Here is a 57671-nt window from a genome sequence, read left to right as displayed (position 1 = left end):
GGCCGGCGCAAGCTTGCGACGCTGTTCTTCGGTTCGCTGATCGCGGTGAACACCGTGCTGGTCACGGTGCGCGGCGTGGTGGCGCTGACGCACGGCGCGGCGCTGGTGGATGTCACCCGGCCCGGCCTCTTCCAGGGCTTCTACCTTGCCGTGACGGCATTGCAGCCGGCATTGCTGGCGGTCGGCTTCCTGATGGTGGCATACGAGCGGCTGCGCCTCATCCTCGAGCGCCGCTCGGCGAGCGATCCGCTGACGGGAGTACTGAACCGGCGCGGTTTCGGCGACGCGTATGCGCGCGAGGTCGCCCGCATGGCGCGCATGCGGCAGCACGCCCGCACCCTGGCCCTGCTATCGGTGGACCTGGACCATTTCAAGATGATCAACGACCGCTTCGGTCACGCCGAAGGCGACCGGGTGCTCGTCAGTGTGGCGCAGATGGTCGGCTCGGCATTGCGCGAATCCGACGTGCTGGCCCGCTTCGGCGGCGAGGAATTCATCGTGCTGCTGCCCGATACGGATGGCAAGCGTGCGATCGGCGTGGCCCAGCGCGTGCAGCGGCTGCTGCGCGAAGCTCACGCCGGCGAGCTGCCTTCCTGCACCGCCAGCATCGGCGTCGCGGTGCAGACCGATCCGGAGGAGCCGCTGGATGCGCTGCTGAGCCGGGCCGACGAGGCGTTGTATCGCGCCAAGGAAAATGGGCGGAACCGGATCGAGACGTGGCAAGCGGCCGCGTAAGGGATGCCGGTGACTCAACACCAGGTTCAGACCGTGCTGCCGTTCAGATAAGCCACCCCAAGTGCAAATACCGGGGTCAGACCCGGCGGGTCTGACCCCAGCCCTTCGCTGTTGGGGTGAATGCATGCGCTTTCGATGTGCTGGGTAAGCCTAAACTTGACCGCAACAGGGTCAGACCCCGGTTCCTGGAAATCCCTGGAAATCAGCCGAACAGCCGGCTCAGCTCCGTGCCCGGATCTTCGGCGCGCATGAATGCTTCGCCCACGAGGAATGCATGCACGTTGGCCTCGCGCATGCGCCGTACGTCGGCCCCGTTCAGGATGCCGGATTCGGTGACCACCATCCGCTCGGCTGGAATCCGGTCGAGCAGGTCGATGGTGTTATCGAGCGACACTTCGAAGGTGCGCAGGTTGCGGTTGTTGATGCCGATGAGGTTGGTCTTCAGCTTCAGCGCGGCGGCCAGTTCGTCGCCGTCGTGCGATTCCACCAGCACGTCCATGCCCAGTTCGTGGGCGCACGCTTCCATCTCCGCCATCAGGCCGTGATCCAGGCCGGCCACGATCAGCAGGATGCAGTCGGCGCCCATCGCGCGCGCTTCATAGACCTGGTAGAGGTCGACCAGGAAATCCTTGCGGATCACCGGCAGCGCGCAGGCGGCGCGGGCCTGCTTCAGGTAGTCGACGGAGCCCTGGAAGAACTGCTCGTCCGTCAGCACCGACAGGCAGGCGGCGCCACCCGCCGCATAGCTCTGCGCAATCGCCGCGGGCTGGAAATCGGCGCGCAGCACGCCTTTCGATGGCGATGCCTTCTTCACTTCGGCGATCACGCCAGCCTGGCCGGCGGCGATCTTCCTGCGCAGGCTCGCTTCGAAACCGCGGATCGCGGCGCGCGACTCGCGGTCGGCTTCCACTTCCTCGCGCAGGCTGGCGAGGCTGCGGTACTTCTTGGCCGCGGCCACTTCGTCGGCCTTGACGGCCAGGATCTTGTTCAGGATATCGGACATGTTTGTATTCTTAGTGACGGTCGGCGAGGGCGATGCGGGCGCCCAATGCAAGGAACAGGCCGCCGGTAACACGGTTCAGCCACAGCGCCACGCGCGGCTTGACCTTCAGTTTCGAACTCGCGAAGGCGGTAAACAGCGCCAGGCCGTTACACCACAGCATGCCGTTGAAATTGAAGATGCAGCCCAGGATGATGAAGGCCAGCGGCTTGTTCGGTGCATCGGCATCGATGAACTGGGGCACGAAGGCCAGGAAGAACAGCGCCACCTTCGGATTCAGCACGTTGGTGAGGAAGCCCTGGGCGAAAATACGCCAGTTGCTTGCGTGCTTCCCACCCAACGACGTAACCCTGGGGTCAGACCCGTCGGGTCTGACCCCGGCTTCTGCCGTTGGGGTTAGTTTGGCCCGCAGCATCTGGATGCCGCACCATACGATGTAGGCCGCGCCGATCCATTTCACCACCGTGAACGCCGTGGCGGAAGTGGCCAGCAATGCCGACAGGCCGAGCGCCGCGGCCAGCACGTGCACCATCGTGCCGGCGCCGATGCCGAGCGATGCGGCGACGCCGGCGCGCCATCCCTGCGTGGCACTGCGCGCCATGATCAGCAGGGAATCGGGGCCGGGCATGATGTTCAGCAGCAGCCCGGAAACGATGAATAACGTCAAGTCGTGGATGCCGAACATGGTGCGCCTCAGTGATCGGCGCCGAGCGCCTGGGTGACTTCGACGAACTGGTGCAGCTTGGCCAGCGCGGCGCCCGAGTCGATCGCCTGGCGCGCCTTGATCAGGCCCACCTCGATCGACGGTGCAATCCCGGCCGCATACAGCGCGGTGCCGGCATTGAGCGCGACGATATCGGTGGCGGCGCCGGTTTCCCCGGACAGCACGCCCAGTACCTTGGCCTTCGATTCGGCGGCGTTGGCCACCTTCAGGTTGCGGCTGGCAACCATCTGCAGGCCGAAATCTTCCGGATGGATTTCATATTCGCGGATTTCGCCGTCGACCAGTTCGCCGACCAGCGTGCCGGCGCCCAGCGAAACTTCGTCCATGTTGTCGCGGCCGTACACCACGATCGCGTGTTCCGCGCCGAGGCGCTGCAGCACGCGCACCTGGATGCCGACGAGGTCGGGGTGGAACACGCCCATCAGGATGTTCGGCGCGCCGGCCGGATTGGTGAGCGGGCCCAGGATGTTGAAGATCGAGCGCACGCCCAGCTCGCGGCGCACCGGGGCGACGTGCTTCATCGCCGCGTGGTGGTTCGGCGCGAACATGAAGCCGATGCCGGTCTGCGCGATCGATTGCGCGATCTGTTCCGGCTTCAGGTTGATGTTGGCGCCCAGCGATTCGATCAGGTCCGCGCTGCCGGACGAGGAGGACACACTGCGCCCGCCATGCTTGGCGATGCGCGCGCCGGCCGCGGCGGCCACGAACATGGCGGCGCTGCTGATGTTGAACGTGTGCGCGCCATCGCCGCCGGTGCCCACGATGTCGAGCAGGTTGGTGGTGTCCGCCATCGGCACCTTGGTGGAAAACTCGCGCATCACCTGCGCCGCGGCGGTGATCTCGCCGATGGTTTCCTTCTTCACGCGCAGGCCCATGGTCAGCGCGGCCACCATCACGGGCGACATTTCGCCGCTCATGATCTGGCGGAACAGGTGCAGCATTTCGTCGTGGAAGATCTCGCGGTGTTCGATGCAGCGGATCAGGGCTTCCTGGTGGGTGATCGGCATGGTCATTCCTTTGCGCTCGACGAGGTGCGATCGAGGAAGTTCTTCAGCATGGCGTGGCCATGTTCGGAGAGGATCGATTCAGGGTGGAACTGCACGCCTTCGATGTCGAATTCCTTGTGGCGCACGCCCATGATTTCGCCATCGTCCGTCCATGCCGTCACTTCCAGGCAGGCCGGCAGCGAGGCGCGTTCGATCGCCAGCGAGTGATAGCGGATCACCGTGAAGGGGCTCGGCAGGTCCTTGAACACGCCGACCGCCGTGTGGGCGATCGGCGAAGTCTTGCCGTGCATGACTTCCTTGGCGCGGATGATCTTGCCGCCGAACGCTTCGCCGATGGCCTGGTGGCCGAGGCACACGCCGAGGATCGGCTTCTTGCCGGCGAAGTGCTTCAGTACCTCGACCGAGATGCCGGCCTGCGCCGGATCCTTCGGGCCCGGCGAGATGCAGATGCGGTCCGGGTTCATGGCCTCGATCTCTTCGATCGTGATCTCGTCGTTGCGGTGGACGCGCACGTCTTCACCGAGTTCGCCGAAGTACTGCACGATGTTGTAGGTGAAGGAGTCGTAATTGTCGATCATCAGCAGCATGTCAGAACTCCCCATCCAGGCCATCTTGCACTTGTTCGGCGGCGCGCAGCACGGCGCGCGCCTTGTTCTCTGTTTCCAGCCATTCCATCTCGGGCACCGAGTCGGCGACGATGCCCGCGGCGGCCTGCACGTACAGCATGCCATCCTTGATCACGCCGGTGCGGATCGCGATCGCCACGTCCATTTCGCCGCCGAACGACAGGTAGCCGCAGGCGCCGCCGTAGATGCCGCGCTTGGAGATTTCCAGTTCGTCGATCACTTCCATCGCGCGCACCTTCGGCGCGCCGGTCAGCGTGCCGGCCGGGAAGGTGGCGCGCAGCACGTCCAGGTTCGACATGCCGGACTTCAGCCTGCCTTCCACGTTCGAGACGATGTGCTGCACATGCGAATACTTTTCGATCACCATCTTGTCCGTGACCTTCACGCTGCCGATCTCGGAGATGCGGCCCAGGTCGTTGCGGGCCAGGTCGATCAGCATCACGTGCTCGGCGATTTCCTTCGGATCGGCCAGCAGTTCCTCGGCCAGCTGCGCATCCTTTTCCGGCGTGGCGCCGCGCGGGCGGGTACCGGCGATCGGGCGCAGCGTGACTTTTTTCTCTCCATCCGGGAGCGTCTCGTTGCGCACCAGGATTTCCGGCGACGCGCCGACGATCTGCATGTCGCCGAAGTTATAGAAGTACATGTACGGCGACGGGTTCAGCGAACGCAGCGCGCGGTACAGCGTGAGCGGCGAATCCACGTAGGGCTTGCGGATGCGCTGGCCGATCTGCACCTGCATCAGGTCGCCGGCCATCACGTATTCCTTCGCCTTGGCCACGGCGGCCAGGTACGATTCCTTGTCGAAGTCGCGGATCGCCTCGGTGCGCACCGACGACGACGTGACAGGCGCATCGACACCGCGGCGCAGCAGCGCCTTCAGTTCCTTCAGCCGCACGCGCGCCTTCGAGAACGATTCCGGTTGCGTGGTATCGGCATACACGATCAGGTACAGCTTGCCGGAGAGGTTGTCGATGACGGCCAGTTCCTCGGTCACCATCAGCTGGATGTCGGGCAGGCCCAGGTCGTCCTTCTGCGCGCTGTTGGCCAGCTTCTTCTCGATGAAGCGCACCGTGTCGTAGCCGAAGTAGCCGGCCAGGCCGCCGACGAAGCGGGGCATGCCGGGGCGCAGCGCGACCTTGAAGCGGGCCTGGTACTGCTCGATGAATTCGAGGGGATTGCCATCGAAGGTTTCGACGACTTCGCCGCCCTTGACGATCTCGGTACGGCTGCCGGTGGTGCGCAGCAGCGTCTTCGCCGGCAGGCCGATGAAGGAGTAGCGGCCGAAGCGCTCGCCACCGACCACGGACTCCAGCAGGAAGGTGTTTTTGCCGTTGTTCTGGCTCTGCGCCAGCTTCAAGTACAGCGACAGCGGCGTTTCAAGGTCGGCGAATGCTTCCGCGATCAGGGGGATACGGTTGTAGCCTTGCGTGGCCAGCGATTTGAATTCGAGTTCGGTCATGGTTCTCTCCAACCCGCCACGCGAACCCATTTTGGGTGTGGTGGTGGCGGTGAGGTTCAAAAAACCTGCCGGGAGAGAGCGAAAAGGTGGGTAGTCGCGCGAAGTCTCCGACGGCAGCAATCAACGTGGCTTAGTTTGCCCAGGATTGCCAGCGTCGCCACAGCCAGGCCTCGATCGATCCCTGGTGAGTAACGTTGTGTCTTTTGTTGAGAAACATCGTTTGACGAGCGTTCGGTTTTAAGTTGCAGCCGATTGGGTCGGCTGATGTATTCGGCTGATTTTAATTCGGCTGAGTTTGATTCAGCTGATGTTGATTCGGCTGGTTGTGCGCGTCGATTAACTGTGCAGCATGCAGCAGCGTTTCAACTATACCATCGGAATCCGTCTCGTGTATAGACTCCCCGTGGTTGTAGCCATACGGCACCGTCAGCACCGGGCAACCGGCCGCGCGGGCCGCCTGCGCATCGTTCGAGGAGTCGCCGATCGCCACCACCTGGTGCGGTGGCAGACCGAAGTATTCGCAGGCTTTCACCAGCGGCAGCGGATCGGGCTTTTTCTTCTCGAACGAGTCGCCGCCGTAGATCACCTCGAAGTAACCGTCGAGTTCCTTCAGCTTCAGCAGCGGCAGGGCGAACGACAGCGGCTTGTTGGTCACGCAGGCGAGGCGGATGCCGGCATCCTTCAGCTCCGTCAGGCCGGCGGCCACGTCCGGGTACAGCGTGCTGTGGTGGCCGTTGATGGCCAGGTAGTGCCGCTGGTACGCATCCATCGCCGCGGCGAAGTGCTGTTCGACGGCGGCGTCGTCATGATCGAGCGACAGCACGCTGCGGATCAGGTTTTCCGACCCCTTGCCGACCATGTTCTTGATCTGCTCGGCCGTGATCGCTTCCAGGCCCAGCTCCTCGCGCATGCGGTTGATGGCCACGTGGAAGTCCGGCACGGTGTCGAGCATCGTGCCGTCCAGGTCGATGATGGCGGCGCGCACGCCGGCCAGGGGATGGGTCGCCGCCGTCATGCTCATACCGTCGCCAGCTGGGTGCGCATCGCGTCGATCACCGCCTTGTAGTCCGGCTGGCCGAAGATCGCCGAGCCGGCCACGAACGTGTCCGCGCCGGCTTTCGCCGCGGCGGCGATATTGTCGATCTTGATGCCGCCATCGACTTCGAGCAGGATGTCGCGGCCCGATTCGTCGATCAGGCGGCGCGCCTCTTCGATCTTCTTCAGTGCCTGCGGAATGAAGGACTGGCCGCCGAAGCCCGGGTTCACGGACATGATCAGGATCATGTCGACTTTGTCCATCACGTGTTCCAGGTAGGACAGCGGCGTGGCCGGGTTGAACACCAGGCCGGCCTTGCAGCCGTGGTCGCGGATCAGCTGCAGCGAACGGTCGATGTGCTCGGAAGCTTCCGGGTGGAAGGTGATGATGTTCGCGCCGGCCTTGGCGAAGTCCGGGATGATGCGGTCGACCGGCTTGACCATCAGGTGCACGTCGATCGGTACCTGTACATGCGGGCGGATCGCCTGGCAGACCAGCGGGCCGATCGTGAGGTTCGGCACATAGTGATTGTCCATCACGTCGAAGTGGATGATGTCGGCGCCGGCGGCGACGACGTTCTTCACTTCCTCGCCCAGGCGGGCGAAGTCGGCGGACAGGATGCTGGGGGCGATGCGGAAAGTTGTCATGACAGGGGCTGGCAAAAAGGAATAGGCAAAAAATCAGCCGCTATTTTACGCTGCCGCCCCGTATTCTGCGGAGTGCACCTTGCATGTGTGCGGGATTTGCGGTGCAATGTGAAACTATATTAGTGAAACGCTACATTTGAATTTTCGGCATGTTTGCCGAGCAACAAAGGAATCCCCGATGGCCCAATATGAATTCGCCGTGTCGGTCAGGACGCAGTTCCTGCCCGAGCAGTCCGACCCCGAACGCACCAACTTCGTGTTTACCTACTCGATCACGATCAAGAACACCGGGACGGTCGCGGCGCAGCTGATCTCGCGCCACTGGATCATCACCGACGCCAATAACCACAAGCAGGAGGTGCGCGGCCTTGGCGTGGTGGGTCACCAGCCGCTGCTGCAGCCGGGCGAACAGTTCGAATACACGAGCGGCACGGCGCTGCAGACGCCGCAGGGCTCGATGGTCGGCGAGTATTTCTGCGTGGCCGAGGATGGCCACCAGTTCGAAGTGAAGATTCCGGAGTTCGTGCTGTCGCTTCCGCACACGTTACATTGAACCGGCTGCATTGAATCGGGTGCATTCAACCGGCTGCACTGATCTACAATCGCATCATTCAGGCTGGTCCGGCCGCCTGGCCGGCGGCGTCTTTTTCTTGCCGGGCATCGTCCACCAGACGATGAATACCAGCAGGAACAGCGCGACCAATGCCTCGACCATCAGAATCCACATATCGCCTCCATGTTTTTCGTACCCCGTAGTCTACCCCGTAACATCCAGGCGCTGAGCTGCATCGCCGTATCGGCAGTCGTGCTCGCCGGTTGCGCAGTGCAGCCTCCGCAGCAGCCGGCTCCGGTGCCCCAGCCGGCACCTCAGCCGGTACCGCAGCCGGTACCTCAGCCGGTACCTCAGCCGGAGCCGGCCCAGCCGCCAGCACAGCCTGCCAAGACCGCCTTCGTGCCCGGCACGTTCGCCGACCTGCCGGGCTGGTCGCGCGACGACCTGCGCGCGGCCTGGCCCGCCTTCCAGTCGTCGTGCTCCGTGATCGGCAAGCGCGCGGACTGGAAGGAAGCGTGCTCGATCGCGCGAACGGTCAACGCCGGCGATGAACGCGCCGTGCGGCTGTTCTTTGAAACCTTCCTGGTGCCGCACCGCGTGATCGCGCCGGATGGATCGGACAGTGGCCTGGTCACCGGCTACTACGAGCCCTTGCTGCGCGGCGCGCGCAAGCAGGGTGGTCCGTACCAGACGCCTCTCTATAAAGTGCCGGACGATATGCTGACGATCGATCTTGCCGGCGTCTACCCGGAACTGAAGGGCAAGCGGCTGCGCGGCCGGCTGCAGGGCAGGAAAGTGGTGCCCTATGCCAGTCGCGAGGAAATCGCCCGCGCCGATTTCAGCGGCAAGGAACTGCTGTGGGTGGACGACCCCGTGGAAGCGTTCTTCCTCGAGGTGCAAGGCTCCGGGCGGGTGCAGCTCGACAGCGGCGAAACGGTGCGCGTAGCCTATGCGGACCAGAACGGCCACCCCTATAAATCCATCGGCAAGTGGCTGATCGAGCAGGGCGAACTGACGTCCGAGCAGGCGTCCGCGCAAGGCATCAAGGCGTGGATCGCCGGCCATCCGACGCGCAGGCAGGAACTGTTGAATGTGAATCCCAGCTACGTGTTCTTCAAGGAAGAGAAGCTGCCGGACCCGAACGTGGGGCCGAAGGGATCGCTGGGCGTGCCGCTCACGCCGCAGCGTTCGGTGGCGGTGGATACCACGCAGATTCCTTCCGGTGTGCCGCTGTACCTGTCCACCACGCACGCCGCGAGCGAGATTCCGCTGCAGCGGCTGGTGATGGCGCAGGATACCGGCGGCGCCATCCGCGGCGCGATCCGGGTCGACTTCTTCTTTGGTTTCGGCACCGAGGCGGCCGAGAATGCGGGGCGGATGAAGCAGCGCGGCCAGGTGTGGGTGCTGCTGCCGCGTCCGACCCGCTGAGACGGTTAACGCAGGACCAGTACCGGCAGCGTGGTGTGCGCCAGCACCTTTTGCGTTTCGCTGCCGAGGAACAGCTTGCTCAAGCCCGAGCGGCCGTGCGAGGCCATCAGGATGATGTCGCAGTTGTACTTCTCGGCGGCGGCCACGATTTCCTTGTAGGGCGTGTGGGAGCTGACCACGATGCCCTCGAACGGCACGCCGGCGGTGGCGCATGCGATCTCGATCTTGTTGATATGGGCCTTGGCGGTCGCGGCGATCTGGGTTTCAAACACGTCGGCGTCCGGCACGACCGCATTGTCAGTTGCCGGCACGAACGGGAATGGCTGGGCGACGCAAACCGAGACGATGCGCGCGCCATGCACCTGGGCGAAGCGGATCGCGGCTTCGGTGGCTTTCACGGCCAGTTCCGATCCATCGGTCGGTAACAGGATGGTCTTGAACATGACGGTCCCCTTGCAAAGTTGGCAATGCCCCAGTTTAGGGGCGCGGCGGCATCAGGGGCGCACGCTTCGGATCGGATTCGAGGTCGCCGCACCCACCGCGAGCAGCACGCCACCCACGGCGATACAGTAGAGTGCCGGGCGCACGCCGAGGTGGTCGCCCGCATAGCCGGCCACCAGCGCGCCCAGTGGCGCTACCGCCACCGTCAGGAAGCGCATCGTGGAGATCATTCGCCCCAGCATCTCGTCCGGCGTGACTTTCTGGCGCAATGCCTGGTAGGGGATGAAGAACAGCATGGCCCCCAGGTCGAAGAACAGCATGAGCAGCGCATAGGCCGCCGCGCTGTAGTTCGCGCTGCCGAACAGGTCGCGGGGAATCAGCGGCATCAGCACGAAGCCGAGCGCCATGGATGCCGTGCCGATCACGATCGTGATGCCGGCGCCGAAGCGGCGGTTCAGGGGCCGCAGCAGCAGCGAACTGGCGAATACGCCGATTCCGCCGAACATCTGCGCCGTACCCAGCATGCCGGCGCTCATGCCCAGTTCGCGCGTGGCGAACAGCACGAGCAGCGCCGAATACCCATAGAACAGGACGTGCCAGGCGCCGGCCACCCAGGCCAGCGCGCGCAGCAGCGGCTGGTGCCAGATGAACGAGAAGCCGGCGCGCACGTCGTGAAGCGGGTGGCGCTCGCTGGGCGGCGGCACCGCTTCGCGCATCTTCACGCGCCCGATATTCCATACCGAGATGAAGAACGTGGCCGCGTTGGCGATGATCGCCACCGGTGCCGTCAGCCATTGGATCAGGATGCCGGCGAGGCCGGGTGCCAGCAGGCGGGAAATGCTGTCCGTGCTGGCGAAGCGGGACTGCGCTTCGACCATCCGGTCGCGGCCGACGAGCAGCGTGAGGAAGATCTGCTCCGCGCCGCCGCCGATCACATTGCAGGCACCCTGGACCGCCGCCACCGCATACAGCCACGGCATGCCCAGCAGGTCGAACCACCAGGCCAGGGGAATCGACGCCAGCGAGATTCCCTGTGCCGCCTTGCTGCCCAGCAGGATCGGCAATTTGCGGCTGCGGTCCAGCAGCACGCCGGCAGGCAATGCGAAGATCGCGAACGGTATCGCCTGGCAAGCGGTCAGCACGCCCATCTGCGCCGGCGTCGCATGGAGCAGCAAAACGGCGCACAGCGGCAGTGCAAGGGTGCCGACCTGCGAGCCAAAGCTCGTCAGTACCATGCTGGCCCAGTAGCGGCGGAAGTCGGTACTGGACAGGAGCGCATCGCTGCGCCAGCGTTCGGCGATGGAAGAAAAGAAGGGGAGCGGCATCGGTCGGCGGATCATACAACGATTAACAGCGACAGGCCGATGACGCTACAATCGGCCGATCCAACCGTTCCGGAGACAAGCATGCAATATGAAGACCTGATCGTCGAAGTCCATGGCAAGGTGGCCCTGATCCGCCTGAATCGGCCCAAGGCGCTGAACGCGCTGAACGACCGCATGATGAATGAGCTTGGCGAGGCGTTCGCCGGCTTCGACAAGGATCCGCAGATCGGCTGCATCGTGCTGACCGGCAGCGAGAAGGCCTTCGCGGCAGGCGCGGACATTCCGGCGATGATCGACTACACCTATCAGGATACCTACCGCGACAACTACATTACCCGCAACTGGGAGCACATCCTCAAGGTGCGCACGCCGGTCATCGGCGCGGTGGCCGGCTATGCCCTGGGCGGCGGCTGCGAACTGGCGATGATGTGCGATTTCGTGATCGCGGCGGATACCGCGAAGTTCGGCCAGCCGGAAATCAAGATCGGCGTCACGCCCGGTGCCGGCGCCACCCAGCGCCTGCCGCGGGCGATCGGCAAGGCAAAGGCGATGGACATGCTCCTGACGGCGCGCACCATCGATGCGGCGGAAGCGGAGCGCACCGGGCTGGTATCGCGCGTTGTCCAGGCGGACAAGCTGATCGAGGAAGCGCTGGCCGCGGCCACGACGATCGCCGCGATGCCGCTGTCGGTCGCCATGCAGATCAAGGAAGCCGTCAACGTCGCCTATGAAGTACCGCTGACGGAAGGGGTGCGCTACGAACGCCGGATGTTCCATGCCGCGTTCGGTACGCCGGCCCAGCGCGAAGGCATGCATGCCTTCCTCGAAAAGCGCTTGCCAAACTTCGACGGGCTTTGATATAGTTCTGTCCCTCGCAGCAACGCAGCTGTCACGAAAGTGAAACAAGCAAGTTGACGTGAGTGGATGAGAAGCTTGACGAATCGCACGAAACACCCGATAATCTCGCTTCTCTGCTGCTGACAAACACAACGATTTGTCGCTGGATGGAACGAAAGTTCACCGGATCCGCAGCAAGCCCGAAGTTGAAATACTTGGGCAGAATTCTTTAACAATCAACAGTCGATAAGTGTGGGCGTTTGATGTGATGTGCCCAGGACTTCGGTCCTGAAGCTCAAAATATATAGCATCAAACGCTTACACAAGTAATAAAACGTGATCATCTTCGGATGATTCGTCAGTTATTTGAGTGAGTGACCATGTCGGAAACGACATAAAACAGAGATTAAACTGAAGAGTTTGATCCTGGCTCAGATTGAACGCTGGCGGCATGCTTTACACATGCAAGTCGAACGGCAGCGCGGGCTTCGGCCTGGCGGCGAGTGGCGAACGGGTGAGTAATATATCGGAACGTGCCCAAGAGTGGGGGATAACGTAGCGAAAGTTACGCTAATACCGCATACGATCCAAGGATGAAAGCAGGGGACCGCAAGGCCTTGTGCTCCTGGAGCGGCCGATATCTGATTAGCTAGTTGGTGAGGTAAAGGCTCACCAAGGCGACGATCAGTAGCTGGTCTGAGAGGACGACCAGCCACACTGGAACTGAGACACGGTCCAGACTCCTACGGGAGGCAGCAGTGGGGAATTTTGGACAATGGGGGCAACCCTGATCCAGCAATGCCGCGTGAGTGAAGAAGGCCTTCGGGTTGTAAAGCTCTTTTGTCAGGGAAGAAAAGGGTACGGCTAATATCCGTGCCTCATGACGGTACCTGAAGAATAAGCACCGGCTAACTACGTGCCAGCAGCCGCGGTAATACGTAGGGTGCAAGCGTTAATCGGAATTACTGGGCGTAAAGCGTGCGCAGGCGGTTTTGTAAGTCTGTCGTGAAATCCCCGGGCTTAACCTGGGAATGGCGATGGAGACTGCAAGGCTAGAGTTTGGCAGAGGGGGGTAGAATTCCACGTGTAGCAGTGAAATGCGTAGAGATGTGGAGGAACACCGATGGCGAAGGCAGCCCCCTGGGTCAAGACTGACGCTCATGCACGAAAGCGTGGGGAGCAAACAGGATTAGATACCCTGGTAGTCCACGCCCTAAACGATGTCTACTAGTTGTTGGGTCTTAATTGACTTAGTAACGCAGCTAACGCGTGAAGTAGACCGCCTGGGGAGTACGGTCGCAAGATTAAAACTCAAAGGAATTGACGGGGACCCGCACAAGCGGTGGATGATGTGGATTAATTCGATGCAACGCGAAAAACCTTACCTACCCTTGACATGTCAGGAATCCTGGAGAGATCCGGGAGTGCCCGAAAGGGAACCTGAACACAGGTGCTGCATGGCTGTCGTCAGCTCGTGTCGTGAGATGTTGGGTTAAGTCCCGCAACGAGCGCAACCCTTGTCATTAGTTGCTACGAAAGAGCACTCTAATGAGACTGCCGGTGACAAACCGGAGGAAGGTGGGGATGACGTCAAGTCCTCATGGCCCTTATGGGTAGGGCTTCACACGTCATACAATGGTACATACAGAGGGCCGCCAACCCGCGAGGGGGAGCTAATCCCAGAAAGTGTATCGTAGTCCGGATTGTAGTCTGCAACTCGACTGCATGAAGTTGGAATCGCTAGTAATCGCGGATCAGCATGTCGCGGTGAATACGTTCCCGGGTCTTGTACACACCGCCCGTCACACCATGGGAGCGGGTTTTACCAGAAGTAGGTAGCTTAACCGCAAGGAGGGCGCTTACCACGGTAGGATTCGTGACTGGGGTGAAGTCGTAACAAGGTAGCCGTATCGGAAGGTGCGGCTGGATCACCTCCTTTCTAGAGTCGGCACTGATCGCAAGGTCGTGCATCAAACGCTCACACTTATCGGCTGTTGTTAGAGAAACAGTAGAAGCGCGCGGGTCTGTAGCTCAGCTGGTTAGAGCACCGTGTTGATAACGCGGGGGTCGTTGGTTCGAGCCCAACCAGACCCACCACGAACACGGGGGATTAGCTCAGCTGGGAGAGCACCTGCTTTGCAAGCAGGGGGTCGTCGGTTCGATCCCGTCATCCTCCACCATCGCTTCTGTTAAGAAATCAAATCTAAGCCCTGCGGTTTAAATTTGATCTTTTAGAGATCACTGCTGTTTCGCTCTTTAACAATCTGGAAGAAGTAAAGTTTTATTAAGCGTATTCAGCAATGAATACACTTAGGGTAGTGTTCCGAAAGGAACGCATACAAAAACTCATCAAACACAGTAGTAAATGCTTGTGCTATAGCCGTCAAGGTTATAGGGACAAGTGAATAAGTGCACATGGTGGATGCCTTGGCGATTACAGGCGATGAAGGACGTAGAAGTCTGCGATAAGCTTCGGGGAGCTGACAAACGAGCATTGATCCGAAGATTTCCGAATGGGGAAACCCGGCCTTATAGGTCATCACTCACTGAATACATAGGTGTGTGAAGCGAACGCGGCGAACTGAAACATCTAAGTAGCTGCAGGAAAAGAAATCAACCGAGATTCCCAAAGTAGTGGCGAGCGAAATGGGAAGAGCCTGCATATGATAGTCGGACTGGTAGTGGAAGCCTCTGGAAATAGGCGCCATAGTGGGTGATAGCCCCGTACGCGAAATCAGACCGGTGGTACTAAGTATGCGACAAGTAGGGCGGGACACGAGAAATCCTGTCTGAATATGGGGGGACCATCCTCCAAGGCTAAATACTCGTAATCGACCGATAGTGAACCAGTACCGTGAGGGAAAGGCGAAAAGAACCCCGGGAGGGGAGTGAAATAGATCCTGAAACCGTGTGCATACAAACAGTCGGAGCGGACTTGTTCCGTGACGGCGTACCTTTTGTATAATGGGTCAGCGACTTACATTCAGTAGCGAGGTTAACCGAATAGGGGAGCCGCAGAGAAATCGAGTCCGAACAGGGCGCTAGTTGCTGGGTGTAGACCCGAAACCAAGTGATCTATCCATGGCCAGGTTGAAGGTGCGGTAACACGCACTGGAGGACCGAACCCACTAATGTTGAAAAATTAGGGGATGAGCTGTGGATAGGGGTGAAAGGCTAAACAAACTTGGAAATAGCTGGTTCTCTCCGAAAACTATTTAGGTAGTGCCTCAAGTATCACCATCGGGGGTAGAGCACTGTTATGGCTAGGGGGTCATCGCGACTTACCAAACCATTGCAAACTCCGAATACCGATGAGTGCGAGCTTGGGAGACAGACATCGGGTGCTAACGTCCGGTGTCAAGAGGGAAACAACCCAGACCGCCAGCTAAGGTCCCAAAGATTGGCTAAGTGGAAAACGAAGTGGGAAGGCTAAAACAGTCAGGATGTTGGCTTAGAAGCAGCCATCATTTAAAGAAAGCGTAATAGCTCACTGATCGAGTCGTCCTGCGCGGAAGATGTAACGGGGCTAAGCCAGTCACCGAAGCTGCGGATATATTTCTCGTAATTTATTACTTGATCTATATGGTAGGAGAGCGTTCTGTAAGCCTGCGAAGGTGTCTTGTAAAGGATGCTGGAGGTATCAGAAGTGCGAATGCTGACATGAGTAGCGATAATGCGGGTGAAAAGCCCGCACGCCGTAAGCCCAAGGTTTCCTGTTCAACGTTCATCGGAGCAGGGTGAGTCGGCCCCTAAGGCGAGGCAGAGATGCGTAGCTGATGGGAAGCAGGTTAATATTCCTGCACCGTCGTATGATGCGATGGGGGGACGGATCGCGGAAGGTTGTCTGACTGTTGGAATAGTCAGTTTCTGGTTCATAGAAGGTGCTTAGGCAAATCCGGGCACGTAATTCAAGGGACTGGGACGAGCGCCCATGTGGCGCGAAGCAATCGGAAGTGGTTCCAAGAAAAGCCTCTAAGCTTCAGTCATACGAGACCGTACCGCAAACCGACACAGGTGGGCGAGATGAGTATTCTAAGGCGCTTGAGAGAACTCGGGAGAAGGAACTCGGCAAATTGGTACCGTAACTTCGGGAAAAGGTACGCCCCAGTAGCTTGACCACTTTACTGTGGAAGGGTGACAGGGTTGCAATAAAATGGTGGCTGCGACTGTTTAATAAAAACACAGCACTCTGCAAACACGAAAGTGGACGTATAGGGTGTGACGCCTGCCCGGTGCTGGAAGATTAAATGATGGGGTGCAAGCTCTTGATTGAAGTCCCAGTAAACGGCGGCCGTAACTATAACGGTCCTAAGGTAGCGAAATTCCTTGTCGGGTAAGTTCCGACCTGCACGAATGGCGTAACGATGGCCACACTGTCTCCTCCCGAGACTCAGCGAAGTTGAAGTGTTTGTGATGATGCAATCTACCCGCGGCTAGACGGAAAGACCCCATGAACCTTTACTGTAGCTTTGCATTGGACTTTGAACCAATCTGTGTAGGATAGGTGGGAGGCTTTGAAGCGGGGACGCCAGTTCTCGTGGAGCCAACCTTGAAATACCACCCTGGTTTGTTTGAGGTTCTAACCTTGGTCCGTTATCCGGATCGGGGACAGTGCATGGTAGGCAGTTTGACTGGGGCGGTCTCCTCCTAAAGTGTAACGGAGGAGTTCGAAGGTACGCTAGGTACGGTCGGACATCGTGCTAATAGTGCAATGGCATAAGCGTGCTTAACTGCGAGACCGACAAGTCGAGCAGGTACGAAAGTAGGACATAGTGATCCGGTGGTTCTGTATGGAAGGGCCATCGCTCAACGGATAAAAGGTACTCTGGGGATAACAGGCTGATTCCTCCCAAGAGTTCATATCGACGGGGGAGTTTGGCACCTCGATGTCGGCTCATCACATCCTGGGGCTGTAGCCGGTCCCAAGGGTATGGCTGTTCGCCATTTAAAGTGGTACGTGAGCTGGGTTTAAAACGTCGTGAGACAGTTTGGTCCCTATCTGCCGTGGGCGTTGGAAATTTGAAGGGGGCTGCTCCTAGTACGAGAGGACCGGAGTGGACGAACCTCTGGTGTACCGGTTGTCACGCCAGTGGCATTGCCGGGTAGCTAAGTTCGGAAGAGATAACCGCTGAAAGCATCTAAGCGGGAAACTTGCCTTGAGATGAGATTTCCCGGAGCCTTGAGCTCCTTGAAGGGTCGTTCGAGACCAGGACGTTGATAGGTCAGGTGTGGAAGTGCAGTAATGCATTAAGCTAACTGATACTAATTGCCCGTACGGCTTGTCCCTATAACCTTGACGGTTATGAATCAATGATGATTCCTCGCATTTACTCTTTGATGAGAGTTACCCTCGCTTTACTTCTTCCGGATTGAGCAGTGACGTCGCCCCATAGGGGACGGCACTGCGTACAAGTCATGCCTGATGACCATAGCAAGTCGGTCCCACCCCTTCCCATCCCGAACAGGACCGTGAAACGACTTTGCGCCGATGATAGTGCTGCAACCAGTGTGAAAGTAGGTTATCGTCAGGCTGTTACATAGAAAAACCCCGCTAGCGTGTGCTGGCGGGGTTTTTTGCTTTGGAATGCATGCTTTGTAATACATTGCAGACTTGGATCGGGGCGCGGGTCTTTTTGCTCCGCCGGGCACTGCCCGACGTCGCTCTGGTGGGCTTTTTTCATTTGTGCTTCGTGTTTTGTAATGCGCCGCAGACTTGGCTCGGCGTCTCGGGTTTTTTTGCTCCGCCGGGCTCCGCCCGACGTCGCTCGCCAGGCTGTGATATAGAAAAACCCCGCTAGCGTGTGCTGGCGGGGTTTTTTGCTTTGTGCTTCATATTTTGTAACGCGCCGCAGACTTTGCGCCAGGTCCCGTATCTGCGCTTCGCGGGGCTCGGCCCGACCTCGCCGCCTCAATCAGTGCAATAGCCCATCAGCGCGTGCCGCCGGGCTTTTTCCGTCCGGACGATCGGACCCAGCGCATGTTGTACCTGGAATCGGCAGCTCGCAAGGCGTTGCCACGACTGCAAGCTCAACGAACGACAGGTGGCATTGGATGACGTCCGATCAAAAGCGTGGGAAAAAGACCTTTTCCGGCCACGCGACAGAGACGTTTTGTCCATATTGCCGCATATTCGAGAACGCACGCGCAACTAATATTTCCCACATTATTGAATAATTCCTTATTAGAAACTAGTCTCAGTTTCTTATGTGAAACGAGTCATCGGATATTCAAAATCGCAGGCGGATCGACAATTAGATCATATAAAAACGTGTCGGTCTGATGTTGCGCGAAAAATATTTATTTGCAAGCCGCCTCATGTGGCCTGGCTAACACGCTGATATCCTCCCAATACAAATTTCTAATAACGAATTCCGGAGGTTCCATGAAGCTCACCACTCTTTCGCTGCTGACTGCCCTGGTCGTTTCCGACTATGCCTCGGCCGCAATACGCGCTGAAGTCACGCGGACAACGCGCGGCGTCGTCCATGTCAAGGCAACCGACTACCGCAGCCTGGGATATGGCGCCGCCTATGCCTATGCGGAGGATAATGTCTGCATGCTGGCGGATACGGTGCTGACCGTGCGCGGCGAGCGTTCCCGTTACTTTGGCGGTACCGCACATGCCACCGAGCCGCGGAATGGCGAATATGGTGCGGGGCTGGATCTATTCTTCAAGCTGCCGAATGAGCAAAGCGATTTCTTCTTCAAGGGGTATCTCGACCTTGACCAGTTGCGCGCCGGTTATGCGGCCGGTTCAGCGGACGTGCGTGAATTGCTGGCCGGTTTTGCCGACGGATATAATCGTTATCTCAAGGATAAGCGGAGCAGCCTGCCAAAGGCCTGCAAGGATGCCGCCTGGGTAAAACCGATCACGGTCGACGATGTTTATCTGATGATTGCCGAGAAGGCACTGCATGCGAGTGGCGAAGCGTTTGCCGCGGCGATCGTGGGCGCCTCGCGTGATCCGGAAGAGCCGGTAACCCTGGCAAAGACGATGCCGAAAGCCGTGACGTCGATGCCGACCGGTATCCCGGCCGGTGTCGGCAGCAATGCCCTAGCCATCGGCAGTGAAGCGAGCGCAAACGGCAAGGGTATCCTGCTTGGCAATCCGCACTATCCATGGTCCAGCACGGACCGCTTCTACCAGATACACCTGACCGTTCCGGGCCGTTACGATGCGATGGGCGTGAGCCTGGGCGGGCTGCCGATCGTGGCCATCGGTTTCAACCGCAACGTTGCCTGGTCGCATACTGTTACGGCTGCGAAGCATTTCACGACTTTCCGCCTGGCCCTCGATCCGTCAGACCCGACCGGGACGACTTATTACTATGACGGCGCGCCTCGCAAGATGACGGAGCGGACGGTGAGCGTCGACGTGCTGCAGCCGGATGGGTCCGTCGTGGCCAAACAGCGTACCTTCTACTTCAGCCACCAGGGCGCGGTGATCGTCCTGCCGCAGGCGGGTATCGGCTGGACCGCCGACAGCGCTTTCGTGCTGGGCGATGCCAACCGCCTCAACACCCGCCTCCCGGAACAGTGGCTCAAGATGGGCCAGGCCGACGACGTCCATCAGTTGCAGGGCGCGATCCATGCGGTCAAAGGTCTGCCGTGGGTGAATACCGTCGCGGCCGACCGCCGCGGCAATACGCTGTACAGCGACGGCAGCGTCGTGCCGCACATGACGACCGATAAATTCCTCTCCGCCTGCCTGCTGGTGCCCGATCTGCTGGCATTCGACGGCACGCGCAGCGAGTGCGGCTGGGGGCAGGATGCGGGCGCGCCCGAAGGTGTATTCGGCGAGGCCAACGCGCCGGCCACCGTGCGGCAGGATTACGTCGGGAACTCGAACGATTCGTACTGGCTTTCCCATGCCCGCGAGCCGTTGACCGGGCCGGCGCCGTTCGGCTATTCGCCACTGTATGGCCAGGCCGGCGCGCCGGTGTCGTTGCGTACCCGGATCGCCTTCAAGCAGATCGAGAGCATGCTCGAAGAAGAGCAGTTCGTGCGCATGGATGATGTGGAGAACCTGATGTTCACGAACCGTGTCTATGCGGCCGAGCTGGTGGTGCCTGCGCTGTTGAGAGCCTGCGCGAAAGCACTCGACCTGCGCTTGCTGGCCCCCTGCGCCGCACTGACCGGGTGGGACCGGAAGGCCAACGTCGACAGCCGTGGCGCGGTACTGTTCCGCGAATTCTGGAACATCGCCCGCACCACGCCGAACCTGTGGTCGATTCCGTTCGACCCGGCCGATCCGGTCAATACCCCGCGCACCGTTGCCCCGGCTGCGGAACCGGCGCTCCTGGCAGCGCTGCGCACCGCCAGCGCGAAGCTGCAGGCAGCTGGCGTGCCGCTGTATGGGCGACTGGGCGACTTCCAGACTGAAACGCGCAACAACCGGCGCCATGCGCTGCACGGTGGCCAGGGTGACGAAGATGGAACGTACAGCACGCTGCAAATGCGCGGCGCGCTGACGCCGAAGGGATACCAGGACGTGGCATGGGGCACCAGCTATATCCACCTGGTGGGCTTCGACAACGGTGGTCCGGTGGCGAAAGGATTGCTCGCCTACGGCCAGTCGGTCAATCCCCAGTCGGCGCACTATGCGGACCAGCTGCCGCTGTTCACCCAGAAGCGTTTGCCGACCCTGCCGTTCACGGAAGGGCAGATCAAGGCCGAACGCATCCGCTCGCAAGTGCTGACGGAGCGCTGATACCCCGGCACAAGCCCGAGTGCAGGTGACAGTCAAGCGGGAAGTCACCTGCGCGCATTTGATGGCTATCAAAATCGCTGTCGGCTATACCCCCATGATGGACTGGATCTCAAGGGGGCTATCATGCGGATATCGACAAGGCAGCAGCCGACAATACAGCAGCCGACCATACCGCAGCCGACCATACCGCAGCCGACGATACGGCAGCTCGGTTTGTCCTGGCTGCTGTTTGTCATGCTGTTTGTCATGCTGTTTGTCATCACGGCTTGCAACGGTGGCGGCAACGACAGCGCGCAGGTACCGCCTGCCGGCCCGTCCGCGGAACTGACGCGTACCTCGTACGGGGTCGTGCATATCAGGGCGGCCGACTTCGCGGGGATCGGCTTCGGGCTGGCTTACGCCTATGCGCAAGACAATATTTGCATGCTGGCCGACAGCCTCCTGACCGTGCGCGGCGAACGATCCCGCTATTTCGGGGGAGACGCAATGCCCACCGATTCGGTCCACGGCGAATACAGCGTGGTCGTCGACTACCTCAACCTGCACAACTTCAACCTGCGCAACGAAGACAGCGACTTCTTCTTCAAGGCCTACCTCGATCCGTCGCGCCTGCGCGCAAGCTACGAGGGAGGGGGCGCCGAGACCAGGGCGCTCCTGTCCGGTTATGTCGCAGGCTATAACAGCTACGTGCGCGAACACGCGGGCAAGCTGCCCGCCGCCTGCCGCGGCGCGGCGTGGGTCAAGCCGATCACGGTGGACGATGTCTACCTGATGATCGCGGAAAAGGCGCTGCACGCCAGCGGGCAGTTGTTCGCCACCGAAATCCTTGCCGCGGCCCGTGACGAATCGCCGGGTACCATGGGCGGCGATGTGCGCGCGCCGACATGGACGGCCCATGGCCTTGGCAGTAACGCCATTGCACTCGGCGCGGAAACCAGCGTGGATGGGCGAGGAATGTTGCTGGCCAATCCGCACTATCCATGGTTCAACACGGACCGTTTTTACCAGGTACACCTCACCGTGCCCGGCGTCTATGACGTGATGGGCGTGAGCCTGGGTGGCATTCCGATCGTCGTCATCGGCTTCAATAAGGATGTCGCATGGACCCATACGGTAACGAAAGCCGCGCATTTCACCACGTTCCGCCTCCAGCTGGACAGCAGCGATCCCACCGGCATGACCTACCTGGTGGATGGTATTCCACAGACAATTTCGGAACGGGTCGTGGAGGTGCAGTCCCTGCAGGCGGACGGCACGCTGCGCACGAAACGCAAGATATTCCGCGAAACGCCATTGGGCATGGAGATGGCGGCAGGGGGACTGCCCCTGGGCGGCAATGCGATAGTCGTGCTCGGGGACCCCAACCGCCATAACACTCGCCTTGTCGATCAATGGATCGCGATGGGCAAGGCGCAGAACACCGCCGCCTTGCGGGCCGCACTAGGCCGCATGGGGCTGCCTTGGGTGAACACCGTTGCCGCCGACCGGCACGGCGACACGCTGTACGCGGACTATAGTGTCGTCCCCCACGTCGTGCCGGAAAAGTTCGCGCCCGATTGCCTGCTGTTCGCTCCATTGCTGATGTTCGACGGTTCCCGCAGCCGTTGCCACTGGGGGCAGGATTCGGGTGCGCCGCCGGGAATTTTCGGCAGCGCCAGTGCGCCCGTGCTGATGCGCCGCGATTATGTATCGAATTCGAACGACAGCTACTGGCTCACCAACAGCCGCCAGTTGCTGACCGGGCCAGGCAGCGGCTACTCGCCGCTGTACGGGCCGGTCGGCGTACCGCAGCACCTGCGTACCCGGCTGGCATTCGTCGAGCTGGACCAGCGGCTGGAGGAAAGCGGCCGGTTGAGCATGGACGACCTGCAGGCGCTGCTCTTTTCCAACCGCGTCCATGCCGCCGAGCTCGTCTTGCCCGACCTGCTTGCCGCATGCGGCGGCACGGCGGATCAAATGCTTGCCGGCGCTTGCGCGGCGCTGGCTGCCTGGGATCGGAAAGTCGACGCTGAAAGCAGGGGCGCGATCCTGTTCCGCGAATTCTGGCTGCAGGCGTCGGAGTCGCCTGCGTTCCTGTCTGCTTCATGGGCCGTGCCATTCGACCCGGCAGATCCAGTGAACACGCCCAGGGGCATTGCACCGACAGCACTCCCGCCGCTGCTTGCCATGTTGCGCGCAACCGCGGCGCGGCTGGGCGAAATGGGCATACCGCTCGACGCGCCGCTCGGGGAATACCAGGCAGACGTCCGCAACGGAGTGCGGTATCCGATCCACGGCGGCATCGGCGACGTGGACGGTGTCCTCAATGCCCTGCATACAAAATCTTCGTTGACCGAAGAGGGGTATCGCGGCGTGGCATGGGGTACCAGCTACGTTCAACTGGTCGGCTTCGATGACAACGGCCCTGTCGCGCGGGGAATGCTGGCTTACGGACAGTCGACCGATCCCGCGTCGCCGTACTACGCGGACCAGTTGCCCTTGTATGGTTCAAAGCGGCTGGTGCCGCTGCCGTTCACGCAGGAGCAGATCCTCGCGGATGGGAACGTGCAACGATCGACGGTGTCAGACAAATAGGCCTTGCAGAGCCAGGCGGCGCTTGCTATAGTTCTGTCCCTGCCGCAACGCTGTAACGCAAGTGAAAGCGAAGCGAAAGAAAAAGAAGCTTGACGAATCGCACGAAACACCCGATAATCTTGCCTCTCTGCTGCTGACAAACACAACGATTTGTCGCCGGGTCGAACGAAAGTTCAACGAGATCCGCAGCAAGCCCGAAGTTGAAATACTTGGGCAGAATTCTTTAACAATCAACAGTCGATAAGTGTGGGCGTTTGATGTGATGTGCCCAGGACTTCGGTCCTGAAGCTCAAAATATATAGCATCAAACGCTTACACAAGTAATAAAACGTGATCATCTTCGGATGATTCGTCAGTATTCTTGAGTAAGTGACCCCGACAGAAATGTCGGACAACAGAGATTAAACTGAAGAGTTTGATCCTGGCTCAGATTGAACGCTGGCGGCATGCTTTACACATGCAAGTCGAACGGCAGCGCGGGCTTCGGCCTGGCGGCGAGTGGCGAACGGGTGAGTAATATATCGGAACGTGCCCAAGAGTGGGGGATAACGTAGCGAAAGTTACGCTAATACCGCATACGATCTATGGATGAAAGCAGGGGACCGCAAGGCCTTGTGCTCCTGGAGCGGCCGATATCTGATTAGCTAGTTGGTGAGGTAAAGGCTCACCAAGGCGACGATCAGTAGCTGGTCTGAGAGGACGACCAGCCACACTGGAACTGAGACACGGTCCAGACTCCTACGGGAGGCAGCAGTGGGGAATTTTGGACAATGGGGGCAACCCTGATCCAGCAATGCCGCGTGAGTGAAGAAGGCCTTCGGGTTGTAAAGCTCTTTTGTCAGGGAAGAAAAGGGTACGGCTAATATCCGTGCCTCATGACGGTACCTGAAGAATAAGCACCGGCTAACTACGTGCCAGCAGCCGCGGTAATACGTAGGGTGCAAGCGTTAATCGGAATTACTGGGCGTAAAGCGTGCGCAGGCGGTTTTGTAAGTCTGTCGTGAAATCCCCGGGCTTAACCTGGGAATGGCGATGGAGACTGCAAGGCTAGAGTTTGGCAGAGGGGGGTAGAATTCCACGTGTAGCAGTGAAATGCGTAGAGATGTGGAGGAACACCGATGGCGAAGGCAGCCCCCTGGGTCAAGACTGACGCTCATGCACGAAAGCGTGGGGAGCAAACAGGATTAGATACCCTGGTAGTCCACGCCCTAAACGATGTCTACTAGTTGTTGGGTCTTAATTGACTTAGTAACGCAGCTAACGCGTGAAGTAGACCGCCTGGGGAGTACGGTCGCAAGATTAAAACTCAAAGGAATTGACGGGGACCCGCACAAGCGGTGGATGATGTGGATTAATTCGATGCAACGCGAAAAACCTTACCTACCCTTGACATGTCAGGAATCCTGGAGAGATCCGGGAGTGCCCGAAAGGGAACCTGAACACAGGTGCTGCATGGCTGTCGTCAGCTCGTGTCGTGAGATGTTGGGTTAAGTCCCGCAACGAGCGCAACCCTTGTCATTAGTTGCTACGAAAGAGCACTCTAATGAGACTGCCGGTGACAAACCGGAGGAAGGTGGGGATGACGTCAAGTCCTCATGGCCCTTATGGGTAGGGCTTCACACGTCATACAATGGTACATACAGAGGGCCGCCAACCCGCGAGGGGGAGCTAATCCCAGAAAGTGTATCGTAGTCCGGATTGTAGTCTGCAACTCGACTGCATGAAGTTGGAATCGCTAGTAATCGCGGATCAGCATGTCGCGGTGAATACGTTCCCGGGTCTTGTACACACCGCCCGTCACACCATGGGAGCGGGTTTTACCAGAAGTAGGTAGCTTAACCGCAAGGAGGGCGCTTACCACGGTAGGATTCGTGACTGGGGTGAAGTCGTAACAAGGTAGCCGTATCGGAAGGTGCGGCTGGATCACCTCCTTTCTAGAGTCGGCACTGATCGCAAGATCGTGCATCAAACGCTCACACTTATCGACTGTCGAATGAAGAAGAAACAGTAGCACCGCTAGGTAACAATGCGGGTCTGTAGCTCAGCTGGTTAGAGCACCGTGTTGATAACGCGGGGGTCGTTGGTTCGAGCCCAACCAGACCCACCATGTATCAAGCGCACGTAATTCCCTGGGGGATTAGCTCAGCTGGGAGAGCACCTGCTTTGCAAGCAGGGGGTCGTCGGTTCGATCCCGTCATCCTCCACCAAGTTTTTGAGATGTCAAATCTAAGTCCCGAGATTTAGATTTGATCTTTTAGAGATCACTGCTGTTTCGTTCTTTAACAATCTGGAAGAAGTAAAGTTTTATTAAGCGTATTCAGCAATGAATACACTTAGGGTAGTGTTCCGAAAGGAACGCATACAAAAACTCATCAAACACAGTAGTAAATGCTTGCGCTATAGCCGTCAAGGTTATAGGGACAAGTGAATAAGTGCACATGGTGGATGCCTTGGCGATTACAGGCGATGAAGGACGTAGAAGTCTGCGATAAGCTTCGGGGAGCTGACAAACGAGCATTGATCCGAAGATTTCCGAATGGGGAAACCCGGCCTTATAGGTCATCACTCACTGAATACATAGGTGTGTGAAGCGAACGCGGCGAACTGAAACATCTAAGTAGCTGCAGGAAAAGAAATCAACCGAGATTCCCAAAGTAGTGGCGAGCGAAATGGGAAGAGCCTGCATATGATAGTCGGACTGGTAGTGGAAGCCTCTGGAAATAGGCGCCATAGTGGGTGATAGCCCCGTACGCGAAATCAGACCGGTGGTACTAAGTATGCGACAAGTAGGGCGGGACACGAGAAATCCTGTCTGAATATGGGGGGACCATCCTCCAAGGCTAAATACTCGTAATCGACCGATAGTGAACCAGTACCGTGAGGGAAAGGCGAAAAGAACCCCGGGAGGGGAGTGAAATAGATCCTGAAACCGTGTGCATACAAACAGTCGGAGCGGACTTGTTCCGTGACGGCGTACCTTTTGTATAATGGGTCAGCGACTTACATTCAGTAGCGAGGTTAACCGAATAGGGGAGCCGTAGAGAAATCGAGTCCGAACAGGGCGCTAGTTGCTGGGTGTAGACCCGAAACCAAGTGATCTATCCATGGCCAGGTTGAAGGTGCGGTAACACGCACTGGAGGACCGAACCCACTAATGTTGAAAAATTAGGGGATGAGCTGTGGATAGGGGTGAAAGGCTAAACAAACTTGGAAATAGCTGGTTCTCTCCGAAAACTATTTAGGTAGTGCCTCAAGTATCACCATCGGGGGTAGAGCACTGTTATGGCTAGGGGGTCATCGCGACTTACCAAACCATTGCAAACTCCGAATACCGATGAGTGCGAGCTTGGGAGACAGACATCGGGTGCTAACGTCCGGTGTCAAGAGGGAAACAACCCAGACCGCCAGCTAAGGTCCCAAAGATTGGCTAAGTGGAAAACGAAGTGGGAAGGCTAAAACAGTCAGGATGTTGGCTTAGAAGCAGCCATCATTTAAAGAAAGCGTAATAGCTCACTGATCGAGTCGTCCTGCGCGGAAGATGTAACGGGGCTAAGCCAGTCACCGAAGCTGCGGATATCCGCAAGGATATGGTAGGAGAGCGTTCTGTAAGCCTGCGAAGGTGTCTTGTAAAGGATGCTGGAGGTATCAGAAGTGCGAATGCTGACATGAGTAGCGATAATGCGGGTGAAAAGCCCGCACGCCGTAAGCCCAAGGTTTCCTGTTCAACGTTCATCGGAGCAGGGTGAGTCGGCCCCTAAGGCGAGGCAGAGATGCGTAGCTGATGGGAAGCAGGTTAATATTCCTGCACCGTCGTATGATGCGATGGGGGGACGGATCGCGGAAGGTTGTCTGACTGTTGGAATAGTCAGTTTCTGGTTCATAGAAGGTGCTTAGGCAAATCCGGGCACATAATTCAAGGGACTGGGACGAGCGCCCATGTGGTGCGAAGCAATCGGAAGTGGTTCCAAGAAAAGCCTCTAAGCTTCAGTCATACGAGACCGTACCGCAAACCGACACAGGTGGGCGAGATGAGTATTCTAAGGCGCTTGAGAGAACTCGGGAGAAGGAACTCGGCAAATTGGTACCGTAACTTCGGGAAAAGGTACGCCCCAGTAGCTTGACTGCTTTACTGCAGAAGGGTGACAGGGTTGCAATAAAATGGTGGCTGCGACTGTTTAATAAAAACACAGCACTCTGCAAACACGAAAGTGGACGTATAGGGTGTGACGCCTGCCCGGTGCTGGAAGATTAAATGATGGGGTGCAAGCTCTTGATTGAAGTCCCAGTAAACGGCGGCCGTAACTATAACGGTCCTAAGGTAGCGAAATTCCTTGTCGGGTAAGTTCCGACCTGCACGAATGGCGTAACGATGGCCACACTGTCTCCTCCCGAGACTCAGCGAAGTTGAAGTGTTTGTGATGATGCAATCTACCCGCGGCTAGACGGAAAGACCCCATGAACCTTTACTGTAGCTTTGCATTGGACTTTGAACCAATCTGTGTAGGATAGGTGGGAGGCTTTGAAGCGGGGACGCCAGTTCTCGTGGAGCCAACCTTGAAATACCACCCTGGTTTGTTTGAGGTTCTAACCTTGGTCCGTTATCCGGATCGGGGACAGTGCATGGTAGGCAGTTTGACTGGGGCGGTCTCCTCCTAAAGTGTAACGGAGGAGTTCGAAGGTACGCTAGGTACGGTCGGACATCGTGCTAATAGTGCAATGGCATAAGCGTGCTTAACTGCGAGACCGACAAGTCGAGCAGGTACGAAAGTAGGACATAGTGATCCGGTGGTTCTGTATGGAAGGGCCATCGCTCAACGGATAAAAGGTACTCTGGGGATAACAGGCTGATTCCTCCCAAGAGTTCATATCGACGGGGGAGTTTGGCACCTCGATGTCGGCTCATCACATCCTGGGGCTGTAGCCGGTCCCAAGGGTATGGCTGTTCGCCATTTAAAGTGGTACGTGAGCTGGGTTTAAAACGTCGTGAGACAGTTTGGTCCCTATCTGCCGTGGGCGTTGGAAATTTGAAGGGGGCTGCTCCTAGTACGAGAGGACCGGAGTGGACGAACCTCTGGTGTACCGGTTGTCACGCCAGTGGCATTGCCGGGTAGCTAAGTTCGGAAGAGATAACCGCTGAAAGCATCTAAGCGGGAAACTTGCCTTGAGATGAGATTTCCCGGAGCCTTGAGCTCCTTGAAGGGTCGTTCGAGACCAGGACGTTGATAGGTCAGGTGTGGAAGTGCAGTAATGCATTAAGCTAACTGATACTAATTGCCCGTACGGCTTGTCCCTATAACCTTGACGGTTATGAATCAATGATGATTCCTCGCATTTACTCTTTGATGAGAGTTACCCTCGCTTTACTTCTTCCAGATTGAGCAGTGACGTCGCCCCATAGGGGACGGCACTGTGTACAAGTCATGCCTGATGACCATAGCAAGTCGGTCCCACCCCTTCCCATCCCGAACAGGACCGTGAAACGACTTTGCGCCGATGATAGTGCTGCAACCAGTGTGAAAGTAGGTTATCGTCAGGCTGTTATACCGAGGAAGACCGCTGCGAGTGTAGCGGTCTTTTTCATTTAGTGTAGAGGTAAGTCAGGTAATAAAGAATTCTGGCACCGCGCCTAATGCGCGAGCCGAACCGGTCAAGTCTGATGACCATAGCATGTCGGTACCACCCCTTCCCATCCCGAACAGGACCGTGAAACGACTTTGCGCCGATGATAGTGCTGCAACCAGTGTGAAAGTAGGTTATCGTCAGACTAGTTATACAAAGAAACCCTGCCAGTGATCTGGCGGGGTTTTTTTACTTTGGATGTGCCATTTCCGTAGTACGTTACGGACCTGGATCGCTGTCCCGGGTTTTTTTGCTCGGCCGGGCACTGCCCGACCTTGCTCCACGAACAGGACCGTGAAACGACTTTGCGCCGATGATAGTGCTGCAACCAGTGTGACAGTAGGTTATCGTCAGACTAGTTATACCGAGAAAAGCCCACCAGTGATCTGGTGGGCTTTTTTCATTTCTACTCATGGATTGTCGTGCAGTTGAGCTTCGTTTCAAGCTGTCGAATGCGCCGATTGCTCCGCCGGGCACTGCCCGACGTCGCTGCTGCAACCAGTGTGAAAGTAGGTTATCGTCAGACTAGTTATACCGAGAAAAGCCCGAAATGCACTGAGCGCGATCTTGAGCGCGCTCAGGCTTTTCGAGGCTTTTTTCATTTCTACTCATGGATTGTCGTGCAGTTGAGCTTCGTTTCAAGCTGTCGAATGCGCCGATTGCTCCGCCGGGCACTGCCCGACGTCGCTGCCGCAACCAGTGTGAAAGTAGGTTATCGTCAGACTCGTTATACCGAGAAAAGCCCGAAATGCACTGAGCGCGATCTTGAGCGCGCTCAGTGCATTTCGAGGCTTTTTTCATTACTGCGCCGTATTGGCGGCTACCACCGTGGTGCCATCTGCTCGCCCGGCATGGCGTCGTAAGGGGAAGCCCAGCCAGGAATCGCTTTCAGCCTTTCGACCCAGGCGCCGATGTGGGGCCAGCGGCCGGCAATGTCGATGCCGCTCTCGTCTTGCGGGAAGAACTGATAGCCGCTCAGGGAAAAGTCCGCGATGGTCGGGCTGTCGCCCACGATGAATTCGCGGCTGGACAAGTGCTTGTCGACGATATTGAATGCGCCTTCTATCCGGCCGAGCAGGAATTTCATCACGACAGGATCGGGTTCAACCTTGCCGAATGCCTTCATGAACCGGTAGGTGGCGAAATAACTGGTGAATTTGTGGTTATCGAACAGCAGCCAGCGCAGCACTTCGAACTGCTCGCTTTCCGTGGCACCGCCAAAACGGCCGTGTTTTTTCGCCAGGTGCGTGAGGATCGCGCCGGATTGCGTCAGCCGCAGGGGGCCGTCTTCCAGGATAGGCACTTCGCCCATCTCATTGTGTTCATCGCGCCAGGCCGGGTCGGTGCTGATGCCCTTGAAAAAGTCCACGTAGACGGTATCGAAGGGCACGTCCAGGGCCCGCAGCATGAAGGCAACCTTGAAGGCGTTTCCGGACTGGCCGAAGCAGTGAAGACGGTACATGGAATCCCCATTTGATTATCGTTCCGTCATCATAATTCACATCACGCCCGTTGGGGGCGACAAGCTCACTGCGATGCCGATTGCTCCGTCGCCGCAACCACGGTGACCGGCTCGGCGGCCTTGGTACCGCGGCTGATGCTCTCGCCATCGTTCTTGCGCAGCGTCCAGAACATGCCGGCGGAGAGGATCGTCAGCCCGGCCAGCGTCAGGAAGGCGTGGTGCAGCGCGCTCGTCAGAACAACCCGGTCGGTCTGCGGCATGTCGCCCAGGTACCACCCCGTGATCAGCGAGCCGCAGGCCAGGCCGAAGCTCATCGACAATTGCTGCATCGAGCTGGCCATCGTGCTGGCCATGCCGGAATCCTTCTGGTCGACATCCGCATATGCGATCGTATTCATGCTGGAAAACTGCAGCGAATTGAAGAAGCCCTGGCAGAGCGACAGCGTGACGATCATCCAGATCGGCGTGCCCAGCTGCACGAAGGAGAACATCGCGATCGTCACGCCGATCAGCGCCGTATTCACGATCAGCACCTGCCGATAGCCGAACCTGGCGAGCAGCCGTGCGGAAAAGAACTTCATGAACATGGCCGCCGCGGCCGACGGCATCATCAGCAGGCCCGATTGCCATGCCGGCAAGCCGAGGCCCAGCTGGTACAGCAGCGGCAGCAGGAAGGGCAGGCCGCCGACACCGAGCCGGGTGAAGAACCCGCCCAGCACCGATACGCGGAACGTGCGGATCTTGAACAGCTGGAGGCGCAGCAGTGGAAATTCCTCGCGCATGGCGTGCCATGCATATGCCGCCAGCAGGCAGACCGAGATCACGAACAGTACGCCCCATGACGTAATGTCGAGCCGGTGCTCGCCGAAGATCTCCAGCAGCCATGACAGCAGCGCGACACCGGTGCCGAACAGGATCAGCCCCATCACGTCGAGCGGGCGCTGTTCTTCGCTGCGGTAGTCGGGCATGTATTTGTGGGCCAGCCAGATCGCCGCCACGCCGACCGGCACGTTGATGAAGAAGATTTCGCGCCACGACATCCAGTGCACGATCAGGCCGCCGACTGTTGGCCCCAGCAAGGGTCCGATCAGCGCGGGGATGATCACGAAGTTCATCGCTGTCAGCAACTCCGCCTTGGGGAAGGTGCGCACGATGGTCAGCCGGCCCACCGGCATCATCATCGCCGCGCCGAAACCTTGCAGCAGCCGCGCCGCCACCAGCATCGGCGAATTCACGGAAAGGCCGCACAGTACCGACGCGATCGTGAAGATGGCGATCGCCGTCATGAACACGCGCCGCGTACCGTAGCGGTCCGCCATCCAGCCGCTGACGGGAATCGCCACGGCGAGGCTGAGGATATAACTGGTGACGACGGCCTTGAGGCTCAGCGGCGTCACCATCAGGCTGGCCGCCATGCTGGGAATCGCGGTATTGACGATCGTGGAGTCGAGTTGCTCCATGAAGAGGGCCGAGGCGACGACCCATGGCAGGTAACGCTTGGTGATGGTTTCTGTGCTGGACATTGAACGGCTGCAGGAATGCTGCAGGGTTGGCTGCAGGGTTGGCTGAGTAGGAGTCGTCCAGCGATTGTTGCATAAAGCCGCAAAGCGCGAAGCGCGTTGCCGCCGTGGCCCTACTTCAGGGGTAGCAGCGCCTCCAGCAAGGGAGCAGTGGCGTCGGCCAGCCGTTCCAGGCTTGCTTCGCGCAGCGCGCCCAGGTCGACGCCCCGGTCGCCGCGCAGTCCCGCCCAGTGCAGCAGTGCGGCGCAGGCACCCGGCGCATCGAACACCCCGTGCAGGTAAGTGCCCAGCACTTGCCCGTCGGGCGACACGGCGCCCTCGGGACGGCCATCGATCTCGAATGCCGGGTGGGCAAGCGCGCCGCCGCTCGAGACGCCCATGTGGATTTCATAGCCGGTGACGGGGGCGTCGGCGAACAGGCAATGGCCGTCCACCTGCTGCAAACGCTTCTCCTGCGACATCGCGGTCGTCATGTCGAGCAGGCCGAGGCCGGCCGAGTCGCCAGGCGCGCCTTCCACGCCGTGCGGATCCAGTACCGACCGTCCCAGCATCTGGAAGCCGCCACAAATGCCGATGACCTTGCCGCCGTAGCGAAGGTGGCGGGCGATCCGTTCCGGCCACCCCTGCGCGCGCAGCCAGGCGAGGTCGCCGCGCGTGTTCTTGCTGCCAGGGAGGACGATCAGGTCCGCCGGCGGGATCGCATGGCCCTCGCGGATGAATTGCAGGTCTACGTCCGGATGGGCGCGCAGCGCGTCGAAATCCGTGTGATTGCTCATGCGGGGCAGGCTGGGCACCACCACACGGAACGCCCCCTTGTGTTCCTGCACCGGCTGCACCGCGTCTTCCGCATCGAGGAACAGGCCATGCAGGTAAGGCAGCACGGCCAGCACCGGCTTGCCGGTCTGCGCTTCGAGCCAGTCGAGGCCCGGCTCCAGCAATTTGATGTCGCCACGGAAGCGGTTGATGACGAAGCCGATCACGCGTGCCCGTTCGCTCTCCGACAGGCACGAGAGCGTGCCCACGAGGTGCGCGAACACGCCGCCGCGGTCGATGTCGGCCACGATCACCACCGGGCAATCGACAGCTTCCGCGAAACCCATGTTGGCGATGTCCCGGTCGCGCAGGTTGATTTCCGCCGGACTGCCGGCACCCTCGACGATGACGGCGTCGTATTGCGCAGCCAGCCGCGCATGTGAATCCAGCACCGCGGCCATGGCCACTGTCTTGTACTGGTGGTAGTCGCGCGCATTCATCTCGGCGCGCACCTTGCCATGGATGATCACCTGGGCGCCGATGTCGGACGATGGCTTCAGCAGCACGGGGTTCATGTCGGTGTGCGGAGCGATGCCCGCCGCCTGCGCCTGCAGTGCCTGCGCGCGGCCGATCTCACCGCCATCGCTGGTGACCGCGCTGTTCAGCGCCATGTTCTGCGGCTTGAACGGCGCCACCGACACGCCATGGCGCCTGAGCAGCCGGCACAGTGCCGCCACCACCGTGCTCTTGCCGGCGTCGGACGTGGTGCCTTGCACCATCAGCGTCTTGTAGGGAAATCGCATGTCAGCGCTTCCGGTGCTGGCGCGCGATATCGAGCTTTTCGCACAGCATCTCGGCACCCTGGACCATGCGTGGTCCGGCGCGATTCACCAGGTGGCCGTCGATGGTGAACAGGTTGTCATTCTTCGTGGCGAGCAGGTTCGGATATTGCCGCCACATGGCCGCGCCGCCCTGTTCCTTCTCGGCCGTGCTGAACACGGCCTCTGGATCTTCCTTCAGCACCGCTTCGATGCTGACCACGGGAGCCGTCACCTTTTGCGAGGCAAAGATGTTTTCGCCGCCGCACAGGCGCAGCGCATCGCTGACGATGTGCGCGCCATTGAGCGTGTACAGCGGCTTGTCCCATACCTGGTAGAACACCCGTACCGGCGGGCGGCCCGCATACTTCGTGCGCACGGTGGCCAGGCGCTTGCGCAAGTCCGCGGCCGCCGCTTGCGCCGCCTGTTCGGTGCCGGCCAGCTTGCCCATCGCAACGACGTTGTCGGGAATCCTGTCCAGCCTTGCCGGTTCGCTGTGGAACAGCGGGATGCCGAGCTTGCGCAGCAGTTCAACCTGGCGCTCCGAGCTGCCATGGCGCCAGACCACGATCAGGTCCGGCTTCAGGGCCAGCACCCGCTCCAGGTCCACCTCGCGGTTGCTGCCGACGCGGGGTATCGCCTTGGCCGCTTCCGGGTAGTCGCTGTAGTCGACCGCCCCAACGATCTTGCTGCCGGCACCGGCCGCGAACAGCAATTCGGTGACATGGGGCGCCATCGAGATCACGCGCTCGGCGGGCTTCGCCAGCGTGACCATCTTGCCGTCGTCGTCCCGCACGGAGACCGCGGCGTGCGCGGACAGGACCGCCAGCAGGGCGGGCAGCAGTACCAGGTGCTTCATTGAATTTCCTTCCATTGTTTCAGCGCGTCGGCAAGGCGCGTCCAAGCCGCTTCGTCGGGCGGCAGGCCGAGGCGGATTCCGCGTGGTCCGTCACGGAACAGCCGCACCCAGATGCCGCGCCGCGCCATGTGTTCATGAAATGCTTCCGGCATGGCTTCCGGCCACCAGCGGAACAGGCTCGAACCGGATGAAGCAATGCCGTGCGCCGCCAGCAGCGCGTCGAGGCGGCGGCCCGCTTCATCCAGCGCCTTGCGCGTGTGCCGGTGCCAGGCGTCATCCAGCAGCGCGGCCTTGCCGATAAACTGCGCGGGACCACTGACTTGCCATGGTCCCAGTTCCTCGTCGAGCGCGGCCAGCAGGCCGGCATGCGCGGCGACGAAGCCGAGCCGCACGCCGGCCAGGCCGAAGAACTTGCCGAGCGAGCGCAGCACGATCAGCCCGGGGCGCTCCGCCTGGTCGGCCACGCTGTGCGTATTGTCCGTATCGGCGAAGGCTTCGTCCACGACGAGCCAGCCGCCGCGTGCCGCGAGCGTGTCCGCCCAGCGCAGCAGGTCGTCCCTCGGCACTGTCGCGCCGGTGGGATTGTTGGGATTGCAGACGACGACCACGTCGCTGTGCTCGACCGCGTCGCCGAGTTCGGGGTAGGGGACCAGCCGGGCGGTATGGCCATGGCGCGACCAGTGATGCGCGTGCTCCGCATACGACGGCGCCGAGACGGCGATGCGTGAGGGTGCACGCAGCCGCGGCAACGCCTGGATGGCCGCCTGGGTGCCGGCCACCGCCAGCATGCGTGGCGCGCCGTAGTAGCGGCAGGCGGCCGCCACCAGCGCCTCGTCCCGCTCGGGCAGGCGATGCCACGCATTGCCCGGCAAGTCCGGCACCGGATACCAGTGCGGGTTCAGGCCGGCCGACAGGTCCAGCCAGTCGGCGTGGCCGTACAGCCGGCTTGCGTCGCGCAGGTTGCCACCGTGTTCAGGCATGCCGCACCCCCAGTGCCATCACGGTCGCTGCACCAAGCCACGAGACTGCGAGCCACAGCAGCGTGGTGCGCCAGACGAGGCGCCACGCACGCTCGATGTCGGCGGCGGTCGCCGGCATGCCCCGGCCCAGCGGCGGGCGCTGCTCGATTTCGCCGTCATAGCGCGCCGCGCCACCCAATGCCAGGCCGAGGGCCCCGGCACCGCTGGACATCACCGGCCCCGCGTTCGGGCTGCTCCACGCCGGCGCCTGCTCGCGCCAGCAACGCCATGCCATGCGCCTGCCCGCAGCACCCGGCGCAAGCAGCACATACGAGAGGGCGGTCAGCCGTGCCGGGATGTAGTTCAGCGCGTCGTCGATCCGCGCCGCGACACGGCCGAAATACAGGAAGCGCGCATTCCGGTAACCCCACATCGCATCGAGCGTGTTCGCCAGGCGGAACAGCAGCGCGCCGGGACCACCGGCAACGGCAAACCAGAACAGGGTGCCGAACACGGCATCGTTGCCGTTCTCCAGCAGCGACTCGGCGCTGGCCTTGGCCAGGTCCGCTTCGTTCGCGTCGACGGTGTCGCGGCTGACGATGCGGCCCGTCAGTTCGCGTGCCGCCGGCAAGTCGCCGCGGCAGAGGGCATTGGCGATCGGCAGGTTATGGTCGCGCAGGCTGCGCAAGCCGATGCAGAAGTACAGCAAGGCCGCGTGGGCCAGCACTCCCGCTACGCCACACAGCCACATGGCCAGTGCCGTCAGCGGCAGCACGGCCAGTATCCAGCCAGCCGCGCCACGCAGCAAACGTCCGCCACCGTTGTTCAGGCGGCGTTCGAGCGCGCTGGCGACATTGCCGAAACCGACCAGTGGATGAAAGCGCCGCGCCTCGCCCAGCAGCAGGTCGAGCGCCACGCCGGCCGCCAGCAGCAAGGCAACCGCCGGCCACGACAGCCCGCTCAGCATGCGGCACCCTTCAGCACCAGCGGCAGGCCGGCGGCGACGAAGACGACGTTGTCGGAAGCCGCCGCGATCGCCTGGTTCAGCCGGCCCGCTTCGTCGGCGAAGGCGCGCGTGACGGCACCGAACGGCACGATACCCATGCCCACTTCGTTCGACACGAAGACCACATCGCCAGCGCCGCTGTCCAGCTGCGCCAGCAGGGCGGCGCGTTCGTCGTGGAAGCGCCGCGGCAAGGCGATCGCGCCGACCTCGGGATAGTCGGTAGCGTCGGCGAACAGCAGGTTGGTGAGCCACAGCGTCAGGCAGTCGACCAGCACCAGCCGGTGCGGCGCACGCCACTGTTCCAGTGTCGCCGCCAGTGCGAGCGGCTCCTCGACCGTGGCCCAGTGCGCCGGCCGGTCCGCGCGGTGTGCCGCGATCCGCCGCGCCATCTCGGCATCGCCGGCGCTGGCCGTGGCAACGTAGACGATGTCCTTGCCCGACTGCGCGGCAAGCCGTTCGGCATGCGCGCTCTTGCCGGAGCGTGCGCCACCCAGTACCAGTGTGCGGCTCACGGCACGGCCCTCGACAGCAGGGCCGCCGCCGCTTCCGGATTCGACGGGAAGTAGCCGTGGAAATACGACGCCGTCAGCGAACCGATACGGTAGACCGCTTCGCCCCGCGCGCCGGACGGGTTCTTGCTCGTGTATTCCATCACGGGCGCCGCCGACTCCAGCCGCGAGTAGTGGAATGTATGGCCGCGCAGCGTGCCTTGCGGTGTCGGCATGGCTTGCGGGCCGAGGCCGGCCAGCCGTTTCTGCACGACCACGTGGCCCGGCAGCAGGCCGGCCATTGGCCACGCACCAGCGCCGTCGTCCAGCGTATCCGCCAGCACCATCATGCCGCCGCATTCCGCCAGGATCGGCTTGCCGTCCGCATGGGCAGCGCGGATCGAGGCGCGCCAGATGCCTGCTTCGGCCAGGCGCGGCGCATGCAGCTCCGGATAGCCGCCCGGCAGGTACACGGCATCGGCCGCTTGCGGTACCGGTTCGTCGGCCAGCGGCGAGAAATACACGATGTCGGCGCCGAGCCGGCGTATCACTTCCAGATTGGCCGCGTACACGAACACGAACGCCGCATCGCGCGCGATGGCCACGGTCTTGCCGGCCAGCGTGGCCGGTACCGGCCCCTCGGGCGCGGGCGCGTCGAAGTGCACGGGGGGCAGTGCGTTCCATGCGGCTTCGTCGAACACCAGCTGGTCGGCCAGTTCGTCGAGGATCGCGTCCACTTCATCCACTTCGTCCGGCAGCACCAGGCCCAGGTGCCGCTCCGGCAGCGAGCGGCCCTGCTTGGGCAGGGTGGCAAACAGCGGAATGTCGCGCAGGGAGGTTTTCACCATCGCGGCGTGGCCCGCGCTGCCGACGCGGTTGGCGATCACGCCGGCCATCGCCACGGGCCCGTAGTCGCGCAAGCCGTGCACCAGCGCGCCGGCGGTCTGCGCCATCGCACCCGCATCGATCACGGCCAGCACGGGCACGCCGAACTCGCGCGCCAGGTCGGCCGCCGACGGCGTGCCGTCATACAGGCCCATTACGCCTTCGATCAGGATATCGTCCACTTCCATTGCCGCCTGCGCCAGCAGCCGATGGCAGCGTTCACGGCCGACCATCCACAGGTCCAGCGATTCGACCGGCCCGCCGCTGGCGCGGCCCAGCACCATCGGGTCGATGAAATCCGGGCCGCACTTGAAGACGCGCACGCGGCGGCCGGCCCGCACCAGCTTGCGGGCCAGGGCCGCGGTCACCGTCGTCTTGCCCTGGCCGGATGCCACGGCGGCGATCAGTACCGCGCGGGCGCCCATCACCACTCCGTTCCGGCCTGGGCCGCGATGCCGGCCTTGAACGCGTGCTTGACTACGTTCATTTCCGTGACGGTGTCGGCGATCTCGATCAGCTCGGGCGGCGCGCCGCGGCCGGTGATGACCACGTGCTGCATCGACGGGCGCTCCAGCATGTCGGCGATCACGTTTTCCACATCCAGGTAGCGGTACTTCAGCGCGATATTCAATTCGTCGAGCACCACCATGCCGATCGCCGGGTCGGCGAGGAAGCGCTTCGCCTGCTCCCATGCCTCGGCGGCCTTGGCGATGTCGCGTTCGCGGTTCTGGGTTTCCCACGTGTAGCCTTCGCCCATCGCATGGAAGCTCACTTCCTCGGGGAAGCGGCGCAGGAACTGTTCTTCGCCCGTGGCCATCGCGCCCTTGATGAATTGCACGATGCCGACCTTCATGCCGTGGCCGAGCGCGCGGATGGCCATGCCGAAGCCGCTCGAACTCTTGCCCTTGCCATTGCCGGTATTGACGATGATGATGCCGATTTGCTTGTCGGCGGCGGCGATCTTCGCATCGATGATCGCTTTCTTGCGTTCCATCCGCGCGCGGTGACGCTCGTTCAATGCCGCGGTATCGTCGGGAGTGGTCATGCGGTAGCCTCTCTGGGAATGAAGATCGTGCGGGCGCCGTGGCGCACCGTCTCGATCGGATGGTGCAGGTAGTCGGAAAGGATGTCGGCCTGCATCACGTCGCCGCGCGGGCCGGCCAGCCAGCGGCCATCGCCCATCAGCAGGAGCGCGTGCGTCGAGATGCCGTATGCCAGGTTCAGGTCGTGGCCGATCATCACGATGGTCTTGCCCTGTTCGCGGCACAGTTTCGCCAGCAGGCCCATCACGCTCACCTGGTGCGCCAGGTCGAGCGCGTTGGCAGGCTCGTCGAGCAGCAGCAGCGGGGTATCCTGGGCCAGCAGCGCGGCGATCGCCACGCGCTGGCGCTCGCCGCCGGAGAGCGTGCGCACGTCGCGCGAAGCGAGGTCCGCCACTTCCATCGCGGCCAGCATGCGCAGGGCGATCGCGTGGTCGTCGCTGTCCTCCCAATACCGCTTGCCGTGATAGGGGTGGCGGGCCGACAGCACCGTTTCCAGCACGGAGTAGGCAAAGGCGTCGCTGCGCGACTGGGCCAGGAAGGCACGCTCGCGCGCCAGCGCTTCCAGCGGCCAGTCGGCGAGCGCGCGGCCATGCAGCAGGACGCGGCCGCCATCCGGCTCGCGCAGCCCGGCCAGTGTGCGCAACAGCGTACTCTTGCCGGCGCCATTGCGGCCGATCACGCTCCAGCATTCGCCGGGGCCGACTTGCCAGTCCAGCTTGTCGGCCAGCAGGCGGGCGCCGATCGCCAGGCGCAGATTCTCGGTGGAGATCATCGTTGTGGCGGCGTTCGTCATTTGCGCAACCGGTGCAGTTGATACAGGAACACGGGCGTGCCGATCAGCGCGGTCACCACGCCCACCGGCAACTGCTGCGGCGCGATCACGGTGCGCGCCAGCGTATCGGCCAGCACCAGGTAGGCGCCACCGGCCAGCGTGGCGGCCGGGATCAGCACGCGGTGGTCCGGCCCGAAGGCGAAGCGGCAGGCATGGGGCACGATCAGGCCCACGAAACCGATGCTGCCGGCGGTGGTGACCGCGCTGGCCGTCAGCAGTCCGGAACAGAAGAACAGGCCCTTGCGCAGCGGGCCGACGCGGATGCCGAGCGTGCTGGCCGCTTCGGCATGCAGGGCCAGCACATTCATCGAGCGGGCGGTACGCAGCGCGAAGGCCAGGCCGGCGACCAGCACGAGCCACGGCAGCCAGCGCACCGGCGCGCCGGACAGGTCGCCGATCATCCAGAACACCATGCTGCGCAGCCGGCTTTCGGGGGCGATCGACAGCATCAGCATGATCAGCGCCGCGCAACCGGCCGAGAGGATCGTGCCGGTCAACAGCAGCAGGGCGGTGCCGCCCTCGGCGGCGCTGCCGCCGCGCATGTCGCGCCGCGCCAGCAGGTACAGCAGCATGGAGATGGCCACCGCGCCGATGAAGGCGGCCAGGTCGACCATCCATGCGGCGCACATCAGCATCAGCGCCAGCAGGGCGCCGACCGCGGAGCCGGCCGAGATGCCCAGCACGTAGGGGTCGGCGAGGGGATTGCGCAGCAGGGTCTGCATCATGACCCCGGCCAGGGCCAGCGTGGCGCCGGTAACGAAGGCAGTCAGTGCACGGCTGGCGCGCAGGTCGAGCAGGGTGGCGGCCAGCGTATCGGCGCGGCCGTGAATGAGTTCTTGCAGCGCGCCGGGCAGGTCGGCGAGCGGGATGGCGACGGAGCCCGTGACGCCCGCGAACAGCAGGCTGGCGATCGACGCCAGCAGCAATCCGGCGGTGACGATACCGGTGCGGTAACGCAGGTGGGCGGAGAGTGGATGCATGTTCTGCCTGGAGGAAGGCGCCGGGCGCATTGGCGCGCCCGGCAGCTTAGCATTACTGTGACTTTACTACCCGAGCTTTACTACCCGTGCTTTACTGCTCGGGCTTTACTGCTCGGGCTTCACTACGCGGGCTTCGATTACTTGAAGCCGTAGCGGAGTGCGGCGAACACGTTCGAGCCGCCGGTCTGGTAGTAGCGCGCAAGCTCGTAGTTCCTGTCGCCCACGTTGTTCCAGCGGACCAGCGCCGACCAGTCCTGGTTGAAGCGGTACGTTGCGTACAGGTTCACCACGCCATAGCCGGGCAGGCGGTTGCGGTTGCCGGCGTCGTCGAAACGATCCGATGACAGCTGCAACTCCACGCCGCCGCGCGCAGCGCCCATGTCGTACTCGGCCACGAAATTCGCGTGACGCTTGGCGCGGCGCTGCAGGCGCTTGCCGGTGGTTTCGTCCTTCGGATCCTGGATATCGGCATTGGCGATCAGCAGCAGCTTGCCCATCTGGCGCTCGGCCGACAGCGACAGGCCTTCCAGCAGCGCCTTGTTGATGTTGTAGGCGCAGCCGTACTGGTAGCCGGGATACGGGCACGGCGAAGTGTTCAGCAGCAGGTTGTCCAGCTTGTTGCGGTAGTACACCGCGGCCAGTTTCTGGGTGCCGTCGTCGTAGCGCAGGCCCGCTTCCGTATTGCGGCCTTCCTCGGGGCGATTTTCCTTGTTGCCATAGCCCGGGTAATACAGCTCGTTATAGGACGGCGCGCGGAAGCTGGTGGCGAAGCTGGCCTCGGCGCGCAGCGCGCTGGTGATGCGGTAGCCGTAGCCGACCGAGCCGGTGGTCTTCGAGCCGTATTCCGAGTTGTCGTCGTGGCGCACGCCCACGTTGGCCAGGTGCGCACCGCGCTTCAGGCTGTAGTTGGCCGCGAACGCATTGTTGTGGCGCGTGCGGTTCAGCGCCGCGGTGGAGCCGTCGACTTCTTCCTTGCGGTGTTCATACAGCACCTGCAGGTTGTCGCTGCCGATGCGGAAATCGTTCTGGAAGGTGAAGGTGCTGGTCGTGGTATCGATCTGGCTGGAACCGAACGGGCCGACGTCGTAGAACGAGCCGGACTTGTCGCGCGATTGCGAAGCCTGCACCAGCATGGTCCAGAAGGGCAGGAACTGGTTGCGCGAGTAGACCCCCACGTTGCTGACCGTTTGCGTGCTGTAGGCATCGAAGGTGGCGCTGTCGTAGTCGGATTCGGTATCGGTATACAGGAACATCGCGCCCAGCTCATGGCCGGGCGCCAGCTTGTAGGCCACCTGGCCGGCCGCGCCCTTGCGATCGTAGCCGTCGTCGTCCGGGTCGAAGTTGGCGCTGGGCAGGCGCGTGGCCGAGAAGCCGTCGGACCGTTCCTTCGAGATGGAGAACGCGTAGCTCAGCTGGTCCGTGCCGCCGGAAATGGCCGCATCGGCCGCGAAGGTCCTGTCGCTGCCGCCACCGACCGATGCCGAGATCGCCGGAGCGCCTTCGCCTTTTTTCGTGAACAGCTGGATTACGCCGCCGATGGCGTCGGCTCCGTACAGCGTGGACAGCGGGCCGTAGACGATCTCGATGCGCTCGATGGCCGACAGGGGAATGCCGTTCCAGCTGGCCGAGCCGGTCGATGCCGAGGCGATGCGGATGCCGTCTACCAGCACCACGCTCTGGTTGCCGTTGGCACCGCGGATGAACACGTTCGACGCCGCACCGGGGCCGCCGTTACGGGTGACTTCGATGCCGCGCTGGCGCTGCAGCAGTTCGGTAATGGAGCCGGCCCCGGAGTTGGCGATCTGTTCGGCATTGATCGTGACGGTGTCGCTGATCACTTCGCTGGCCAGTTGCGGCGTGCGGGTGGCGGTGACGATGATGGAATCGATGGCAGTGGCCTGGGCGTGTACGGCCGGCGCGGCAATGGCGAGCGCCAGCGACGCGAGCGCCGCCTGGGATGCAACAGGAGAGGTCATGGCAAATCTTTGTAAAGTGGAGCAACCGGCCAACGTCCCCGCAGGCCGGATTGAACAGAGCCGCTCCGCAACGGGGCGGCTCCACCTGGTTTGGCCGGTATCCGGGCTGGCAGGCATCACGGTCCGGCCTTCCCATGCAATTGCACAGTGGCTGTCGCGGACCGCTGCCGCGCTGCGATTGCTCGCGCGCGGCTGCCTGCTTACCGTTGCGGGGGCAGCATACGTTGGCCGATCAGGAGACCTGGCTGCGTATTTCCCGTTTAACTGCGCTCGAGGACTCGGGCGCGGGCACCAAAACCGCGCAATTATAAGGTATGGCGTAACTACCAAGCACGTATCAAGCGCCTACCAGGCACACACGAAGCAGGGATCAAGCGCTTGCAGGCATCACGAAAGCACCAGCCGGACAACTTCGCCGTAGCCGATGCGGTGCGGCCGGGACGCCGCGGCAAGCGCCGCCTGCTCCAGCGGCGCGCCATCGGCCAGCGTGGCGGCCAGGCGCATGGTGCCGGCATGGCAGACCACGATGGCGCGCGCGCTGCCATGCCGGCGGATCCTGGCCAGTGCGGCGGCCACGCGGCGCGCCACGTCGAGCACGGATTCGCCGCCGCCGGGGCGGTCATGCAGCAGGTCGGCCGCCCAGGCATCGACCTGCGCGCGGGGGATATCGTTCCAGTTGCGGCCTTCCCAGTCGCCGAAATCCATTTCAGCCAGGTCGGCGTCGTACAGCACGGCGGGCGACAGCAGGCTGGCGAGGGCGGCGCAACGGCGCAGCGGGCTGGAAAACACCGGGACGTCTCCCGGCAGCCCCAGGTCGCGCAGCGCCGCATGCACGCGCGCCAGCTCATCGGGATCCACCGGCAGGTCGCTGCGGCCATAGCAGATGCCTTCCGCCGCGGCCGGACGAGGGTGGCGCACGAGAATTAATTTCATCCGCGTGAGCTCCATCTGTGTCAGCCCCACCGCGCCAGCACGCACACATAGAAGGCGATTTCCGCCAGCTGCTGGACGGCGCCCAGGCCATCGCCGGTGTAGCCGCCGAGGCGTTGCCGCAGCTTGCAGGCGAACCACAGCGTGACGAGCACCATCGCGCCGGTGCCGATGGCAATGGCGCGCCAGTCCAGCCAGCCCAGCGCCGTTGCCGCCAGCACGGCGGGAACGCAGCAGGCCGCGGCGATGGCGAATTCGGGGCCCGTCATCTGCTGGGCCATCGGCTTGGCCTTGCCTTCGGCACGCGCGTAGGCCATCCGCCAGATCAGGCTTGCCGCCATCAGGCGGGACAGCGGATGGGCGATGCACAGGGCGGCCACCGTGGCCAGCGGGGGCAGGTGGGACAACGCGGCGCATTTTACCGCCAGCATCAGGAGGATGCCGATCGCGCCATAGGCACCGATCCGTGAATCCTTCATGATCTCCAGCGCACGCTCGCGCGTCATGCCTCCGCCCAGGCCGTCGCAGGTGTCGGCAAAGCCGTCTTCGTGGAATGCTCCCGTGAGATAGATGCTGGCCGCGGTGGACAGCAGCACGGCGACGGCGGGCGGCAATACCAGCGTGGCGGCCCAGTAGATGGCCGCGGCGATGGCGCCGACCACCAGTCCGACGAGCGGGAAGTAGCGTGACGCATGGTGCAGCCAGTGCGGCTCGAAGCCGACCCACGCCGGGATCGGCAGCCGTGTGAAGAATTGCAGCGCGATGAAGAAGAGCCGCAGCTGCAGCATGGTCAGTGCTTCCCGCTGACCTGGGCCGATGCGAACGTGGCCATGCGGTTCAGGAAGTTGACGGCGGCATGGAGCAGCGGCAGCGCCAGTGCGCTGCCAGTGCCTTCGCCCAGGCGCAGGTCCAGCTGCAGCAGCGGCTTGCCGCCCAGCGTTTCGAGGAGCTGGCGGTGGCCGTTTTCGTTCGAGCAATGGGAGAACACGCAATAGTCGAGGATCGCCGGCTGCAGCCGCGCCGCCACGAGCAGGGCGCTGGTGACGATGAACCCGTCGATCAGCAGCACCATGCGGCGCTCGGCCGCGCGCAGCATGGCGCCGGCCATCATGGCGATCTCGAAACCGCCGAAGGTGGCCAGCACGTCCAGCGGCGCAGTGGCCGTGGCGTGGCGCGCGGCCGCGGCTTCGATCACGCGGCCCTTGTGCTGCACGCCTTCCGGGCCGAGGCCCGTGCCGGCGCCCACGCAGGCAGCGGCCGGAATGCCCGTCAGCTTGTGCATCAGCGCGGCGGCGGCGGTGGTGTTCCCGATGCCCATTTCGCCGAAGCCGATCACGTTGCCCGGCAGTGCGTCGACCAGCGCGGCGCCATGCGCGAGCGCCTGGGCACATTGTTCGGCCGTCATGGCCGGTTCCACCGCGAAGTTGCGCGTGCCGCCGGCGATCTTGCGATCCGTGAGGCCGGCGCGGGTGCCGAAGTCGTGCGCCACGCCGGCGTCGATGACCTGCAGCGCGCAACCGTTCTGCGCGGCGAACACATTGATGGCGGCGCCGCCGGCCAGGAAGTTCTCGACCATCTGCCAGGTCACATCCTGCGGGAAGGCGGAGATGCCTTCGGCCACCACGCCATGGTCGCCGGCGAAGACGAGGATGGCCGGCGCGTCGATCGCCGGCGACGTGGTGCGCTGGATCATGCCCACCTGGTGCGCAAGGGTTTCCAGCATGCCCAGGCTGCCTGGCGGCTTGGTCTTGTAGTCGATGGCATGCGCGAGGCGGTCGGCCAGCGCCGCATCGGCCGTGGAGGCGACGCCGGGCACACTGAAGGGGACGCGCGCGGGCGCGCTGATTGGCACGCTCGGGGACGCGGAGGCGGGCAGGGTCATGGCAGGCGATCGATGGGGAAAGCGCGAATTATAATGGGGCGATGCGCATCCTCATCATCGAAGACAACCCCGACATCGTCGCCAACCTGTATGGCTTTCTGGAGCCGAAAGGCTATGTGCTGGATTCGGCCTCGAACGGCTATGGCGGGCTGGCGCTGGCGACCGAGCACGAATATGACGCCGTGGTGCTGGACGTGATGCTGCCCGGCCTGAATGGCCTGGACCTGTGCCAGAAGCTGCGCGGCGAGCTGCGCAAGGACATGCCGGTGCTGATGCTGACCGCGCGCGACACGCTGGAAGACAAGGTGGCCGGTTTCGACAGCGGCGCCGACGATTACCTCGTCAAGCCGTTTTCCCTGGTCGAGCTGGAAGTGCGCCTGAAGGCCCTGGTGCGGCGGGCCAAAGGCGGCCATGCGGCCAACGCCGTGCTGGCGTTCGGCGACCTGACCTTCAATACCGAAACGTTCGAGGCCAAGCGTGCCGGCCGCCCGCTGGCGCTGACGAAAACCGGGTATACGATCCTGCGGCTGCTGATGCGCGAGGCGCCGAAGGTGGTGTCGCGCGAGCAGGTGCTGCACGAGGTGTGGGGCGACAATCCGCCGGATACCGACGCGCTGCGCGTGCACATCCACGCCCTGCGGCAGGCGCTCGACAAGCCGTTCCCGCATCCGATGCTCCACACGATCTCGAAGATCGGCTACAAGCTGGTCGAATCCGATGCGTGAAACGGAACCGCTGCGCAAGGGGAATTCACTGCACAAGGTGGACTCGCTGCATAAAGGGGACGCACTGCACAAGGGGGACACACTGCACAAGGGGGACTCGCTCCGCAAGGAGGATTCGCTGCGCAAGCGGATCACCGCGGCCTACCTGACGTTTGCCACGGTATCGTCGGTATTCTTTGCCGTGATCGCCGCGCTGGCCGTCGAAGGTATCGAAGTGCGCCTGGTCGACGAGCGCCTGGAGGAAGTGGCCGCGTGGGCCGGCCCGCGCCATGCTGGCGGATTGCCGGTGGAGATGCCGGCTGGCCTCAGCTACCACCTGGGCGACAATATTCCACGCTCGCTGCGCCCGCTGGCGGAAGGCGTGCACGAAGTCACCGTCGACGGTGTCGACCTGCACGTGCTGAAAGGCCGGAATGCCGAGGGCGAGTTCGCCGTGGTCGACCATGACAGCGCCTATGAAAAGATCGAGCTGGTGGTCTATTCGATGTTCGCGGTGGCGTTCCTGGGATTCATGGGTTTTGCCGTGCTGCTGGGGCGCTTCCTGGGCAACCGCATCGTCAATCCGATCGTCGAGCTGGCGGGTGCGGTGGACGCGGGGGTGGCGGAGTTGCCGCTGCAGGAACGCGGCGACGAGCTGGGCCTGCTGTCGCGGATGATCGCCAGCCATACGGCCGAGCTGCAGGAGTTTCTCGATCGCGAACGCTTTTTCACCGGTGACGTCAGCCATGAACTGCGTACGCCGCTGACCGTGATCGCGGGGGCGGCCGAGGTGCTGCTGGCGCGAACGGAGCACGATCCGGTGCTGCACGCGCCGGCCGAGCGCATCTACCGCGCTGCGCGCGATGCCAGCGATATCACGTCGATGCTCCTGCGGCTGGCGCGTTCGCCGGAGCGGCTCGAGTGGACGCGGATGTCGGCGCAGGCGCTGGCGCTGGAAGAAGTGGCGCGCTGCCAGGGACTGGTTGCCAGCCGGCCGCTCCAGCTGCGGTATGGCGGCGGCGCCGACTTCGACGTGCATGGCGTGCGCGAACTGGTGCAGGCTGCGATCGGCAACCTGGTGCGCAACGCTTGCCAGTACACGGAGCACGGCCATGTGGAAGTGCGGCTGGAAGGGCGCAGCGTGATCGTCGAAGATACCGGACCCGGCTTGCCGCCAGCCGCGCGGTCGCGCTTGCGAGGCGAACCGATTCCGGCGGATGCGCGGGGCTCGTCCGGCACCGGGCTTGGACTGGGGCTGGTGCAGCGGGTCTGCGCCCACCTCGGCGCCACGCTGGTGCTCAGGGAGAGTGCCGCGGGCAGCAGTATCGAGATCCGCTTTCCCGCGCTGCCGGGTCGAACCGTCGACGGGGCCACGTTAACTCATCTTTAACAGGTGTTTGACGCGACGTTTACTTGCATGGCGGTATCGTTGACGCTTCGATTCCGGAGTTTCAACGGTGAAGATTTCAACCCTGCCGCGCATCGGCGCCTCCATGTTGACGCTGGGCGCTTCCACGTTCCTGGTGCTGGCCTATAACGCCAGTTTCTGGAGGACGTTCTTTTCGGCGACTGGCGGCATACGGCTTGGCAACCTGCCGGTGTACGTGGGGGCGTTTGCCGCCCTGGTGCTGCTGTTCAACGCGGTACTCACACTCGTCAACTTCCGCTTCGTCATCAAGCCCGTGCTGACGGCGCTGTTCCTGGGTGCGTCGTTTGCCTCGTATTTCATGAACCGCTACGGCGTGGCGATCGATGCGTCGATGGTGCAGAACGTGGTCGAGACGGATACCCGGGAAGCGCACGAGTTGCTGAGCTGGCAGATGCTGCAAACCGTCACGCTGCTGGGCATCGTGCCGTCGCTGCTCGTGTGGCGGCTGCCGCTGCGCTTTCCACCCATGCGGCGCGGCCTGTTTCTGAAGCTGGGTACGGTCGTATTGTCGGTGGTGGCGGTGACCGCGCTGCTGATGCTGCTCTTCAAGACCCTGGCACCCGCAGTACGCGAGCACCGCGAACTGCGTTTCCTGCTGACGCCCACCAATATGTTCCAGGCTACGCACGGCTACCTGAAACGCAAATGGGCTATGCCGGCCGTGATCGCCCCGCTGGGCAAAGATGCGGGGCGGGGCGTCAAGTGGGCCGCAGCGCGGGGGCGGCGCACGGTCACGGTCATCGTGGCTGGGGAAACCGCGCGGGCCGCCAATTTCTCGCTGAATGGTTATGGCCGCCAGACCAATCCCTTGCTGTTGGCGCAGCCGGGCCTGATCAATTTCCGTAACGTGAGTTCATGCGGCACAGCGACGGCGGTGTCCATACCGTGCGTATTTTCCAACCTGGGCCGCCATGACTACACCGCCGACAAGGCAGCCAGCCGGGAGGGTTTGCTGGACGTGCTGAGCCATGCTGGCTTCGATGTGCTCTGGCGCGACAATAATTCCGGCTGCAAGGGCGTGTGCGACCGTGTCCGCTATGAGGATGTGTCGCGCCCGCAGCCGGGCATGCCGCCCTGCGGCGCCGAAGAGTGCCATGACGAACAGCTGCTGGCCGGGTTGCGGCAAGCGATCCACGATTCCACCAGGGACCTGGTGATCGTGCTGCACCAGAAGGGCAGCCATGGGCCGGAGTACTGGAAGCGGTATCCCGCGGCGTTCGGCAAGTTCGGGCCGGTCTGCCGGACCAATGAACTGGAAGAGTGTTCGCGCGAGTCCATCGTGGCGGCGTACGACAACACGATCCTTTATACCGATCTGGTGCTGAGCAAGACGATCGACCTGTTGCGCGCCGCCTCGGCCGAAGACGATGTCGATACCTCCATGCTGTATTTCTCGGACCACGGCGAATCGCTGGGCGAACACAATATGTACCTGCATGGGGCGCCTTATATCATCTCGCCGGCCGAGCAACGCCAGGTGCCGATGATGCTATGGATGTCCGATGGCTTCCGCGAACGGTTCCGGATCGATCATGCATGCCTGGCCGCGCGTACCGCCCAGCCGTTTTCCCACGATAACGTGTTCCATACAGTGCTGGGCATGCTGAACGTGAACACGGCTGTGTATAACCCGAAGCTGGATGTGGTCCATCCATGTTCGCGTGATAACTGAGCTATTCAAATCGGCTCCGCTGATCGGCATGGATCGGTGGCGCAATGCTTGTGATTATTTATTCAAGCAATTTCCGAGGCTTGCCAAGCGGAACGAGGCTGGCTATAATTCTGTCCCTGTCGCAACGAACTAGTGAAAACGAAACGCTGCGACAGCCAAGTTTGTTTCCGCTGAGTCAACATTGCAGAAACAGGCGGAGAAACTGAGGGGTTGACGAGCTGCACGAAACATCGCATAATCTCATCTCTCTGCTGCTGACAAACACAACGATTTGTCGACAACGCGGCAAGGCCTTCAAGGGCAGAATTCTTTAACAATCAACAGTCGATAAGTGTGGGCGTTTGGTGTGATGTGCCCAGGACTTCGGTCCTGAAGCTCAAAATATATAGCATCAAACGCTTACACAAGTAATAAAACGTGATCATCTTCGGATGATTCGTCAGTTATTTGAGTGAGTGACCATGTCGGAAACGACATAAAACAGAGATTAAACTGAAGAGTTTGATCCTGGCTCAGATTGAACGCTGGCGGCATGCTTTACACATGCAAGTCGAACGGCAGCACGGGCTTCGGCCTGGTGGCGAGTGGCGAACGGGTGAGTAATATATCGGAACGTGCCCAAGAGTGGGGGATAACGTAGCGAAAGTTACGCTAATACCGCATACGATCCAAGGATGAAAGCAGGGGACCGCAAGGCCTTGTGCTCCTGGAGCGGCCGATATCTGATTAGCTAGTTGGTGAGGTAAAGGCTCACCAAGGCGACGATCAGTAGCTGGTCTGAGAGGACGACCAGCCACACTGGAACTGAGACACGGTCCAGACTCCTACGGGAGGCAGCAGTGGGGAATTTTGGACAATGGGGGCAACCCTGATCCAGCAATGCCGCGTGAGTGAAGAAGGCCTTCGGGTTGTAAAGCTCTTTTGTCAGGGAAGAAAAGGGTACGGCTAATATCCGTGCCTCATGACGGTACCTGAAGAATAAGCACCGGCTAACTACGTGCCAGCAGCCGCGGTAATACGTAGGGTGCAAGCGTTAATCGGAATTACTGGGCGTAAAGCGTGCGCAGGCGGTTTTGTAAGTCTGTCGTGAAATCCCCGGGCTTAACCTGGGAATGGCGATGGAGACTGCAAGGCTAGAGTTTGGCAGAGGGGGGTAGAATTCCACGTGTAGCAGTGAAATGCGTAGAGATGTGGAGGAACACCGATGGCGAAGGCAGCCCCCTGGGTCAAGACTGACGCTCATGCACGAAAGCGTGGGGAGCAAACAGGATTAGATACCCTGGTAGTCCACGCCCTAAACGATGTCTACTAGTTGTTGGGTCTTAATTGACTTAGTAACGCAGCTAACGCGTGAAGTAGACCGCCTGGGGAGTACGGTCGCAAGATTAAAACTCAAAGGAATTGACGGGGACCCGCACAAGCGGTGGATGATGTGGATTAATTCGATGCAACGCGAAAAACCTTACCTACCCTTGACATGTCAGGAATCCTGGAGAGATCCGGGAGTGCCCGAAAGGGAACCTGAACACAGGTGCTGCATGGCTGTCGTCAGCTCGTGTCGTGAGATGTTGGGTTAAGTCCCGCAACGAGCGCAACCCTTGTCATTAGTTGCTACGAAAGGGCACTCTAATGAGACTGCCGGTGACAAACCGGAGGAAGGTGGGGATGACGTCAAGTCCTCATGGCCCTTATGGGTAGGGCTTCACACGTCATACAATGGTACATACAGAGGGCCGCCAACCCGCGAGGGGGAGCTAATCCCAGAAAGTGTATCGTAGTCCGGATTGTAGTCTGCAACTCGACTGCATGAAGTTGGAATCGCTAGTAATCGCGGATCAGCATGTCGCGGTGAATACGTTCCCGGGTCTTGTACACACCGCCCGTCACACCATGGGAGCGGGTTTTACCAGAAGTAGGTAGCTTAACCGCAAGGAGGGCGCTTACCACGGTAGGATTCGTGACTGGGGTGAAGTCGTAACAAGGTAGCCGTATCGGAAGGTGCGGCTGGATCACCTCCTTTCTAGAGTCGGCACTGATCGTCAAGATCGTGCATCAAACGCTCACACTTATCGACTGTCGAATGAAGAAGAAACAGTAGCACCGCTAGTATGAATGCGGGTCTGTAGCTCAGCTGGTTAGAGCACCGTGTTGATAACGCGGGGGTCGTTGGTTCGAGCCCAACCAGACCCACCAAGTATCAAGCACACGTAATTCCCTGGGGGATTAGCTCAGCTGGGAGAGCACCTGCTTTGCAAGCAGGGGGTCGTCGGTTCGATCCCGTCATCCTCCACCAAGTTTTTGAGATGTCAAATCTAAGTCCCGAGATTTAGATTTGATCTTTTAGAGATCACTGCTGTTTCGTTCTTTAACAATCTGGAAGAAGTAAAGTTTTATTAAGCGTATTCAGCAATGAATACACTTAGGGTAGTGTTCCGAAAGGAACGCATACAAAAACTCATCAAACACAGTAGTAAATGCTTGAAGCTATAGCCGTCAAGGTTATAGGGACAAGTGAATAAGTGCACATGGTGGATGCCTTGGCGATTACAGGCGATGAAGGACGTAGAAGTCTGCGATAAGCTTCGGGGAGCTGACAAACGAGCATTGATCCGAAGATTTCCGAATGGGGAAACCCGGCCTTATAGGTCATCACTCACTGAATACATAGGTGTGTGAAGCGAACGCGGCGAACTGAAACATCTAAGTAGCTGCAGGAAAAGAAATCAACCGAGATTCCCAAAGTAGTGGCGAGCGAAATGGGAAGAGCCTGCATATGATAGTCGGACTGGTAGTGGAAGCCTCTGGAAATAGGCGCCATAGTGGGTGATAGCCCCGTACGCGAAATCAGACCGGTGGTACTAAGTATGCGACAAGTAGGGCGGGACACGAGAAATCCTGTCTGAATATGGGGGGACCATCCTCCAAGGCTAAATACTCGTAATCGACCGATAGTGAACCAGTACCGTGAGGGAAAGGCGAAAAGAACCCCGGGAGGGGAGTGAAATAGATCCTGAAACCGTGTGCATACAAACAGTCGGAGCGGACTTGTTCCGTGACGGCGTACCTTTTGTATAATGGGTCAGCGACTTACATTCAGTAGCGAGGTTAACCGAATAGGGGAGCCGCAGAGAAATCGAGTCCGAACAGGGCGCTAGTTGCTGGGTGTAGACCCGAAACCAAGTGATCTATCCATGGCCAGGTTGAAGGTGCGGTAACACGCACTGGAGGACCGAACCCACTAATGTTGAAAAATTAGGGGATGAGCTGTGGATAGGGGTGAAAGGCTAAACAAACTTGGAAATAGCTGGTTCTCTCCGAAAACTATTTAGGTAGTGCCTCAAGTATCACCATCGGGGGTAGAGCACTGTTATGGCTAGGGGGTCATCGCGACTTACCAAACCATTGCAAACTCCGAATACCGATGAGTGCGAGCTTGGGAGACAGACATCGGGTGCTAACGTCCGGTGTCAAGAGGGAAACAACCCAGACCGCCAGCTAAGGTCCCAAAGATTGGCTAAGTGGAAAACGAAGTGGGAAGGCTAAAACAGTCAGGATGTTGGCTTAGAAGCAGCCATCATTTAAAGAAAGCGTAATAGCTCACTGATCGAGTCGTCCTGCGCGGAAGATGTAACGGGGCTAAGCCAGTCACCGAAGCTGCGGATATCCGCAAGGATATGGTAGGAGAGCGTTCTGTAAGCCTGCGAAGGTGTCTTGTAAAGGATGCTGGAGGTATCAGAAGTGCGAATGCTGACATGAGTAGCGATAATGCGGGTGAAAAGCCCGCACGCCGTAAGCCCAAGGTTTCCTGTTCAACGTTCATCGGAGCAGGGTGAGTCGGCCCCTAAGGCGAGGCAGAGATGCGTAGCTGATGGGAAGCAGGTTAATATTCCTGCACCGTCGTATGATGCGATGGGGGGACGGATCGCGGAAGGTTGTCTGACTGTTGGAATAGTCAGTTTCTGGTTCATAGAAGGTGCTTAGGCAAATCCGGGCACATAATTCAAGGGACTGGGACGAGCGCCCATGTGGTGCGAAGCAATCGGAAGTGGTTCCAAGAAAAGCCTCTAAGCTTCAGTCATACGAGACCGTACCGCAAACCGACACAGGTGGGCGAGATGAGTATTCTAAGGCGCTTGAGAGAACTCGGGAGAAGGAACTCGGCAAATTGGTACCGTAACTTCGGGAAAAGGTACGCCCCAGTAGCTTGACCACTTTACTGTGGAAGGGTGACAGGGTTGCAATAAAATGGTGGCTGCGACTGTTTAATAAAAACACAGCACTCTGCAAACACGAAAGTGGACGTATAGGGTGTGACGCCTGCCCGGTGCTGGAAGATTAAATGATGGGGTGCAAGCTCTTGATTGAAGTCCCAGTAAACGGCGGCCGTAACTATAACGGTCCTAAGGTAGCGAAATTCCTTGTCGGGTAAGTTCCGACCTGCACGAATGGCGTAACGATGGCCACACTGTCTCCTCCCGAGACTCAGCGAAGTTGAAGTGTTTGTGATGATGCAATCTACCCGCGGCTAGACGGAAAGACCCCATGAACCTTTACTGTAGCTTTGCATTGGACTTTGAACCAATCTGTGTAGGATAGGTGGGAGGCTTTGAAGCGGGGACGCCAGTTCTCGTGGAGCCAACCTTGAAATACCACCCTGGTTTGTTTGAGGTTCTAACCTTGGTCCGTTATCCGGATCGGGGACAGTGCATGGTAGGCAGTTTGACTGGGGCGGTCTCCTCCTAAAGTGTAACGGAGGAGTTCGAAGGTACGCTAGGTACGGTCGGACATCGTGCTAATAGTGCAATGGCATAAGCGTGCTTAACTGCGAGACCGACAAGTCGAGCAGGTACGAAAGTAGGACATAGTGATCCGGTGGTTCTGTATGGAAGGGCCATCGCTCAACGGATAAAAGGTACTCTGGGGATAACAGGCTGATTCCTCCCAAGAGTTCATATCGACGGGGGAGTTTGGCACCTCGATGTCGGCTCATCACATCCTGGGGCTGTAGCCGGTCCCAAGGGTATGGCTGTTCGCCATTTAAAGTGGTACGTGAGCTGGGTTTAAAACGTCGTGAGACAGTTTGGTCCCTATCTGCCGTGGGCGTTGGAAATTTGAAGGGGGCTGCTCCTAGTACGAGAGGACCGGAGTGGACGAACCTCTGGTGTACCGGTTGTCACGCCAGTGGCATTGCCGGGTAGCTAAGTTCGGAAGAGATAACCGCTGAAAGCATCTAAGCGGGAAACTTGCCTTGAGATGAGATTTCCCGGAGCCTTGAGCTCCTTGAAGGGTCGTTCGAGACCAGGACGTTGATAGGTCAGGTGTGGAAGTGCAGTAATGCATTAAGCTAACTGATACTAATTGCCCGTACGGCTTGTCCCTATAACCTTGACGGTTATGAATCAATGATGATTCCTCGCATTTACTCTTTGATGAGAGTTACCCTCGCTTTACTTCTTCCGGATTGAGCAGTGACGTTGCCCCATAGGGAACGGCGCTGCGTACAAGTCATGCCTGATGACCATAGCAAGTCGGTCCCACACCTTCCCATCCCGAACAGGACCGTGAAACGACTTTGCGCCGATGATAGTGCTGCAACCAGTGTGAAAGTAGGTTATCGTCAGGCTGTTACATAGAAAAACCCCGCTAGCGTGTGCTGGCGGGGTTTTTTGCTTTTGGCCATTCAAATTGTTACCGAAAAAACTGGGGACAGGCTCCGATTTCGCCGCGAAACCTCTAACGAAACCGGGGACAGGCTCCGATTTCGAAACCAGTGACAGGCTCCGATTTCGACAGGCTCCGATTTCGTCGCGAAAGTTGCAAGGAAACGGTGACGGGCTTCAACTGCGAAGAGACTTTCGAAAACAATCGGAGCCTGTCACTGGTTTTGCGTGCCGTAAGGGCGTATGGGAGCATGGGTGTCACATCCCCGACGAGCCGTCTGACATTAGGCATGATCGGGCCGTTACGTGGAGAACGCGTCGACGCAAGCTGGCGGGTTTTCGAGCGTCTTGGCAGCGACAGGCAGGGGAGCCCAAGCGCAAAAAAGCCCCTGTCCAGTTACCTGGCAGGGGCTTTTCGATGACAGTAATTATGGAATTCGCGGCTCAGATTCCCCAGACGACGTTGTCGCCGCCATCCCGCGCCGCACGCAGCATCTCCAGCAGCGGGTAGGCGCGTTGCGCGAAGCCGATATGGTTTTTCTCGGCCATTTCCGCCGACTCGTCCTCGTCGGGCAGGTGATGGGAATGCGAGTGGTTGGCATGCTCGGCATCCACTTCCGGGTGCAGCTTGCTCAGCGCGACTTCCTGCTCGAGCAGCTTAATGGCGTGGGCCGCCTCGGCAGCCGTGATCACGCCGCGCGTGTGACTCTTGCTCAAGACATCCAGGATGCGATGGGCATGTTCCTGGTACATCGTGACATCGGGCGATGTCTGGGATTTGAATGTGATTAACATGGCGCTTCCTGACATATTGTTTTAATGCTTCAACGATATCACGGCTTGCCGGCAAACCCCGGCGCGCATGCCGGCGCTTCAGTTCAGCTTGAATGAGCGGAGGAACATGTCGATGTTTTCCGCATCGACCGCCTTCTCGGGGCCGATGACGATTACCTGGTAGGCGCGTTTGTCGCGGGCCACGAACCTGCCATGCAGCTCCATCGGCCTGCCATTGCTCGCGCCATGGGCCTCGATGTCGATACCGCTGTCCCGCACGGCTTCCTTGGAGACATTGCCACCGATATTGCGCACCATGGCCGTGCGCATCGAGCGGACCGCCTGTTCGGCCTGGGTTGCGTCCGCGAGCGTGGCACTGCCGACGGCGAACATGGTGCCGTCGACTTCGGCCGCTGTCATCGTCATCGACGCTTCACGGCCATCGAGCGAGACCGTGCGGGTGTGCGTCGCCGGTTTGGCCGGGAAAAGCACGGAATACGGCGCGTCCGCCGCGCGGTAATCGCGCCAGTCGAACTTCGGGCTGCAGGCACTGACGACCGTGGCGAGCGCCACCGCCACCGGAATCGAAAAGGAAAGTCTCATGCACCGATGGTAGCAGCCTCCGAACCCCCGCGCCATCGGCATGCTGGTCCAGCGGGGCGTCACGACGAGCGCAGCACCCTGCGGAACTGAATGGCTTCGGCCACATGCTTGAACTGCACGGTATCCGAACCGGCCAGGTCGGCAATCGTCCGCGCTACCCGCAGTACACGGTGATAGGCCCGGGCCGACCAGTGAAATTGCAGCATGGCCTTGTGGAGCATGTCCTGGCCGGCCCGCTCGGGCTTGCAGTGCCTGTCGATCTCGCGCGAGGTAAGGTAGCGGTTGCTTTTGTCTTGCCGCGCCAGCTGCCGCTGGAACGCCGCTTCCACGCGGGCCGAGATGACTTGCGAAGACTCCCCATCCTCGGGGGCGTGCAGCATTTCCGTCGACACCGGGCCCACCTCGATCTGCATGTCGATGCGGTCCAGCAGCGGACCGGAGATCCGGTCCTGATAGCGGTTAATCGTGTCTTGCGAGCACTTGCACTGGCCGGAAAGCTGCCCGTGGTAGCCGCACGGGCAAGGGTTCATGGCCGCCACCAGCTGGAACCGCGCCGGGAACTCGGCCTGGCGGGCGGCGCGCGAGATCGTCACGCGCCCGGACTCGAGGGGCTCGCGCAGCACTTCGAGCACGCGGCGGTCGAATTCCGGCAATTCGTCGAGGAACAATACGCCGCAATGTGCCAGCGAGATCTCGCCGGGGCGCGGCACGCTGCCGCCGCCCACCAGCGCCACGCCCGACGATGTGTGATGCGGTGCGCGAAACGGGCGCATCTTCCAGGCCGCCGCGGTGAACGAGCCCGTCAGCGACTGCACCGCGGCCGCTTCCAGCGCTTCATCGTTTGTCATCGACGGCAGCAGGCCGGCGAAACGCGAGGCCAGCATGGTCTTGCCCGCGCCGGGCGGGCCCACCATGATGATGCTGTGCCCGCCCGCGGCAGCTACTTCCAGCGCCCGCTTGGCATGCCACTGCCCTTTGACTTCGGCGAAATCGGGGTGCTCGGCGCGCGCCGGTTGCAGTGCCGGGCGGTGCCGCGCCAGCCGGACGGTATCGTCGGCCGCGCAGAAGTGGTTGCACACTTCCAGCAGCGTGGCCGCCGGGAAGATTGCCGCGCCATCGACCAGCGCCGCTTCGTCCGCGTTCGCCAGCGGCAGGATGAAGGCGCTGTGCGCGCGTGCCCGCTGCATCGCGAACGTCATGGCCAGCGCGCCGCGGATCGGCCGCAACTCGCCGGTCAGCGACAGTTCACCGGCGAATTCATAACGCGCCAGGGGAGGGGAGGGGATCTGGCCGGAGGCGGCCAGGATGCCGATCGCGATCGGCAGGTCGAAGCGGCCGGATTCCTTGGGCAGGTCGGCCGGCGCCAGGCTGACGGTGATGCGGTGGTTGGGCATCTCGAAGCCCGCGTTGACGATGGCGGCGCGCACGCGGTCGCGTGCTTCCTTGACTTCCGTTTCCGCCAGCCCGACGACGTGGAAAGCCGGCAAGCCGTTGGCGAGATGGACTTCGACGCTGACTTCCGGCGCTTCGATGCCGTTCAGCGCACGGCTTTTCAGGACGGCCAGGCTCATGATTCCCCGCTACAAGCTGTGGATGAAGAAGACGATCCTGCATCCTAGGCGCTTGCGGCGGGCGCGGCCTTGCGCCGCGATAAAGGAGAAAAATCCGCGAAAAGTCGTTACAGCGGCGCCTTCTCGGCGGCGATCTTCGCCTCC

Annotated in this window: 37 protein-coding genes, 6 tRNA genes, 10 rRNA genes and 1 riboswitch (2 of these 54 only partly in view); of the genes, 25 read left to right on the top strand and 28 right to left on the bottom strand. The window is 61.0% G+C overall.

From position 1 onward, the window contains the following. Window positions 1-735: the 3' portion of a GGDEF domain-containing protein gene (locus EYF70_RS25080; protein ID WP_131147820.1), read on the top strand. It extends 432 nt beyond the left edge of the window; 735 of the gene's 1167 nt are visible here — the last part of the coding sequence; its start codon lies beyond the left edge, outside the window; its stop codon occupies window positions 733-735. 202 nt (window positions 736-937) lie between these two features. Here the strand turns inward: EYF70_RS25080 and trpC are convergent, their stop codons facing one another. From trpC to rpe, 7 genes are all read right to left on the bottom strand, one after another. Next, window positions 938-1738 (bottom strand): indole-3-glycerol phosphate synthase TrpC, encoded by an 801-nt coding sequence (gene trpC, locus EYF70_RS25075; RefSeq protein WP_131147819.1) that lies wholly within the window; start codon window positions 1736-1738, stop codon window positions 938-940. A gap of 10 nt (window positions 1739-1748) precedes the next feature. Next, a complete protein-coding gene (locus EYF70_RS25070) occupies window positions 1749-2420 on the bottom strand; it encodes a LysE family translocator (protein ID WP_131147818.1) in 672 nt (223 codons plus the stop codon). 8 nt (window positions 2421-2428) lie between these two features. Further along, complete coding sequence (trpD, locus tag EYF70_RS25065; protein WP_131147817.1) at window positions 2429-3466, bottom strand: anthranilate phosphoribosyltransferase; 1038 nt, start codon at window positions 3464-3466, stop codon at window positions 2429-2431. Between the two features lie 2 nt (window positions 3467-3468). Beyond that, window positions 3469-4053, bottom strand: coding sequence for an anthranilate synthase component II (locus tag EYF70_RS25060; RefSeq protein ID WP_131147816.1), 585 nt, complete (start codon window positions 4051-4053; stop codon window positions 3469-3471). Window position 4054: 1 nt separating this feature from the next. Further along, window positions 4055-5551, bottom strand: coding sequence for an anthranilate synthase component I (trpE, locus tag EYF70_RS25055; RefSeq protein WP_131147815.1), 1497 nt, complete (start codon window positions 5549-5551; stop codon window positions 4055-4057). A 280-nt stretch (window positions 5552-5831) separates the two neighbouring features. Then, the gene (locus EYF70_RS25050) at window positions 5832-6566 is read right to left on the bottom strand and encodes a phosphoglycolate phosphatase (protein ID WP_371861674.1); all 735 of its coding nucleotides are present in this window, start codon (window positions 6564-6566) and stop codon (window positions 5832-5834) included. 2 nt (window positions 6567-6568) lie between these two features. After that, a complete protein-coding gene (gene rpe, locus EYF70_RS25045; RefSeq protein WP_131147813.1) occupies window positions 6569-7234 on the bottom strand; it encodes a ribulose-phosphate 3-epimerase in 666 nt (221 codons plus the stop codon). Between the two features lie 178 nt (window positions 7235-7412). Between rpe and apaG the strand changes: the two genes are divergently transcribed. Further along, window positions 7413-7787: a Co2+/Mg2+ efflux facilitator ApaG/CorD gene (gene apaG, locus EYF70_RS25040; protein WP_131147812.1), complete on the top strand. Its 375-nt coding sequence runs from the start codon at window positions 7413-7415 to the stop codon at window positions 7785-7787. 183 nt (window positions 7788-7970) lie between these two features. After that, on the top strand, window positions 7971-9215 hold the full coding sequence (gene mltA / locus EYF70_RS25035) for a murein transglycosylase A (RefSeq protein ID WP_131147811.1): 1245 nt from the start codon (window positions 7971-7973) through the stop codon (window positions 9213-9215). A gap of 5 nt (window positions 9216-9220) precedes the next feature. On the opposite strand, the gene EYF70_RS25030 is transcribed toward mltA, so the two are convergent. Continuing rightward, window positions 9221-9658: a universal stress protein gene (locus tag EYF70_RS25030; protein ID WP_131147810.1), complete on the bottom strand. Its 438-nt coding sequence runs from the start codon at window positions 9656-9658 to the stop codon at window positions 9221-9223. A gap of 51 nt (window positions 9659-9709) precedes the next feature. Next, a complete protein-coding gene (locus tag EYF70_RS25025) occupies window positions 9710-10981 on the bottom strand; it encodes an MFS transporter (protein WP_131147809.1) in 1272 nt (423 codons plus the stop codon). Between the two features lie 81 nt (window positions 10982-11062). Here EYF70_RS25025 and EYF70_RS25020 point away from each other — a divergent pair, with 81 nt between their 5' ends. The 14 genes from EYF70_RS25020 (at window position 11063) to rrf (EYF70_RS24955) (ending at window position 28867) form a co-directional block, all read left to right on the top strand. Further along, the gene (locus EYF70_RS25020) at window positions 11063-11839 is read left to right on the top strand and encodes an enoyl-CoA hydratase (protein ID WP_131147808.1); all 777 of its coding nucleotides are present in this window, start codon (window positions 11063-11065) and stop codon (window positions 11837-11839) included. A 387-nt stretch (window positions 11840-12226) separates the two neighbouring features. Then, a 16S ribosomal RNA gene (locus tag EYF70_RS25015) occupies window positions 12227-13757 on the top strand. Window positions 13758-13838: 81 nt separating this feature from the next. Next, a tRNA-Ile gene (locus tag EYF70_RS25010) sits at window positions 13839-13915 on the top strand. A 7-nt stretch (window positions 13916-13922) separates the two neighbouring features. Beyond that, window positions 13923-13998 (top strand) — tRNA-Ala (locus EYF70_RS25005). Between the two features lie 215 nt (window positions 13999-14213). Then, window positions 14214-17105 (top strand): 23S ribosomal RNA (locus tag EYF70_RS25000). A gap of 131 nt (window positions 17106-17236) precedes the next feature. Further along, window positions 17237-17349: ribosomal RNA gene (gene rrf, locus EYF70_RS24995) — 5S ribosomal RNA — on the top strand. The 16S, 23S and 5S rRNA genes sit together here with 2 tRNA genes alongside, the layout of an rRNA operon. Before the next feature lie 851 nt (window positions 17350-18200). After that, on the top strand, window positions 18201-20528 hold the full coding sequence (locus tag EYF70_RS24990; protein ID WP_131147807.1) for a penicillin acylase family protein: 2328 nt from the start codon (window positions 18201-18203) through the stop codon (window positions 20526-20528). 123 nt (window positions 20529-20651) lie between these two features. Next, window positions 20652-23102 (top strand): penicillin acylase family protein, encoded by a 2451-nt coding sequence (locus EYF70_RS24985; protein WP_131147806.1) that lies wholly within the window; start codon window positions 20652-20654, stop codon window positions 23100-23102. A 403-nt stretch (window positions 23103-23505) separates the two neighbouring features. After that, window positions 23506-25036 (top strand): 16S ribosomal RNA (locus EYF70_RS24980). 96 nt (window positions 25037-25132) lie between these two features. Continuing rightward, window positions 25133-25209, top strand: a tRNA-Ile gene (locus EYF70_RS24975). Window positions 25210-25233: 24 nt separating this feature from the next. Then, window positions 25234-25309 (top strand) — tRNA-Ala (locus tag EYF70_RS24970). 211 nt (window positions 25310-25520) lie between these two features. Continuing rightward, window positions 25521-28394: ribosomal RNA gene (locus EYF70_RS24965) — 23S ribosomal RNA — on the top strand. 131 nt (window positions 28395-28525) lie between these two features. Beyond that, window positions 28526-28638 (top strand): 5S ribosomal RNA (gene rrf, locus EYF70_RS24960). Between the two features lie 116 nt (window positions 28639-28754). Next, window positions 28755-28867, top strand: a 5S ribosomal RNA gene (rrf, locus tag EYF70_RS24955). A 674-nt stretch (window positions 28868-29541) separates the two neighbouring features. On the opposite strand, the gene EYF70_RS24950 is transcribed toward rrf (EYF70_RS24955), so the two are convergent. The 15 genes from EYF70_RS24950 to cobT all read right to left on the bottom strand — a co-directional run bounded on the left by EYF70_RS24950 (window position 29542) and on the right by cobT (window position 45114). Next, window positions 29542-30183 (bottom strand): glutathione S-transferase family protein, encoded by a 642-nt coding sequence (locus tag EYF70_RS24950; RefSeq protein WP_165497785.1) that lies wholly within the window; start codon window positions 30181-30183, stop codon window positions 29542-29544. 65 nt (window positions 30184-30248) lie between these two features. Beyond that, window positions 30249-31706 (bottom strand): DHA2 family efflux MFS transporter permease subunit, encoded by a 1458-nt coding sequence (locus tag EYF70_RS24945; RefSeq protein WP_131147805.1) that lies wholly within the window; start codon window positions 31704-31706, stop codon window positions 30249-30251. Between the two features lie 110 nt (window positions 31707-31816). Continuing rightward, window positions 31817-33259, bottom strand: a complete 1443-nt coding sequence (locus EYF70_RS24940) for a cobyric acid synthase (RefSeq protein ID WP_131147804.1) — start codon at window positions 33257-33259, stop codon at window positions 31817-31819. Between the two features lies 1 nt (window position 33260). Further along, window positions 33261-34133, bottom strand: coding sequence for a cobalamin-binding protein (locus tag EYF70_RS24935; protein WP_131147803.1), 873 nt, complete (start codon window positions 34131-34133; stop codon window positions 33261-33263). Then, window positions 34130-35113 carry a threonine-phosphate decarboxylase CobD gene (cobD, locus tag EYF70_RS24930; RefSeq protein WP_131147802.1) on the bottom strand — a complete coding sequence of 328 codons (984 nt, stop codon included), beginning with the start codon at window positions 35111-35113 and terminating at the stop codon, window positions 34130-34132. Before cobD ends, EYF70_RS24935 begins: the two co-directional genes overlap by 4 nt. Beyond that, complete coding sequence (locus EYF70_RS24925; RefSeq protein ID WP_131147801.1) at window positions 35106-36059, bottom strand: CobD/CbiB family cobalamin biosynthesis protein; 954 nt, start codon at window positions 36057-36059, stop codon at window positions 35106-35108. The genes cobD and EYF70_RS24925 overlap by 8 nt, the downstream gene beginning before the upstream one ends. After that, on the bottom strand, window positions 36053-36610 hold the full coding sequence (gene cobU / locus EYF70_RS24920; RefSeq protein ID WP_131147800.1) for a bifunctional adenosylcobinamide kinase/adenosylcobinamide-phosphate guanylyltransferase: 558 nt from the start codon (window positions 36608-36610) through the stop codon (window positions 36053-36055). The genes EYF70_RS24925 and cobU overlap by 7 nt, the downstream gene beginning before the upstream one ends. Beyond that, complete coding sequence (locus tag EYF70_RS24915) at window positions 36607-37896, bottom strand: cobyrinic acid a,c-diamide synthase CobB (protein ID WP_131147799.1); 1290 nt, start codon at window positions 37894-37896, stop codon at window positions 36607-36609. The genes cobU and EYF70_RS24915 overlap by 4 nt, the downstream gene beginning before the upstream one ends. After that, complete coding sequence (cobO, locus tag EYF70_RS24910; protein WP_131147798.1) at window positions 37896-38516, bottom strand: cob(I)yrinic acid a,c-diamide adenosyltransferase; 621 nt, start codon at window positions 38514-38516, stop codon at window positions 37896-37898. Before cobO ends, EYF70_RS24915 begins: the two co-directional genes overlap by 1 nt. Then, window positions 38513-39286 carry an ABC transporter ATP-binding protein gene (locus tag EYF70_RS24905; protein ID WP_131149328.1) on the bottom strand — a complete coding sequence of 258 codons (774 nt, stop codon included), beginning with the start codon at window positions 39284-39286 and terminating at the stop codon, window positions 38513-38515. The genes cobO and EYF70_RS24905 overlap by 4 nt, the downstream gene beginning before the upstream one ends. A 17-nt stretch (window positions 39287-39303) precedes the next feature. Next, complete coding sequence (locus EYF70_RS24900; RefSeq protein WP_131147797.1) at window positions 39304-40326, bottom strand: FecCD family ABC transporter permease; 1023 nt, start codon at window positions 40324-40326, stop codon at window positions 39304-39306. 137 nt (window positions 40327-40463) lie between these two features. Further along, entirely contained in the window at window positions 40464-42302 is a 1839-nt protein-coding gene (locus EYF70_RS24895) for a TonB-dependent receptor domain-containing protein (RefSeq protein ID WP_131147796.1), read from the bottom strand. A gap of 75 nt (window positions 42303-42377) precedes the next feature. After that, a riboswitch (cobalamin riboswitch) is annotated at window positions 42378-42613 on the bottom strand. Window positions 42614-42689: 76 nt separating this feature from the next. After that, on the bottom strand, window positions 42690-43235 hold the full coding sequence (locus tag EYF70_RS24890) for a histidine phosphatase family protein (protein ID WP_131147795.1): 546 nt from the start codon (window positions 43233-43235) through the stop codon (window positions 42690-42692). A 20-nt stretch (window positions 43236-43255) separates the two neighbouring features. After that, window positions 43256-44020 carry an adenosylcobinamide-GDP ribazoletransferase gene (locus EYF70_RS24885; protein ID WP_131147794.1) on the bottom strand — a complete coding sequence of 255 codons (765 nt, stop codon included), beginning with the start codon at window positions 44018-44020 and terminating at the stop codon, window positions 43256-43258. Between the two features lie 2 nt (window positions 44021-44022). After that, window positions 44023-45114 (bottom strand): nicotinate-nucleotide--dimethylbenzimidazole phosphoribosyltransferase, encoded by a 1092-nt coding sequence (gene cobT, locus EYF70_RS24880; RefSeq protein WP_131147793.1) that lies wholly within the window; start codon window positions 45112-45114, stop codon window positions 44023-44025. A gap of 41 nt (window positions 45115-45155) precedes the next feature. Here cobT and EYF70_RS24875 point away from each other — a divergent pair, with 41 nt between their 5' ends. From EYF70_RS24875 to rrf (EYF70_RS24840), 8 genes are all read left to right on the top strand, one after another. Next, entirely contained in the window at window positions 45156-45839 is a 684-nt protein-coding gene (locus EYF70_RS24875) for a response regulator transcription factor (RefSeq protein ID WP_131147792.1), read from the top strand. Then, a complete protein-coding gene (locus EYF70_RS24870) occupies window positions 45832-47208 on the top strand; it encodes a sensor histidine kinase (protein WP_131147791.1) in 1377 nt (458 codons plus the stop codon). The genes EYF70_RS24875 and EYF70_RS24870 overlap by 8 nt, the downstream gene beginning before the upstream one ends. 67 nt (window positions 47209-47275) lie before the next feature. After that, on the top strand, window positions 47276-48919 hold the full coding sequence (locus EYF70_RS24865; protein ID WP_229420545.1) for a phosphoethanolamine transferase: 1644 nt from the start codon (window positions 47276-47278) through the stop codon (window positions 48917-48919). Window positions 48920-49408: 489 nt separating this feature from the next. Beyond that, window positions 49409-50939 (top strand): 16S ribosomal RNA (locus tag EYF70_RS24860). Between the two features lie 96 nt (window positions 50940-51035). Then, a tRNA-Ile gene (locus tag EYF70_RS24855) sits at window positions 51036-51112 on the top strand. Window positions 51113-51136: 24 nt separating this feature from the next. Next, window positions 51137-51212: transfer RNA gene (locus tag EYF70_RS24850), tRNA-Ala, on the top strand. Between the two features lie 212 nt (window positions 51213-51424). Continuing rightward, window positions 51425-54298 (top strand): 23S ribosomal RNA (locus EYF70_RS24845). A gap of 131 nt (window positions 54299-54429) precedes the next feature. Next, window positions 54430-54542 (top strand): 5S ribosomal RNA (gene rrf / locus EYF70_RS24840). A gap of 481 nt (window positions 54543-55023) precedes the next feature. On the opposite strand, the gene EYF70_RS24835 is transcribed toward rrf (EYF70_RS24840), so the two are convergent. The 4 genes from EYF70_RS24835 to EYF70_RS24820 form a co-directional block, all read right to left on the bottom strand. Next, window positions 55024-55374, bottom strand: a complete 351-nt coding sequence (locus EYF70_RS24835) for a DUF1840 domain-containing protein (protein ID WP_131147790.1) — start codon at window positions 55372-55374, stop codon at window positions 55024-55026. A 78-nt stretch (window positions 55375-55452) separates the two neighbouring features. Further along, on the bottom strand, window positions 55453-55956 hold the full coding sequence (locus EYF70_RS24830) for a hypothetical protein (protein WP_131147789.1): 504 nt from the start codon (window positions 55954-55956) through the stop codon (window positions 55453-55455). Between the two features lie 59 nt (window positions 55957-56015). After that, window positions 56016-57527: a YifB family Mg chelatase-like AAA ATPase gene (locus tag EYF70_RS24825; protein WP_131147788.1), complete on the bottom strand. Its 1512-nt coding sequence runs from the start codon at window positions 57525-57527 to the stop codon at window positions 56016-56018. Between the two features lie 107 nt (window positions 57528-57634). Continuing rightward, window positions 57635-57671: the end of an accessory factor UbiK family protein gene (locus tag EYF70_RS24820; RefSeq protein ID WP_131147787.1), read on the bottom strand. The gene runs 218 nt beyond the window's last position; only the last 37 of its 255 coding nucleotides appear in the window; the start codon falls outside the window, past its right edge — the gene reads right to left on this strand; it ends in the stop codon at window positions 57635-57637.

The organism is Pseudoduganella albidiflava (assembly GCF_004322755.1).
Taxonomy (GTDB): Bacteria; Pseudomonadota; Gammaproteobacteria; order Burkholderiales; family Burkholderiaceae_D; genus Rugamonas; species Rugamonas albidiflava.
The sequence above is the reverse complement of the archived record's forward strand: the minus strand, read 5'-3'. Positions and strand labels throughout refer to the sequence as shown.

Bases quoted from the DNA above. Each gene is read 5' to 3' on its own strand.
- EYF70_RS25070 (WP_131147818.1), bottom strand. From the start codon at position 2,420: ATGTTCGGCATCCACGACTTGACGTTATTCATCGTTTCCGGGCTGCTG.
- EYF70_RS25020 (WP_131147808.1), top strand. From the start codon at position 11,063: ATGCAATATGAAGACCTGATCGTCGAAGTCCATGGCAAGGTGGCCCTG.
- EYF70_RS24905 (WP_131149328.1), bottom strand. From the start codon at position 39,286: ATGATCTCCACCGAGAATCTGCGCCTGGCGATCGGCGCCCGCCTGCTG.
- EYF70_RS24940 (WP_131147804.1), bottom strand. From the start codon at position 33,259: ATGCGATTTCCCTACAAGACGCTGATGGTGCAAGGCACCACGTCCGAC.
- EYF70_RS24825 (WP_131147788.1), bottom strand. From the start codon at position 57,527: ATGAGCCTGGCCGTCCTGAAAAGCCGTGCGCTGAACGGCATCGAAGCG.
- cobD (WP_131147802.1), bottom strand. From the start codon at position 35,113: ATGCCTGAACACGGTGGCAACCTGCGCGACGCAAGCCGGCTGTACGGC.
- EYF70_RS24950 (WP_165497785.1), bottom strand. From the start codon at position 30,183: ATGTACCGTCTTCACTGCTTCGGCCAGTCCGGAAACGCCTTCAAGGTT.
- cobO (WP_131147798.1), bottom strand. From the start codon at position 38,516: ATGACCACTCCCGACGATACCGCGGCATTGAACGAGCGTCACCGCGCG.
- mltA (WP_131147811.1), top strand. From the start codon at position 7,971: ATGTTTTTCGTACCCCGTAGTCTACCCCGTAACATCCAGGCGCTGAGC.
- EYF70_RS24935 (WP_131147803.1), bottom strand. From the start codon at position 34,133: ATGAAGCACCTGGTACTGCTGCCCGCCCTGCTGGCGGTCCTGTCCGCG.
- EYF70_RS24925 (WP_131147801.1), bottom strand. From the start codon at position 36,059: ATGCTGAGCGGGCTGTCGTGGCCGGCGGTTGCCTTGCTGCTGGCGGCC.
- EYF70_RS24830 (WP_131147789.1), bottom strand. From the start codon at position 55,956: ATGAGACTTTCCTTTTCGATTCCGGTGGCGGTGGCGCTCGCCACGGTC.
- EYF70_RS24945 (WP_131147805.1), bottom strand. From the start codon at position 31,706: ATGTCCAGCACAGAAACCATCACCAAGCGTTACCTGCCATGGGTCGTC.
- EYF70_RS25060 (WP_131147816.1), bottom strand. From the start codon at position 4,053: ATGCTGCTGATGATCGACAATTACGACTCCTTCACCTACAACATCGTG.
- trpD (WP_131147817.1), bottom strand. From the start codon at position 3,466: ATGCCGATCACCCACCAGGAAGCCCTGATCCGCTGCATCGAACACCGC.
- EYF70_RS24890 (WP_131147795.1), bottom strand. From the start codon at position 43,235: ATGAAATTAATTCTCGTGCGCCACCCTCGTCCGGCCGCGGCGGAAGGC.
- EYF70_RS24870 (WP_131147791.1), top strand. From the start codon at position 45,832: ATGCGTGAAACGGAACCGCTGCGCAAGGGGAATTCACTGCACAAGGTG.
- EYF70_RS24990 (WP_131147807.1), top strand. From the start codon at position 18,201: ATGAAGCTCACCACTCTTTCGCTGCTGACTGCCCTGGTCGTTTCCGAC.
- EYF70_RS24875 (WP_131147792.1), top strand. From the start codon at position 45,156: ATGCGCATCCTCATCATCGAAGACAACCCCGACATCGTCGCCAACCTG.
- rpe (WP_131147813.1), bottom strand. From the start codon at position 7,234: ATGACAACTTTCCGCATCGCCCCCAGCATCCTGTCCGCCGACTTCGCC.
- EYF70_RS24895 (WP_131147796.1), bottom strand. From the start codon at position 42,302: ATGACCTCTCCTGTTGCATCCCAGGCGGCGCTCGCGTCGCTGGCGCTC.
- trpC (WP_131147819.1), bottom strand. From the start codon at position 1,738: ATGTCCGATATCCTGAACAAGATCCTGGCCGTCAAGGCCGACGAAGTG.
- cobT (WP_131147793.1), bottom strand. From the start codon at position 45,114: ATGACCCTGCCCGCCTCCGCGTCCCCGAGCGTGCCAATCAGCGCGCCC.
- EYF70_RS24900 (WP_131147797.1), bottom strand. From the start codon at position 40,326: ATGCATCCACTCTCCGCCCACCTGCGTTACCGCACCGGTATCGTCACC.
- EYF70_RS25050 (WP_371861674.1), bottom strand. From the start codon at position 6,566: ATGACGGCGGCGACCCATCCCCTGGCCGGCGTGCGCGCCGCCATCATC.
- apaG (WP_131147812.1), top strand. From the start codon at position 7,413: ATGGCCCAATATGAATTCGCCGTGTCGGTCAGGACGCAGTTCCTGCCC.
- EYF70_RS24985 (WP_131147806.1), top strand. From the start codon at position 20,652: ATGCGGATATCGACAAGGCAGCAGCCGACAATACAGCAGCCGACCATA.
- EYF70_RS25030 (WP_131147810.1), bottom strand. From the start codon at position 9,658: ATGTTCAAGACCATCCTGTTACCGACCGATGGATCGGAACTGGCCGTG.
- EYF70_RS25025 (WP_131147809.1), bottom strand. From the start codon at position 10,981: ATGCCGCTCCCCTTCTTTTCTTCCATCGCCGAACGCTGGCGCAGCGAT.
- EYF70_RS24835 (WP_131147790.1), bottom strand. From the start codon at position 55,374: ATGTTAATCACATTCAAATCCCAGACATCGCCCGATGTCACGATGTAC.
- EYF70_RS24885 (WP_131147794.1), bottom strand. From the start codon at position 44,020: ATGCTGCAGCTGCGGCTCTTCTTCATCGCGCTGCAATTCTTCACACGG.
- EYF70_RS24915 (WP_131147799.1), bottom strand. From the start codon at position 37,896: ATGGGCGCCCGCGCGGTACTGATCGCCGCCGTGGCATCCGGCCAGGGC.
- trpE (WP_131147815.1), bottom strand. From the start codon at position 5,551: ATGACCGAACTCGAATTCAAATCGCTGGCCACGCAAGGCTACAACCGT.